Origin of the sequence: Streptomyces flavochromogenes (assembly GCF_000717595.1) — a bacterium.
Lineage (GTDB): Bacteria > Actinomycetota > Actinomycetes > Streptomycetales > Streptomycetaceae > Streptomyces > Streptomyces flavochromogenes.
The window spans coordinates 279677-336043 of record NZ_JNZO01000012.1 but is presented as its reverse complement, the minus strand read 5'-3'; the positions used below and the strand labels follow the sequence as shown (position 1 = coordinate 336043).

The following is a 56367-nucleotide window of genomic DNA, read 5'->3' as shown; positions in this document are numbered from 1 at the left end:
AGACGCGGCCCAGACGGGCGTTGCCGGGGACGACGGGGACGTCGGTGATGGTCTGGGTGCCCGAGGCGCGGCTCAGCAGGTTCACGTCGAGCACACCGGTGTCCTCGTCGGTGCGCGACATGACCAGGGTCTCGCCGGCGATGCCGCGGAGCGCGTAGCGCTGGTCGTTGTGGGACAGGCCGTACAGGAAGCTGTCGCTCCTGGTCATGTCGTTGACCCAGTAGACGACCTCCGTGTCCTTGCGGGAGAAGACGATGTCGGACTGGGCGCCCATGAAGCTGGTGCGGGGCGCGGTCAGGGACTTGGTGGCGCCGTCGGTGTACTTGGTCCAGCGGTACTCGGCGCCGGACGGGTACACGACGCGGGTGAGGTAGCCGGTCGCGCCGGCGCTGACCATCTCCGTGGGGTGGGGCAGCGTGACCACGGCGGCCCGGGCGGGCGCCTGGGCGGCGGTCGCCGGGGCGGCGGTCGCGGGTACGGCCGTCAGCGCGGTGCCGGCCGTGACGGCCACGACGGCGGTGACGGCGGCGAGAAGACGGGTGGACGAACGGTACTGCACGGTGGATTCCCCCCGAGAACGACCGAGGTGCGGCGATCGCCGCACCTCGGTTGGACCCATGATCGACACCGATGGTTGTACGCGGGCGGGCCCCCCGTTCTACCGCCGCTCCACCACACCCCGTACGAACGCCGCCTGGCCCGCGTGCTGGAGGTCCTCCGCGATCACCGACACCAGGCGCACGCCGAGCGTGACCGGCGGGTCCCAGGCGCTGTCGACGACCCGGCCGAGGTCCGCGTTCGTCACCGACCCCACCAGGTCGAGACTCCGCGCGTGCACCGCGTCGTAGTAGCCGAGCAGCAGGTCGGCCGGGGCGCGCACCTTGCCCACCTCGGCGCTCGTCTGCCCGTAGCCGGTCGCCCGCTTGCCGAAGGGCAACCCGAAGCGTTCCCGCCAGCCGTCCGCGTCCCACAGCTGGTCCGTGTCGAAGGCGCCCGCGAGGTGATCGTCCTGGATCCGGGTGAGGTGCCAGACGAGCCAGGCGATCGAGTTGGCGTCCGGATCGACCCGGGCGGCGAGTTCGTCCTCGGTGAGGCCCTCCACGGCCTCACGGACGGCCTCCTGGATCCGGCCGAACGAGTCGACCAGCAGACCGGCGCTGTTCATGGGGGACATGAGGGGCTCCTCTCGACGCGAGTGAGCAGGCGTGACGAGCTCTGCCGAGCCGGGGTCACGAGCTCCGTTCCGCCCGCCACCGCTCGACGGTCGCCTCGACGTCGAACGGCTTGAGGTTCAGCGGCGGACCGGCCGGCGGGCGGATCAGCGCCTCGGCGATCCTCGTGTTGATCTCGCCGAGGATCCGCCGGACCTGGCTCTCCGAGACCGCCGCGGCCACCGCCTCCTCCGCGTCCTCGGCCGCCTTGCGCAGGGCCAGCGAGGGCGGGAGTACGGACGCGCCCTCGCGGTGCATCTTTCCCTTGATCCACCACAGCTCGTCGTACGGGGCCGAGTCGTCGGGAAGCGGCTTCCCGAACCCCGACAGGCTGCTGAACTCACCACGCTCCGACGCCTCGCGGATCTGCTTGTCCACGAACGACTCGAAGCTGACTCCGGGCGGCTTGCGTTCGGTCATGTGTCCAGACTACGTAAGCCCCCCGGTACGGGTGTGGTCTTCGCCGTCTACTGCGAGACGCGATCTTCCGGCACGCTGTGGTCCGTTCCCTGTCGGTCAACGCGCGTCGACTCCTGTCGGTCAACGCGCGTCGACCCTTGTCCCCAGGCCCCAACCCCCACGTACCGGAGGACGCATGCGTGCCCGGATCACCCCCCTCGGCACCCTGCTCGCGCTCGTCGCGGGCCTGCTCACCGCGCTCGTCACCACCACCCCCGCCCAGGCCGCGCCGCTCTTCAAGGCGCCCTTCCCCTGCGGCCAGACCTGGACGTACAGCCACCACTCGGCCGAGGTCCGCCAGGCTCTCGACTTCATCCGGTCCGACGGCGGTGCGACCGCCGGCACCGCGGTCCTGGCCTCGGCGTCCGGGACCGCGTACCGCTACTCCCAGCCGTCCGGCGCGGGCAACTACATCGTGGTCGAGCACGGCGGCGGCTGGAAGACGTACTACTTCCACCTGAACGCGTACTCGGTGGCCAACGGCGCCGCCGTCTCCCAGGGCCAGCAGATCGGCACCACCGGCAGCACCGGCAACAGCTCCGGCGCCCACATCCACTACGAGCAGCTCTACAACGGCGTCGGCCAGTCGATCGTGATCAACGGCTCCTCGCTCGCGCCCTACCCCGGCTCGTACGGCTCCAAGTCCCTGACCAGCGACAACGGGTGCTCGGGCGGGGGAGGCGGGAAGTACTGGGTCGACACCTTCGCCAACGCCACCGGCTACGCCCAGGCCGACACCACCGCACCCCAGGGCGTCCTGAACCAGGGCACGAACTACGTCTACTGCAAGGTCTGGGGCCAGGAGATCCGGGACGCCGCCGGGAACTACAACCACTGGTGGCTCAGGACCGACCTCGACACCGTGTACGCCGGGAAGAACGGGCGCGGGGCGTACGTCTCCGCGTACTACCTGTCCCGCTGGGGCAACGACGAGGCCCGCGACAACAACGGGACCGTGATCCCGAACTGCTGAGGGCCGGGGAGGCCCTGAGTGACCCGGAGGAATGTCCTGAGGGGCCTGGTCAGAACGTCCTGAGGGGCCCGGAAAAGGGCCCCTCGAAGGGCAGGAGCCCCGCTCGTGCCCGAAGACACGGAGCGGGGCTCCTTGGGTACTGCTCTAGTCGTGCGTGTCGCCGACCCAGGCCCTTAGGCCGGGGAGACGTTCTCCGCCTGCGGGCCCTTCGGGCCCTGCGTGACGTCGAAGGTCACGAGCTGGTTCTCCTCGAGCGAACGGAAGCCGTTCGCGTTGATCGCGGAGTAGTGGACGAAGACATCCGGGCCGCCGCCGTCCTGGGCGATGAAGCCGAAGCCCTTTTCAGCGTTGAACCACTTCACGGTTCCGGTAGCCATGAGCCCTCCTATGGGCCAAAGGGTCGCCCTGCTCCAGAACCTGCAAACAAGTCTGAAAACTACAAAAGCCTGCGGGTCACATGCTCCGCAGGCTCTGTACTGCAAGGGAAACCAAACTGCAACTTGCGTTGAGCGTAGCACGCAGGTCGCCCGGGGCGGTAGAGGGAAAGATCACGTCACTCGCATGTTTGATCTCGCTCCGTGTGCTGACGCGCGTGCCCCGACGATGCCCACGGTACGAGACGGGTCTAGCCTCACGATGTGGACAATGCAACCGACGACCAGCAGCGCAGCCGGCCCCGCGTCGGGCACATCCAGTTCCTGAACTGCCTCCCCCTCTACTGGGGCCTGGCCAGGACCGGAACGCTCCTCGACCTCGAGCTGACCAAGGACACCCCCGAGAAGCTCAGCGAGCGGCTCGTCCGGGGCGATCTCGACATCGGCCCCATCACCCTCGTCGAGTACCTCCGCAACGCGTCGGACCTGGTCGCGCTCCCCGACATCGCCGTCGGCTGCGACGGGCCCGTCATGTCCTGCGTGATCGTCTCGCAGCGGCCCCTGGAGGAGCTGGACGGGGCGCGCGTCGCGCTCGGCTCCACCTCCCGTACCTCCGTACGCCTCGCCCAGCTGCTCCTCGCCGAGCGGTTCGGGGTGGCTCCGGACTACTACACCTGCCCCCCTGACCTGGGCCTGATGATGCAGGAGGCCGAGGCGGCCGTCCTCATCGGCGACGCAGCGCTCCGGGCCTCGCTGCACGACGCGCCCCGGCTCGGCCTCCAGGTCCACGACCTCGGCCTCATGTGGAAGGACTGGACGGGCCTCCCGTTCGTCTTCGCCGTGTGGGCCGCGCGCAAGGACTTCCTGGCGCGCGAGCCGGAGACCGTGCACGAGGTGCACCAGGCGTTCCTCGCCTCCCGGGACCTCTCCCTGGAAGAGGTCGCCAAGGTCGCGGAGCAGGCCGCCCGCTGGGAGACCTTCGACGCCGAACTCCTGGAGCGGTACTTCCGTACGCTCGACTTCCGTTTCGGCCCCGAGCAGCTCGCCGGCGTCCGCGAGTTCGCCCGCCGCACCGGCCCCACGACCGGCTTCCCTGCGGACGTCACCGTCGAACTGCTTCCGCCCGCGCGGGATTAGCGGGACGCGCGCGTTCCGGGTTCCCGATTCGGCTTCCCGCCGGCCTTGCGGTCGGTCTTCCGCCGATCTCCCGCCGATCTCCCGTCGGCCTTCCGTCGGCTTCCCGGAATTCGCCGTCGCGTCTCCGTTCGGTAATTCACCCCTTTATCCATGTCCGGACCGTCCGCATTACCGCCCCGCCCCCGCGCGCCACCCGACGGAAGCCGTGAGGAGCGCTGGCGTAGGCTGGTTCGGTCGACAGAACCCCTCCGAAAGGGACACACCCGGTGACCGAGAAGGCCGAACTCCAGTCTGTTCTCGACCGCGCTGCCGCGGGTGGCCGGATCACCCCCGAGGAGGCGCTCGACCTCTACCGCTCGGCGCCCCTGCACGCCCTCGGCTCCGCAGCCGACGCCGTGCGCCGCCGCCGGTACGCGGGGACCGAGCACATCGCGACGTACATCATCGAGCGGAACATCAACTACACGAACGTCTGCGTGACGGCGTGCAAGTTCTGCGCCTTCTACGCCGCCCCCAAGGACACGAAGAAGGGCTGGACCCGCGACCTCGACGACATCCTGCGCCGCTGCGCGGAGACCGTGGAGCTCGGCGGCACCCAGATCATGTTCCAGGGCGGCCACCACCCGGACTACGGCGTCGAGTACTACGAGAAGCACTTCGCCGCCATCAAGGCCGAGTTCCCGCAGCTGGTCATCCACTCCCTCGGCGCGTCCGAGGTCGAGCACATGGCCCGGATCAGCGGGGTCTCCGTCGAGGAGGCCATCACCCGGATCCACGCGGCGGGCCTCGACTCCTTCGCCGGCGCCGGTGCCGAGCTCCTGCCGGAGCGGCCGCGCAAGGCCATCGCCCCGCTGAAGGAGAGCGGCGAGCGCTGGCTGGAGATCATGGAGATCGCGCACGGCCTCGGGGTCGAGTCGACGTCCACCATGCTGATGGGCACCGGCGAGACCAACGCCGAGCGGATCGAGCACCTGCGGATGATCCGTGACGTGCAGGACCGGACGGGCGGCTTCCGGGCCTTCATCCCGTACACGTACCAGCCCGAGAACAACCACCTCAAGGGCCGCACGCAGGCCACGCTCCTCGAGTACCTGCGCATGATCGCCATCGGCCGGCTGTTCCTCGACAACGTCGCCCACATCCAGGGCTCGTGGCTCACCACGGGCAAGGAGATCGGCCAGCTCACCCTGCACTACGGCGCGGACGACCTCGGCTCGATCATGCTGGAGGAGAACGTCGTCTCCTCGGCCGGCGCCAAGCACCGCTCCAACCTGCGCGAGATGATCGACATGATCCGTACGGCGGACCGCGTCCCGGCGCAGCGCACCACGACCTACGAGCACATCGTCGTCCACGACGACCCGGCCGACGACCCGGTCGACGAGCGCGTCGCCTCCCACATCTCGTCCACGGCGATCGAGGGCGGCACGGCACACCCCGAGCTGAAGCTCCTCGACGCCAACTGACGCGCCCATGCTGACCATCCACGTCGCCGAGGCGTCGCCCGAGACAGCCGTCCTCGTCGACGGCGACCGCATCGCCGCCGTCGGCCCGTTCGACGACCTCGCCGCCGTCCGGCCCGAGGCCCGGGTGCGGCGATGGCCCGGCATCCTCACCCCCGGACTCCTCAACCCGTTCGGCCCCGAGCTGCTCGAAGGCATGTACCACCCGGACCCCCGGGAGGCCGAGGGCTTCGGCACCGAGCCGATCACCGGCGAGCGGGCCCAGCGGATCTTCCGCATGGACGCCTCGCGCCGCGGCGCCTCCGCACGCCGTGGCGTGCAGCGGCTGCTCGCCCACGGGACGGTCGCCATCGCGGGCGAACTGCGCGACCGGGCCGCCCTGGACGCCGTACGCCGGGCCGGTCTCGCCGTCGGCCGCCGCCCGGAGAAGCTCCCCGGCGGACCGTCGTTCTCGCCGGTGCCGCTGGTGCTCCTGCCGGCCCTGGCGCCGGGAGCCCCGGCCCGCTTCGCCGTCTTCGACGTCCCGGACCGGAGCTCCCTGGCCCGCCTCGGCGCGGCCACCTGCGTCGCCACCGTCATCGGCGGGCGGCTGGTGTTCCGGCAGCGCTAGCTCCGACGACGCGGTGCCCCCGTGCCGTTCCGCGGCTCACCCGCCCGGGATCGCGGGCGGCGCCTTCTTCTCGACCGGGTGCTCGTCCGTGTCCCTGACGAGGTCGAGGAAGCGCGGATCCTCGGCGACGGTCATCAGCTGTCGCGGTGTCACCGGCGCCGACACGTTCTCCGGGGCGACGGAGAGCGTGACGCGACTCCCGCCGTACAGGAAGGTCACGTCCGACCCCATCGTGTCCGACGTGTTGACCGGCATCGAGCGCAGCTGCGCCTCACGGTTCCCCGCGAACGTCACGGCCTCGCACGTGAACTTTCTGGCCGGCGCGGACAAGCAGGGTTCGAGCGTCCGGTCGTCGGTCGGCCGTACCGACACCGTCGTCTGGAAGGTCTTGCCGCCCGCGGTGATCCGGTACCAGCGCACGTTGTCCTTCACCGGCCGGATCTCGGTCACGGTCGCGGGGAGCAGGTCGTCGAGCAGGGCCGCCACCCGCTGCTGGTGGGCCGCGAGGCGCTCGCGCTCGGCCTCGGGCAGGCCGTCCGGGTTGTCGGGCGGCGTGACGCCCGGGGTCTCCTCGAAGACGACGGAGGGGTAGTGCGTGCTCGGTGCGGCGCCCGGGGTCGCGCCGGTCGACGGGGGAACGGCGGCGGGCATCGCGACCCCCGTGTTCGCCCCCGGCAGCAGGGTGAGGCCGAGTGCCCCCGCCGTGACCGCGCCGAACGCGGTCGTGACGATCGCGAGCCGGGCCCGCGTCCGTCGCCTGCGGCCCTTGCGCACCGCGAGCGGGGCGAGGTCGGGGAGCGGGGGAAGGTCGTCGGTCGTCCGGTCCATGGTGTCGCGGAGCAGGGAGATGTCGTGGCTGTCCACGGTGGGCCTCAGCTTCCTGTCGTGTAGAGCCCGGCATCACCCAGGCGTACGCGGAGTCGGGCGAGCGAACGTGAGCACTGGCTCTTGACCGTGGCCTCGCCGCAGCGCAGCAGCGAGGCCACGGAGGCCACGCTCTGGTCGTCCCAGTAGCGCAGGACGACCATCGCGCGGGCTCGTGGCGGCAGCTCGGCGAGCGCCGCGAGCAGGGTGACGCGCAGGTCGGTGTGGTCGGCGGCGGGTGCCGGGGCCATGCCGCCGGTCCGGGTGAACGCGAGCAGGTCGCGCAGTCCGCGCCGTCGCTCGCTCAGGAAGGTGCGGGTCAGCACCGTCTTGGCGTACGCGTGCGGATGGTCGGCGGTGCCCGCGCGCCGCCAGTGCTGGTACAGCTTGGCCAGCGTGGTCTGGGTCAGGTCGCGGGCGGTCTCGGGGTCGCCGCAGAGCAGGTACGCCGTGCGGTAGAGCCGCTGCTGCGCGACACGCGCGAACTCCTCGAACCCGGCGACCGTCCCGTCGCCGGCGCTGCCGGCCGGTCCGCCCGTCGTCGTTCCGGCCGGGCCGTCCGCCGGTCCGGGCCCTGATCGCGTCGCCCCGGTCGTCGGTCCGGGTCTCACTTCCGTCGGTACCGCCATCGCACCCCTGCCTTCCTCGCCGGCGTGCGCCGGCCGCTGTCATGCACTCACCCATCCTTGAGAGCGGTCGGGTCCAAAAGGTTGAAGCGGTACGAGGACGGAATTCGGCGGCTGCCACAATGGCCGGGTGACCCGAGCTTCCCTGGACAAGCAGCCGCACGAAGTCGCCTCGATGTTCGACGACGTGGCGGCGAACTACGACCTCACGAACGACGTGCTCTCCCTGGGCCAGGACCGGCGCTGGCGCAAGGAGGTCGCGAAGGCGGTCGACGCGCGCCCCGCGCAGAAGGTGCTGGACCTGGCCGCCGGTACGGCCACCTCCTCGCAGCCCTTCGCCCGCGCGGGCGCGTACGTCGTGCCCTGCGACTTCTCGCTCGGGATGCTCCGGGTCGGCAAGAAGAACCACCCGTGGATGCCGTTCACGGCCGGCGACGGCACGAAGCTGCCGTTCCGCGACGACGTGTTCGACGCGGTCACCATCTCCTTCGGCCTGCGGAACATCCAGGACACCGAGCAGGCGCTGCGCGAGATGTACCGCGTGACGAAGCCCGGTGGCCGGGTCGTCATCAGCGAGTTCTCGCACGCCACCTGGGCGCCGTTCCGCACGGTGTACGAGGAGTACCTGATGCGTGCGCTGCCGCCGGTGGCCCGCGCGGTCTCCTCGAACCCGGACGCGTACGTGTACCTGGCCGAGTCGATCCGCTCCTGGCCCGACCAGCCGACCCTCGCGGGCATGCTCCAGAAGGCCGGCTGGTCGCAGGTGGCCTGGCGGAACCTGACCGGCGGCATCGTCGCCCTCCACCGGGGCTTCAAGCCCGCCTGACCCCCTTCGCGCGCGGCGGAGTCTCCTTGCTCCCTTCCGCGCATGGCTGAGCCCTCCTCCACGGAGAGCCCGTAGCCGCCCACGCCCGTGTACACCGCGTCCGCCACGTCCCGGTGCACGGGCGTCCGGTTCACGAGGTCCGTCGGCGGGGTGCGCACCTGGGTGCCCGTCCGCAGGGACGGCCGCGCGGATGTACGAATTCCGGTGGGGTTCCCTCCCGACGGTCGCCCTCCGCACGGTCCTGCGCGTGTCCCTCCGGGTGGCCCTCCGGACAGCCCGTGACCCGCCCCCATAGACTGCCCGGGTACGTTCGTACCCCCTCTACCGTCGAGTCTTCGGGAGAATCCGCCGTGACCGAGCAGCCCCTCTCCGAGCACAGCGCGGACGTCATCGTCGTCGGGGCAGGCCCGGCCGGATCCACCACCGCGTACTACCTCGCCAAGGCCGGACTGGACGTCCTTCTCCTGGAGAAGACCGCGTTCCCGCGCGAGAAGGTCTGCGGCGACGGCCTCACCCCCCGCGCCACCAAGCAGCTCGTCTCCATGGGCATCGACATCTCCGAAGAGGCCGGCTGGCTGCGGAACAAGGGCCTGCGGATCATCGGCGGCGGCGTCCGCCTGGAGCTCGACTGGCCCGAACTCGCCTCGTACCCGGACTACGGGCTCGTCCGCAAGCGCGACGACTTCGACGAGCAGCTCGCCCGCCAGGCCCAGAAGGCCGGCGCGCGCCTCTACGAGCGCTGCAACGTCGGCGCCCCGGTCATCGACGACCGTACGGGCCGGATCACCGGCGTCCACGCCAAGCTCGGCGAGGAGAAGCGCGAGGTCACCTTCCACGCGCCGCTCGTCGTCGCCGCCGACGGCAACTCCACCCGGATCTCCCTGGCGATGGGCCTGCACCGGCGGGAGGACCGCCCGATGGGCGTCGCCGTCCGCACCTACTTCACCTCGCCCCGGCACGACGACGACTACCTGGAGTCCTGGCTGGAGCTGTGGGACCGGCGCGGCCCGCAGGACCGGCTCCTGCCGGGCTACGGCTGGGTCTTCGGCATGGGCGACGGCACGTCCAACGTCGGCCTCGGCATCCTCAACTCCTCGAAGGCCTTCCGCGAGCTGGACTGGCGCGAGGTCCTCAAGGCCTGGTGCGCCTCGATGCCGGAGGACTGGGGCTTCACCCCGGAGAACATGACGATGCCGATCCGCGGCGCCGCCCTCCCGATGGCCTTCAACCGCCAGCCGCACTACACCAAGGGCCTGCTGCTCGTCGGTGACGCCGGCGGCCTCGTCAACCCGTTCAACGGCGAGGGCATCGCGTACGCCATGGAGTCCGGCCAGATCGCGGCCGACGTCATCGTCCAGGCACACGCCCGCGCGACCCCCGCCCAGCGCGAACTCGCCCTGCAGAACTACCCGCAGGTCCTCAAGGACACCTACGGCGGCTACTACACGCTCGGCCGCGCCTTCGTGAAGCTCATCGGCAACCCGAAGGTCATGAAGATCGCGACCCAGCGCGGCCTGACCCACCCGCTGCTCATGAAGTTCACACTGAAGATGCTGGCGAACCTGACCGACCCGTCGGGCGGCGACGCCATGGACCGCATCATCAACGGACTCTCGAAGGTGGCCCCGAAGGCCTGAACGTCTGCCGGTAGCCGGACGGGGACACCCCGACGGCACGGGTGAAGTGGCGGCGCAGATTGGCCGCCGAGCCCAGCCCGCTGTGGTCGCCGACCAGCTCCACGGGCAGGTCGGTGGACTCGAGGAGGGTCTGGGCGCGGGCCACCCGCTGCTGGAGCAGCCACTGCAGCGGGGTGGTGCCGTACTCCTCGCGCACCCGCCGGTGGAAGGTGCGCGGGCTCATCCGGGCCCGCCGGGCCAGCTCCTCCACGGTCAGCGGCTCGGACAGGTGCTCGGTCGCCCACTGCAGCACGGGCCCCAGGCTGTCGTCGTCGCTCGGCGGGAGCGGCGCCTCGATGAACTGGGCCTGGCCGCCGGGACGGTGGGCCGGGACGACGAGACGGCGGGCGAGCTGCCCGGCGACGGTCGCCCCGAGATCGGTGCGCACCAGGTGCAGGCAGAGGTCGAGCGCGGCGGTGGCCCCGGCACTGGTCAGGACGGACCCCTCGTCCGTGTAGAGGACCGAGTCGTCCACGATCACCTCGGGGTGGCGGGCGGCCAGCTGCGCGCTGTGCTGCCAGTGCGCGGTGGCCCGGCGGCCGTCGAGGAGGCCGGCGGCGGCGAGCGCGAAGGCGCCGGTGCACAGCGACACCATCCGGGCGCCGGACGCGGCGGCCGCGCGCAGCGCCTCGACCAGCTCGGCCGGCACGTCCTCGCCGTCCTCCACGACCGCGTCGGGCACGGACGGCACGATGACGGTGTCCGCGCCCACGAGTCCGTCGAGACCGTGGTCGGTCCGCACGGAGAAGACGCCGCCCTCGCCGGAGTCCCCGCACAGCCGCAGCTCGTACCAGGGGTCGGCGAGGTCCGGATGCGGGATGCCGAAGACGCCGCACGCCAGGGAGAGTTCGTACAGCTCCCACAGCGACGTTCCGATCCGCCGGTCCGGTACGACGGCGATGGCGACGACCCCTGCGTTCATGCTGCCGACCGTACGGCAGGAATCGTGCGGCCGGCGTCGGTCCTGCCACTGTCGTCCGGATTCCGCCGCTGCGAGCGTGGATCCCATGAGCGCACAGAACCCCGACGCACAGAACCCCGACGCACAGAACCCCGACGCACAGCACGTCACCGATCAGCACGCCGACGCACAGAGCATCACCGTCATCGGTCTCGGCCAGATGGGCTCCGCCCTCGCCGGCGCCTTCCTCGCCGCCGGCCACCGCACCACCGTCTGGAACCGCACTCCCGGGAAGGCCGACGCCCTCGTCGCCCGGGGCGCCGTCCGCGCCGCCTCCGTGGCGGAGGCCGTCGCCGCGAGCGAGCTCGTCGTGGTCTGCGTCCTCGACCACCCGGCCGTCCGCGGACTCCTCGCCCCCGTGACCGGGTCGCTGCGGGGCCGGGTCCTGGTGAACCTCACCTCCGGTTCGCCCGAACAGGCCCGAGCGGAGGCGGAGTGGGCCGCCGAGCACGGCATCGGCTACCTCGACGGCGCCGTCATGACGACCCCGCCGGGGGTCGGCGACAGCGCCAGCATGGTCCTCTACTCGGGCTCGCCCGAGCTGCTCGCCGCGCACCGCGCGACGCTCGCCGTTCTCGGCGACCCGGTGGACCTCGGCGCGGACGCGGGGCTCGCCTCGCTCTACGACGCGGGGCTGCTCGGCCTCATGTGGTCCGTCTTCGGCGGCTGGCTGCACGCGACCGCCCTCGCGGGCGCGGACGGGGTGCCGGCCAGGGACTTCACGGCGGTGGCGACCCGCTGGCTGAAGACGGTCTCCTGGTTCATGACGGGGTACGCCGAGCAGATCGACGAGGGGAGGTACCCGGGCGCGGACGCCACGATCGACGTCCAGGTGGCGGCGATCGGGCACCTGCTGCACGCGGGGGAAGCGCGGGGCGTCGACAACCGGCTGCCGGAGCTGCACCTGGACCTGATGCGCGCCGCGGTCGAGGCGGGCCACGGAGGGGACAGTTACGCCCGGATCATCGAAAACTTCCGCATGTAGGACTTACGGACCGTACAGTCATCGAACAGGGAAAAGCCGTCACTCCCCCGAGGAGTGACGGCTTCTCGTGTGCCGCGGGGAGCGGGCCGGTCAGAGGAGACGGACCGCGCCGGAGGGCATGTCCCAGTCCAGGGAGCGCTCGACGACACCGGTCGACGAGTTCTGCGCGCCGACGTAGTTGCCGCCGCCCACGTAGATCGCGACGTGGTACGAGCCGCTGCGGCTGCCCCAGTACAGGATGTCGCCCGGCTGGAGGTTGCTCAGGGAGACGGAGGTGCCCATGCTCGACTGGTCGTACGAGATGCGGGGCAGGTCGATGTTGGCCTGGCGGTAGGCGGCCTGGACGAGGCCGGAGCAGTCCCAGGAGTTGGGGCCGGTGCCGCCGGTGACGTACGAGTCGCCGATCTGGGCGCGGGCGAAGGCCACGATCGCGGCTGCGGAGCCGGAGGGGGCCTGGGTCTGGCTCTCGCCGGAACCGGCCGAGGAGCCGGAGTCCGAGGAGCCGCCGGCGGACGTCGCGGCGAGCTGGGTGCGCTCACTGGTACGGGAGGCGCGCTCCTGGGCTTCCTTGCGCTCCTGCTCGGCCTTGGCCTCGGCCTCGGCCTTGAGACGGGCCTTCTCGGCCTTCTCGGCGGCGGCCTTGCGGTCGGCCTCGGCCTTGGCCTTCTTGGCCTCCTGGGCGGCCTTCTGCAGCGCCAGGTTCTCCTGCGTCTGGAGGCTCTGGTCGAGCGCCTCCTGCTGGGAGGCCTCGGCGGAGGCGGCGACGGCGGAGGCGAGACCGGTGCCGGTCTCGAGGGAGCCCAGGGTGGGCATTTCGATGGTCTCGGTCACCGGCTCGGCATTCGCCGGCCCGGCAGCACCGGCCACCGCGATGGTGCCGAGGACGCCACCGGCAACTCCGGCTCGCAGCGCGAGCTTCGAGGCGCTGCGGCGGGGCTTCCGGTGGCTGGGTATGTGAGCGGTGTGGGACATGAGGACAACCGCTATCAGGGCTTCACGGTTCCCTTCAAGAAACGTGGGTTGCGCCACAGTTACGTTCGGAATCTCCTAATCCGCTTCTGTGGCGCCCTTATTGACGCCGTAACGGGCAAATCGGGCAGAGCTCATCTGGCCCTTGATCACGGGTTTTCAATGAAACGCCCGAATTGCCCGACGCTTACCACCTCTTGACGCATGTGGCCAAGCCCCATGTTTTTGGAGGCGCCGAGGTGTGGTGCAGGTCACACTTCCGTCTCACGAACGCTCGTGAACGGGTGCACGCGTCCACCGCCGTACGCCGGACCCCCCGACCGGGCGACAGCCGCTTCCTTTATCACCCGGATGCGTCCATCGCCAATTTGCCTGTAGTGACCATCACTTGATAGTGCGACACCCCCTCCGATCAGCGATTTCCGGTCCGGATGTCACATCTGGTGATCACCTGGGCGCTTCGCGCAACAAGATCACCGCTCATCCGACTTCATGATCCTTCGTCAGGTGGTGGAGATCACAAAGTCGTTGGCGTACCCCGTGTCGCAGATCACAGAGGGGCAGGCATAGGATGCGGGGCAGCCGGGCTTGTGAACTGCCTCACATGGGGGCGATCTTTCACGGTCCGGCCGTGCGGTCCAACGGTCAAGGACGACTGGAAGGAGCGAGGAGCGTGAATGCGTACGCGCCCGTCCTCGTGCTCGGTGCCCTGGGTGCGGGGTTTGCGATCTTCTCCGTGGTCATGGCCACGCTTATCGGGCCAAAGCGGTACAACAGGGCAAAGCTTGAGGCGTACGAGTGCGGCATCGAGCCGACACCCACTCCCGCCGGAGGCGGCCGCTTCCCGATCAAGTACTACCTGACGGCGATGCTCTTCATCGTCTTCGACATCGAGATCGTCTTCCTCTACCCCTGGGCGGTCACCTTCGACGCCCTGGGGCTTTTCGGGCTCGTGGAGATGCTGCTCTTCGTGCTCACCGTCTTCGTCGCCTACGCGTATGTGTGGCGTCGCGGCGGCCTGGAATGGGACTGAAGGGCTGAGGGGCACCTATGGGACTCGAAGAGAAACTCCCGAGCGGCTTTCTGCTGACGACGGTCGAACAGGCCGCGGGCTGGGTGCGCAAGGCGTCCGTGTTCCCCGCGACCTTCGGCCTCGCCTGCTGCGCCATCGAGATGATGACCACCGGAGCCGGCCGGTACGACCTGGCCCGCTTCGGCATGGAGGTCTTCCGCGGCTCACCGCGCCAGGCCGATCTGATGATCGTGGCCGGCCGGGTCAGCCAGAAGATGGCGCCGGTCCTGAGGCAGGTCTACGACCAGATGCCCAACCCCAAGTGGGTCATCTCCATGGGCGTCTGCGCCTCCTCGGGCGGCATGTTCAACAACTACGCGATCGTCCAGGGCGTCGACCACATCGTGCCGGTCGACATCTACCTGCCCGGCTGCCCGCCGCGCCCGGAGATGCTGCTCGACGCGATCCTCAAGCTCCACCAGAAGATCCAGAGCTCCAAGCTCGGCGTGAACGCCGAGGAGGCGGCCCGGGAGGCGGAGGAGGCGGCGCTCAAGGCGCTGCCGACGATCGAACTGAAGGGTCTGCTGAGGTGACCGACGCACGCGCGGCCGCCGGGCCGCAGCAAGCAACGAAGCCGGCACCTCTGCGCCGCGCGGGCGGAGAAGGGAACGGTTCGGCACAGTGAGCGACGAGACACCCAACCCAGAGAAGGACCTCAGCGCGCAGAACCTGCCGGGGCAGCGCGGGGAGCACGGCGAGGAGGTCCGCGTCCAGCGCGGCATGTTCGGCGCCAACAACGGCGGCGACACCTCCGGCTACGGCGGACTCGTCCGCTCGATCCGGCTCCCCGGCCCGGCCACCCGCCCCTACGGCGGCTGGTTCGACGAGGTGGCCGACGAACTCGAGGGCGCGCTGGAGGAGCAGGGCCTGCTCCCCGAGAACGCCATCGAGAAGACGGTCGTCGACCGGGGCGAGCTCACCTTCCACATCGAGCGGGAGCACCTCGTCCGGGTCGCCAGGACCCTCCGCGACGACCCGGCACTCCGCTTCGAGCTCTGCACCGGCGTCTCGGGCGTCCACTACCCGGGCGACAAGGGCCGCGAGCTGCACGCCGTCTACCACCTGCGCTCGCTCACCCACGGGCGGCTGATCCGCCTGGAGACGTCCGCCCCGGACACCGACCCGCACCTGCCGTCCCTCGTCGCGGTCTACCCGACGAACGACTGGCACGAGCGCGAGACGTACGACTTCTTCGGCATCGTCTTCGACGGCCACCCCGCCCTCACCCGGATCATGATGCCGGACGACTGGCAGGGCCACCCGCAGCGCAAGGACTACCCCCTCGGTGGCATCGCCATCGAGTACAAGGGCGCCCAGATCCCGGCTCCGGACCAGCGGAGGTCGTACTCGTGAGCACTTCCCACGCGTCTCCCCGCGAGACGACAGAAGGCACCGTCTACACGGTGACCGGCGGTGACTGGGAAGAGGTCGTCCAGTCCGCCGCGAAGGCCGACGACGAGCGCATCATCGTCAACATGGGCCCCCAGCACCCGTCCACCCACGGCGTGCTCCGGCTCATCCTGGAGATCGACGGCGAGACCGTCACCGAGGCCCGCTGCGGCATCGGCTACCTCCACACCGGCATCGAGAAGAACCTCGAGTACCGGACCTGGACGCAGGGCACCACCTTCGTCACGCGCATGGACTACCTCACCTCGTTCTACAACGAGACGGCGTACTGCCTGGGCGTGGAGAAGCTGCTCGGCATCACCGACCAGATCCCCGACCGGGCGAGCGTCATCCGCGTCCTGCTGATGGAGCTCAACCGGCTCTCCTCCCACCTGGTGTGCATCGCCACCGGCGGCATGGAGCTCGGCGCCACCACGATCATGATCTACGGCTTCCGGGACCGCGAGATGATCCTGGACCTGTACGAGCTGATCACCGGCCTGCGGATGAACCACGCGTTCATCCGCCCCGGCGGCCTCGCCCAGGACCTGCCGCCGGGCGCCGTCGACGCCGTGCGCGAGTTCGTGAAGACCATGAAGAAGAACCTGCCGGAGTACGACAAGCTCGCCACCGGCAACCCCATCTTCAAGGCCCGCATGCAGGACGTCGGCTACCTCGACCTCACCGGCTGCATGGCGCTCGGCGCCACCGGACCGATCCTGCGCTCGGCGGGCCTCCCGCACGACCTGCGCAAGACCGACCCGTACTGCGGCTACGAGGACTACGACTTCGAGGTCCCCACCGCCGACACCTGCGACTCCTACGGACGCTTCCTCGTCCGCCTGGAGGAGATGCGGCAGTCCCTCCGGATCGTCGAGCAGTGCCTCGACCGTCTGGAGCCGGGCGACGTCATGGTCGGCGACAAGAAGATCGCCTGGCCCGCGCAGCTCGCGCTCGGCGTCGACGGCCTCGGCAACTCCATGGACCACATCGCGAAGATCATGGGCACCTCCATGGAGGCCCTGATCCACCACTTCAAGCTGGTCACCGAAGGCTTCCGGGTCCCGGCCGGGCAGGCCTACGCGGCCGTCGAGTCGCCCAAGGGCGAGCTCGGCGTGCACGTCGTCTCCGACGGCGGCACACGCCCCTTCCGGGTCCACTTCCGCGACCCGTCCTTCACCAACCTCCAGGCCATGGCCGCGATGTGCGAGGGCGGCCAGGTCGCCGACGTCATCGTCGCCGTCGCCTCCATCGACCCCGTGATGGGAGGCGTCGACCGATGACCGACCAGATCAGTCTGGGCATGCCCCAGCTCCCCGCCCCCGCGTACCCGGCCGAGGTCCACGCCCGCCTGACGGAGGACGCGCGGGCGATCATCGACCGCTACCCGGACTCCCGCTCCGCGCTCCTGCCGATGCTGCACCTCGTGCAGTCGGAGGAGGGTCATGTCACCCGTACCGGCATGGCGTTCTGCGCCGAGACCCTCGGCCTGACCACCGCCGAGGTCACCGCCGTCGCCACCTTCTACACGATGTACCGGCGCAAGCCCTCCGGCGACTACCAGGTCGGCGTCTGTACGAACACGCTCTGCGCGGTCATGGGCGGCGACGCCATCTTCGAGGAGCTCAAGGAGCACCTCGCCGTCGGCAACAACGAGACCACCGACGACGGCAAGATCACGCTCGAGCACATCGAGTGCAACGCGGCCTGCGACTTCGCCCCCGTGGTGATGGTCAACTGGGAGTTCTTCGACAACCAGACCCCCGAGTCCGCCAAGCGCATGGTCGACGACCTGCGGGCCGGCCGGACCGTCGAACCCACCCGCGGCGCCCCGATCTGCACGTTCAAGGAGACCGCGCGCATCCTCGCCGGCTTCCCCGACGAGCGCCCCGGCGCCGTCGAGGCCACCGGCGGCGCGGGCCCCGCCTCGCTCGTGGGACTCCGCCTCGCCAAGGGCGAGCAGCCGCACCACCGAATCGTCCACCCGCGTGGTGAGACCTCCGGTCAGGAGGGGGAGTGATGACCTTGGCCGCCGAGATCAACAACAGCAGCCCCGAGAAGCTCCTGTCGCCCGTTCTCTCCGCTTTCTGGGACCAGCCCGACTCCTGGACCCTGGAGACCTACGAGCGGCACGAGGGATACCAGGGGCTCAGGCGGGCCCTCGCGATGAGCCCCGACGCCCTCATCGCGTACGTCAAGGAATCCGGCCTCCGCGGACGCGGCGGCGCAGGCTTCCCCACCGGCATGAAGTGGCAGTTCATCCCGCAGGGCGACGGCAAGCCGCACTACCTCGTCGTCAACGCCGACGAGTCCGAGCCCGGCACCTGCAAGGACATCCCCCTTCTCTTCGCCAACCCGCACTCCCTCATCGAGGGAATGATCATCGCCTGCTACGCGATCCGCTCCGAGCACGCGTTCATCTACCTGCGCGGCGAGGTCGTCCCCGTCCTGCGCCGCCTCCACGAGGCGGTGCGCGAGGCGTACGCCGCCGGCTACCTCGGCCGGGACGTCCTCGGCAGCGGACTGAACCTGGACATCACCGTGCACGCCGGCGCCGGCGCGTACATCTGCGGTGAGGAGACCGCGCTGCTCGACTCGCTCGAAGGGCGCCGCGGCCAGCCCCGGCTGCGCCCGCCCTTCCCCGCGGTCGCCGGTCTGTACGCCTGCCCCACTGTGGTGAACAACGTCGAGTCCATCGCGTCCGTTCCCGCGATCCTCAACCGGGGCAAGGAGTGGTTCACCTCGATGGGCAGCGAGAAGTCCCCGGGCTTCACGCTGTACTCGCTGTCCGGCCACGTCTCCTCTCCCGGCCAGTACGAGGCGCCCCTCGGCATCACCCTGCGCCAGCTCCTCGACATGAGCGGCGGCATGCGCCCCGGCCACCGGCTCAAGTTCTGGACGCCCGGCGGCTCCTCCACTCCGATGTTCACCGACGAGCACCTCGACGTCCCCCTCGACTACGAGGGCGTCGGCGCCGCCGGATCGATGCTCGGAACGAAGGCGCTCCAGTGCTTCGACGAGACCACCTGCGTCGTCCGGGCCGTCACCCGCTGGACCGAGTTCTACGCCCACGAGTCCTGCGGCAAGTGCACGCCATGCCGAGAAGGCACGTACTGGCTCGTCCAGTTGCTCCGTGACATCGAGGCCGGCAAGGGCAAGCTGTCCGACCTCGACAAGCTCAACGACATCGCCGACAACATCAACGGCAAGTCGTTCTGCGCCCTCGGCGACGGCGCCGCCTCGCCGATCTTCTCCTCGCTCAAGTACTTCCGCGAGGAGTACGAGCAGCACATCACCGGCCGCGGCTGCCCCTTCGACCCGGCCAAGTCGACCGCCTGGGCGGACAACCACAAGGAGGTGACCGCATGACCGTCATCGCGTCCACCCCCAGTGGCGGCGGCAGCGCGCCGGTGCCGCCCGAGGACCTCGTGACGCTGACCATCGACGGCGCCGAGATCTCCGTCCCCAAGGGGACGCTCGTCATCCGCGCCGCCGAACAGCTCGGCATCGAGATCCCGCGCTTCTGCGACCACCCGCTCCTCGACCCCGCGGGCGCCTGCCGCCAGTGCATCGTCGAGGTCGAGGGCCAGCGCAAGCCGATGGCCTCCTGCACCATCACCTGCACCGACGGCATGGTGGTGAAGTCGCAGCTGACCAGCCCCGTCGCCGAGAAGGCCCAGCACGGCGTGATGGAGCTGCTGCTCGTCAACCACCCGCTGGACTGTCCCGTCTGCGACAAGGGCGGCGAGTGCCCCCTGCAGAACCAGGCGATGTCCCACGGGCAGGCCGAGTCCCGCTTCGAGGGCGTCAAGCGGACGTACGAGAAGCCGGTCCCGATCTCCACCCAGGTGCTGCTCGACCGCGAGCGGTGCGTGCTCTGCGCCCGCTGCACCCGCTTCTCCAACCAGGTCGCGGGCGACCCGATGATCGAGCTGATCGAGCGCGGCGCGCTCCAGCAGGTCGGCACCGGCGAGGGCGACCCCTTCGAGTCGTACTTCTCCGGCAACACCATCCAGATCTGCCCCGTCGGCGCCCTCACCTCGGCCGCCTACCGTTTCCGCTCCCGCCCCTTCGACCTGGTCTCCTCGCCGTCGGTCTGCGAGCAGTGCGCCGGCGGCTGCGCCACCCGCACCGACCACCGGCGCGGCAAGGTCATGCGGCGGCTCGCCGCCGAGGACCCGGAGGTCAACGAGGAGTGGATCTGCGACAAGGGCCGGTTCGGCTTCCGCTATGCCCAGCAGCGCGACCGGCTCACCACCCCGCTGGTCCGCAACCCCGAGACCGGTGAGCTGGAGACCGCGTCCTGGCCCGAGGCCCTGGAGGCGGCCGCCCGCGGTCTCGTCCGCGGCCGCACCGGCGTCCTCACCGGCGGCAGGCTGACCGTCGAGGACTCCTACGCGTACGCCAAGTTCGCCCGGGTCGCCCTCGACACCAACGACATCGACTTCCGCGCCCGGATCCACTCCGGCGAGGAGGCCGACTTCCTGGCCTCCGCCGTCGCCGGACGCGGCCGCGACCTGGACGGCACGGGCGTCACGTACACCTCGCTCGAAGCCGCCCCGGCCGTCCTCCTCGTCGGCCTGGAGTCCGAGGAGGAGGCCCCCGGCGTCTTCCTGCGGCTCCGCAAGGCCTGGCGCAAGCACGGCCAGAAGACCTACGCGGTCGCGGCCTTCGCCACCCGCGGCCTGGAGAAGTCGGGCGGCACCCTGCTGCCCGCCGCCCCCGGCACCGAGACCGAGTGGCTCGACGCGCTCACCTCCCGGGTGGGCCTCGAAGGCGACGGGCTCGCCGCCGCCGAGGCCCTCCGCCAGGAAGGCGCGGTCCTGGTCGTCGGTGAACGCCTCGCCGGCGTCCCCGGCGCCCTGACGGCCGCCCTGCGCGCCTCCGCCGCCACCGGCGCCCGGCTCGTGTGGATCCCGCGCCGCTCCGGCGAACGCGGAGCCGTCGAGGCCGGAGCGCTCCCCGCGCTGCTGCCCGGCGGCCGGCCCGCCACGAACCCGCGCGCGCGTGAGGAGGTCGCCGCCGCCTGGGGCGTCCGCGAACTCCCGCACGGCTACGGCCGCGACACCGGCCAGATCGTGGAGGCCGCCGCCACCGGCGAACTCGCCGCCCTGCTCGTCGGTGCCGTCGAGGTCTCCGACCTCCCGGACCCGGCACGCGCGCGGGAAGCCCTCGACGCGGCCTTCGTCGTCTCCCTGGAGCTGCGGCCCAGCGAGGTCACCGCACGCGCCGACGTCGTCCTCCCGGTCGCCGCGGTCGCCGAGAAGCCCGGCACCTTCCTCAACTGGGAGGGCAGGGCCCGGATGTTCGAGGCCGCGCTCAAGCCCGAGCAGATGACCCGGCCCCTGGCTCCCGCGGACGCGCGCGTGCTCCACATGCTCGCCGACGCCCTCGACGCCCACCTGGCGCTGCCCGACCTCAGGGCCGTACGCCGGGAACTCGACCGGCTCGGCGGCTGGACGGAGGAGCGGGCCTCCGAGCCCGTCGAACCCGGCCAGGCCGCGCCCCGGCCCGGCGACGGCGAGGCCGTCCTCGCCGGACACCGGATGCTGCTCGACCTCGGCCGGCTCCAGGAGGGCGACACCGCCCTCGCCGGTACCCGGCACGAGGCCGTCGCCCGGCTCTCCGCCGCCACCGCCGCCGACACCGGCGTCAAGGACGGCGACACCCTCGAAGTCACCGGCCCCGCGGGCTCCGTCGCCTTCCCGCTCCGGGTCACCGAGATGCCCGACCGTGTCGTCTGGCTCCCGCTGAACTCGGCCGGGCGCGGCGTCCTCTCCGACACCGGCGCCCACCCCGGCGACCTGGTCCGCATCGGCCCGGCGACCCCGAGGCCCGTCGATGTCACGGAGGTGCAGGCATGACCACGCCGCTCGCCGCCGAAGACCTGTCCATGTTCGGTACGGACCCCTGGTGGCTCGTCCTGATCAAGGCCGTCTTCTGCTTCGCCTTCCTGATGATCACCGTGCTGTTCTCCATCGTGTGGGAGCGCAAGGTCGTCGCCTGGATGCAGCTGCGCGTCGGCCCCAACCGGCACGGCCCCTGGGGCCTCCTCCAGTCCCTCGCGGACGGCGTCAAGCTGATGCTCAAGGAGGACGTGATCGTCAAGAAGGCCGACAAGGTCGTCTACGTCCTCGCCCCGATCATCGCGGCCATCCCGGCGTTCATGGCGATCGCCGTGATTCCCTTCGGCCCGGCCGGCAACGAGGTCTCGATCTTCGGTCACCGCACCTCGATGCAGCTCACCGACCTGCCGATCGCGATGCTGTACGTCCTCGCGGTCGCCTCCGTCGGCATCTACGGCATCGTCCTCGCCGGCTGGTCCTCCGGCTCCACGTACCCGCTGCTCGGCGGGCTCCGCTCCTGCGCGCAGATGATCTCGTACGAGATCGCGATGGGCGCGGCCTTCGCCTCCGTCTTCCTCTACTCCGGGTCGATGTCGACCTCGGCCATCGTCGAGGCGCAGGCGGACCGCTGGTTCGTGATCCTGCTGCCGGTCTCGTTCATCATCTATATCGTCACGATGGTCGGTGAGACGAACCGCGCCCCGTTCGACATGCCGGAGTCCGAGGGCGACCTCGTCGGCGGCTTCAACACCGAGTACTCGTCCATCAAGTTCGCGCTCTTCATGCTCGCCGAGTACGTGAACATGGTGACGGTCTCGGCCGTGTCGGTGACGCTCTTCCTGGGCGGCTGGCGGGCCCCGTACCCGGTCTCCACCTTCTGGGAGGGCGCGAACCACGGCTGGTGGCCGATGCTCTGGTTCGTCATCAAGGTGCAGCTGCTGCTCTTCTTCTTCATCTGGCTCCGCGGCACGCTGCCCCGCGTCCGCTACGACCAGCTGATGAAGCTCGGCTGGAAGGTCCTCATCCCGGTCTCCGTGGTCTGGCTGATGCTGGTCGCCACCGTCCGGGCGCTGCGGAACGAGAACATCGCCTTCGGCAACATCGTCCTGTACGTCGCGGGAGCCGTCCTCGGACTGCTGTTGCTCTCCTTCGTGGTCGACGTGTTCCGCGACCGCAGGGCGAAGGCCGCGGCGCCCGCCCCCGCGGACTCCCGCTCCTTCGACCCGATGGCCGGAGGCTTCCCCGTACCGCCCAAGCCCGGACAGTCCCTGCCGCCCGTGCCCCGGCGCAGGCCGCGGCAGGACCGGGACCTCGTTGCCAGTGGCGCCCCCGATACCGCTCCTGCGAGTGATGGAAAGGAGACGGACGGTGTCTGATTTCCAGAATCCGGTGGCCGGCTTCGGCGTGACCTTCAAGGCCATGTTCAAGAAGCGGCTGACCGAGCAGTACCCGGAGCAGCAGAAGACGACGGCGCCCCGCTTCCACGGCCGGCACCAGCTCAACCGTCACCCCGACGGTCTGGAGAAGTGCATCGGCTGCGAGCTGTGTGCCTGGGCGTGTCCGGCCGACGCCATCTACGTCGAGGGCGCGGACAACACGGACGAGGAGCGTTACTCCCCGGGCGAGCGGTACGGCCGCGTCTACCAGATCAACTACGCCCGCTGCATCCTCTGCGGACTCTGCATCGAGGCCTGCCCCACCCGGGCGCTGACGATGACCAACGAGTTCGAACTGGCCGACTCCTCCCGCGAGAACCTGATCTACACCAAGGAGCAGCTCCTCGCGGGCCTTGAGGACACCATGGTCGACTCGCCGCACGCGATCTTCCCGGGCATGACCGAGCAGGACTACTACCTGGGCCTCGTCGAGGGAGCCGCCCCCGGGACCGTCCGCCAGGTCGCCGTGTCCAAGGGGGAGAAGGACGAGCCGGAGGGGGCGGACGCATGAGCGTGAACCTCGCGGCCTACGCGACTTCTTCGGGTGAGGCCTTCCAGTTCTGGGTCCTCGGCACCGTCGCCGTCGTGGGAGCCCTCTGCACGATCCTGATGAGGCGGGCCGTGCACTCGGCGCTCTGCCTCGCCGGAACCATGATCATCCTGGCGGTCTTCTACCTGGCCAACGGGGCGTACTTCCTCGGCATCGTCCAGATCGTCGTCTACACCGGCGCGATCATGATGCTCTTCCTCTTCGTCGTCATGCTGGTCGGTGTCACGGCCGCGGACTCGCTGAAGGAGACCATCAAGGGCCAGCGCTGGTGGGCCGTCGCCTGCGGCCTCGGCTTCGGCATCCTGCTCGTCGCCGGCATCGGCAACGCCTCGCTGAAGGAGTTCGCGGGACTCGGCGCCGCCAACAGCGCCCACGGCGGAAACGTCGAGGGCCTCGCCGCCCTCATCTTCACCAAGTACGTCTTCGCCTTCGAGATCACCGGCGCGCTTCTCATCACCGCCGCCGTCGGCGCGATGGTGCTCACCCACCGCGAGCGCACCGAGCGGGCCGCCACCCAGCGTGAGCTCGCCGAGCAGCGCGTACGGGAAGGCAAGCACCTCCCGCCGCTCCCGGCGCCCGGTGTCTACGCCCGGCACAACGCCGTGGACATCGCCGGTCTGCTGCCCGACGGCACCCCGGCGGAGCTCACCGTCATGCAGACCCTGCGCAAGCGGGGCCAGATCCGGGACGTGTCCACCGAGGCACTCGCCGACCTCAAGGCCCTGGAGCAGCGCTCCGAGGAGCGGCTCGGCCGCGACCGGGACGAAGAGGAGGCCACCCGGTGAATCCCGTCAACTACCTGTACCTCGCCGCGCTGCTGTTCACCATCGGTGCGGCCGGGGTCCTGATCCGGCGCAACGCGATCGTGGTCTTCATGTGCGTCGAGCTCATGCTCAACGCCTGCAACCTCGCGTTCGTCACCTTCTCCCGCATGCACGGAAACCTCGACGGCCAGATCATCGCGTTCTTCACGATGGTCGTCGCCGCCGCGGAGGTCGTCGTCGGGCTCGCGATCATCGTGTCCGTCTTCCGTGCCCGCCACTCGGCCTCGGTCGACGACGCCAGCCTGATGAAGCTGTGAGGGGCTGACCGTGGAAAATCTCATTGCGCTGCTCATCGGGGCACCCCTGCTCGGCGCGGCCGTGCTGCTCCTGGGCGGACGGCGGCTCGACAAGGCCGGGCACTGGATCGGCACGCTCCTCGCGGCCGTCTCCTTCGTCATCGGCCTGGCGCTCTTCGCCGACATGCTCGGCAGGAGCGCCGACGACCGGGCCCTGCACCAGCGGCTCTACACCTGGATCCCCGTCGAGGGCTTCCAGGCGGACATGGCCTTCCAGCTCGACCAGCTGTCGATGACCTTCGTCCTGCTGATCAGTGGGGTCGGCACGCTCATCCACGTCTACTCCATCGGATACATGGAGCACGACGAGCGCCGCCGCCGCTTCTTCGGCTACCTCAACCTGTTCGTCGCGGCGATGCTCCTGCTCGTCCTCGCCGACAACTACCTGCTCCTGTACTTCGGCTGGGAGGGCGTCGGCCTCGCCTCGTACCTCCTGATCGGCTTCTGGCAGCACAAGCCCACCGCGGCCACCGCGGCGAAGAAGGCCTTCCTGGTCAACCGGGTCGGCGACATGGGCCTCTCCATCGCCATCATGATCATGTTCACCACCTTCGGCAGCTTCGCCTTCGGGCCGGTGCTCGGGGCGACGGGCGAGACCAGCGAGGGCAAGCTGACCGCGATCGGCCTGATGCTGCTCCTCGCCGCCTGCGGCAAGTCGGCCCAGGTGCCGCTGCAGTCCTGGCTCGGGGACGCGATGGAGGGCCCGACCCCGGTCTCGGCCCTCATCCACGCGGCCACGATGGTGACCGCCGGTGTCTATCTGATCGTCCGCTCCGCCGACATCTTCAACGCCGCCCCCGACGCGCAGCTCGTCGTCACCGTGGTCGGCGCCGTCACGCTCCTCTTCGGTGCGATCGTCGGTTGCGCCAAGGACGACATCAAGAAGGCCCTCGCCGGCTCGACGATGTCGCAGATCGGCTACATGATCCTGGCCGCCGGCCTCGGCCCCATCGGCTACGTCTTCGCGATCATGCACCTGGTGACCCACGGCTTCTTCAAGGCCGGGCTGTTCCTCGGCGCCGGTTCGGTCATGCACGGCATGAACGACGAGGTCGACATGCGGAAGTACGGCGGCCTGCGGAAGTACATGCCGGTCACCTTCATCACCTTCGGCCTCGGCTACCTCGCGATCATCGGCTTCCCCGGCCTGTCCGGCTTCTTCTCCAAGGACAAGATCATCGAGGCGGCCTTCGCCAAGGGCGGCACCGAGGGCTGGATCCTCGGCGCGGTCACCCTGCTCGGCGCGGCCATCACCGCGTACTACATGACCCGCGTGATGCTGATGACCTTCTTCGGCGAGAAGCGCTGGCAGCCCGACGCGGACGGCAACCCGCCGCACCCGCACGAGTCGCCCAAGACCATGGTCATCCCCATGGTCCTGCTCGCCGTCGGCTCGGTCGCCGCGGGCGCCTTCTTCGAGTTCGCCGGCTTCGTCGAGTGGCTGGAGCCGGTCACCGGCTTCGCCCACGGCCACTCGCCTCTCAGCGCCACCACGGTCACCACCGCCACCGTCGCCGTCATGGTGATCGGTGTCGGTCTCGCGTACGTCCAGTACGGGCGCAAGCCCGTCCCGGTCGTCGCCCCGCGCGGCTCGCTCCTCACCCGGGCCGCCCGCCGCGACCTCCTCCAGGACGACCTCAACCACGCCGTCTTCGTCCGCGGCGGCACCCACCTGACCCGCTCGCTCGTCTACGTCGACCACACCCTGGTCGACGGCGTGGTCAACGGCACCGCGGCCTCCGTCGGCGGACTCTCCGGCCGGCTGCGCAAGCTCCAGAACGGCTACGCCCGCTCGTACGCGGTCTCCATGTTCGGAGGTACGGCGGTGCTGATCGCCGCGACCCTGCTGATGAGGGCGGTGTAACTTCCATGTCCTTCCCGCTCCTTACGGTGACGGCAGCGGTTCCGGCGGTCGGCGCGATCCTGACCGCCGCCGTCCCCGCCGCCCGCCGCACCGCAGCCAAGTGGCTGGCGCTGCTCGTCTCGCTCGCCACGCTCGTGCTCGCCGCCGTCGTCTTCGTACGGTTCCAGCCCGGCGGCGAGCGGTACCAGATGACCGAATCCCACTCCTGGATCAAGGACTTCGGCGTCCGCTACGAGCTCGGGGTCGACGGCATCGGGGTCGCGCTCATCGCGCTGACCGCGCTGCTGATCCCGTTCATCATCCTGGCCGGCTGGCACGACGCCGACCCCCTGGAGACCTCCTCCAAGCGGTGGCGGCCCACCCAGGGCTTCTTCGCCCTGATCCTCATGGTCGAGGCGATGGTGATCCTCTCCTTCGAGGCCACCGACGTCTTCCTCTTCTACATCCTGTTCGAAGCCATGCTCATCCCGATGTACTTCCTCATCGGCGGCTTCGGCGACCGCGCCCACGCGGGCTCCGACGAGAACGCGGCGGCCCAGCGCTCGTACGCGGCCGTCAAGTTCCTCCTCTACAACCTGGTCGGCGGCCTCATCATGCTGGCCGCCGTCATCGGGCTCTACGTGGTCGCGGGGAACTTCTCGCTCACCGAGATCGCCGAGGCCCGGGCCAACGGGTCGCTGGAGATGGCGACCAGCACGGAACGGTGGCTGTTCCTCGGCTTCTTCTTCGCCTTCGCGGTGAAGGCGCCGCTCTGGCCGCTGCACACCTGGCTGCCGAACGCGATGGGAGAGGCGACCGCTCCGGTCGCCGTCCTCATCACCGCCGTCGTCGACAAGGTCGGCACCTTCGCGATGCTCCGCTTCTGCCTCGGACTCTTCCCCGAGGCGAGCAAGTGGGCCACCCCGGCGATCGTCGTCCTGGCCCTGATCAGCATCGTGTACGGGGCGCTGCTCGCCGTCGGCCAGCGGGACATCAAGCGCCTGGTGGCCTACGCGTCGATCTCGCACTTCGGCTTCATCATCCTGGGCATCTTCGCGATGACCACCCAGGGCCAGTCCGGTGCCACGCTCTACATGGTCAACCACGGCATCTCGACGGCCGCCCTGATGCTCGTCGCCGGATTCCTGATCTCCCGGCGCGGCTCGCGGCTCATCGCCGACTACGGCGGTGTGCAGAAGGTCGCCCCGGTGCTCGCCGGCACCTTCCTGATCGGTGGTCTCGCGACCCTCTCGCTGCCCGGACTCGCCCCGTTCGTCAGCGAGTTCCTCGTCCTGGTCGGCACGTACGCCCGCTACCCGGTGGCCGGTGTCATCGCCACCACCGGCATCGTCCTCGCCGCGCTCTACACCCTCGTCCTGTACCAGCGGACGATGACCGGGCCCGTGAAGGAGGAGGTACGGGAGCTGCCCGACCTGCGGGTGCGTGAACTCGCGGTGGTCGTTCCGCTGATCGCCGTCCTGATCTTCCTCGGGGTCTTCCCGAAGCCGCTGACGGACGTCGTCAATCCGGCCGTGCAGCACACCATGTCCGACGTCCAGCAGAAGGACCCCACCCCCGAAGTGGAGGCGGCCAAGTGAGCACATCCGCCGTCGCATCCTCTGTCCACAGCCTGTGGACGACCGCTGCCGAACCGCTGGACAAGATCCCGGCACCCCACATCGAGTACGTCCAGCTCTCGCCCGTCCTCATCGTGCTCGGTGCCGCGATCGTCAGCGTCCTCGTCGAGGCCTTCGTGCCCCGCAAGGGCCGCTACTACAGCCAGGTCTTCCTCAGCGTCGTGGCACTCGTGGCCGCCTTCGCCGCCATCGTCGGCCTCGCGGCCGGCGGTTACGGCTCCACCAAGGCCCACATCGCGGCCATGGGCGCCATCGCCGTCGACGGACCCGCCCTCTTCCTCCAGGGCACCATTCTCCTCGCCTCCGTCGTCGCGATCTTCACCTTCGCCGAGCGCAGGCTCGACCCGGCCGACCACGGCCACAAGGTCGACTCCTTCGCCGCAGAGGCCGCCGCCGTCCCCGGCAGCGACCACGAGAAGGCCGCCGTCAAGGCCGGATTCACCACCACCGAGGTCTTCCCGCTCGCCCTCTTCGCCATCGCCGGCATGCTCGTCTTCCCGGCCGCCAACGACCTCCTGACGCTCTTCGTCGCCCTGGAGGTCTTCTCCCTCCCGCTGTACCTGCTCTGCGCCGTCGCCCGCCGCAAGCGGCTGATGTCGCAGGAGGCGGCCGTCAAGTACTTCCTGCTCGGCGCCTTCTCCTCGGCCTTCCTGCTCTTCGGGATCGCCCTGCTCTACGGCTACGCGGGCTCCGTCTCGTACGCCACCATCGCCCAGGTCGTCGACGGCTCGATCGCCACCGTGAACCCGGCGCTCGCCGACACCATGGGCAACGACGCGCTGCTGCTCATCGGCTTCGCGATGGTCCTCACCGGCCTCCTCTTCAAGGTCGGCGCCGTGCCGTTCCACATGTGGACCCCGGACGTCTACCAGGGCGCCCCGACCCCGGTCACCGGCTTCATGGCCGCCGCGACCAAGGTCGCCGCGTTCGGCGCACTGCTCCGTCTGCTGTACGTGGTGCTGCCGGGCCTCACCTGGGACTGGCGGCCGGTCATGTGGGGCGTCGCCATCGTCACCATGCTGGGCGGTGCGATCGTCGCCATCACCCAGACCGACATCAAGCGGCTCCTCGCGTACTCGTCGATCGCGCACGCGGGCTTCCTGCTCGCCGGTGTCATCGCGGCCACGCCCAGCGGAATCTCGTCCGTCCTCTTCTACCTGGGCGCCTACTCCTTCGTGACCATCGGCGCCTTCGCCGTCGTCACGCTGGTCAGGGACGCGGGCGGCGAGGCCACCCACCTCTCCAAGTGGGCCGGTCTCGGGCGTCGTTCGCCGCTCGTCGCGGCGGTCTTCGCGGTGTTCCTGCTCGCCTTCGCCGGAATTCCGCTGACCTCCGGCTTCTCCGGGAAGTTCGCGGTCTTCAAGGCGGCGGCGGACGGCGGCGCGGGCGCGCTCGTCGTGGTCGGTGTGATCTCCTCGGCGATCGCCGCGTTCTTCTACATCCGGGTCATCGTGCTGATGTTCTTCAGCGAGCCGAAGGCGGACGGCCCCACCGTCGCCGTGCCCTCGGCCCTGACGACGGTCACGATCGCGGCGGGTGTGGCGGTCACGCTGGTGCTCGGCTTCGCGCCGCAGTACTTCCTGGACCTCGCGAACCAGGCGAGCGTGTTCGTCCGGTAGCTCCGGCCGTACGCGTGAGGGGCCCGGCTCGGGGGCGAGCCGGGCCCCTCGTCGTGCGCGGGGGTGACCTGTGGGAGGTGTCCGTGCCATCGTGGGAAGCGCCCCCAGTGGTCTGTACCAGCAGAGGAGAGGGAGCCGCGCCATGAGCGGCACGACCGCCTTACCCGGGACCCCCTGCACCGCCCCCAGAGCCGGCGACCCGCCGATGCACCGCCTGGAGGTCCGGCTGCCCGACCAGGTGCCCTTCGCCGTGGGAACCTTCGACACCATCGGCCCCATGTCCAGGGCCGCCTTCCCGCACCGGCACACCTTCTACGAGATCGTCCACGTCACCGCAGGGACCGGCACCCATGTCGTGGACCTCGCCCGCTGGGAGCTCCACCCGCCCCACCTGGGCCTGGTCCTGCCCGGGCAGCTGCACCACTGGGAGGACGCCCGGGGTCTGGACGGCACCGTCGTCCTCTTCACCGAGGACTTCCTCCTCGACCACCCCGGCGACCGGGACCTCCTGCGCCGCCTCGGCGAGCGGCCCTGGCTCACCCTCGACGGGCCCACCCACGCGCGTACCGGCCTTCTGATGGGCGAACTCGTCGAGGAGTACGGGCACGGCGCCGACGGCTTCGCGACCGTCCTGCGCTCCCTGCTGCACGTCCTCCTGGTCCGTACGGCGAGACTGCGCGGCCCCGGCACCCACGCGCCTCCACCGGGCAGGCCCGCCGCCGTCGCCGGGGAGTTCGCCCGCCTGCTGGCCCGTACCGGAACGGACGGGGCGACCGTGCGGGAGTGCGCCGAGCTGATCGGCGTCACCCCCGGCTACCTCGCCGAAGCCGTCAGGGCCGCCACGGGTCGCACCCCCGGTGCGCTGCTCCGCGAGGCGCGCTCGCGGGAGGCCCAACGCCTGCTGGTGGGCACCGAACTGTCCATACGTCAGGTCGCGGCCCGGATCGGCTTCGACGACCCCGCGTACTTCTGCCGCTTCTTCCGCCGCGAGACGGGATCCAGCCCCGGGGACTTCCGGAGGTCCCACGAACGCGAGCGCGACGAGCGGCAGGATCACGAGCGGAAGCGCCGCGGTCGGAAACACCACGACCGCCGTGATCCGTCCATCGAAGGCGGCGCCAGGCCCGCCTAGGTTCAGTGCCGACCCCCCTCAGCCCCCACGCGAGGAGCAGGCAGGCATGGACAACGAGACCAGCACCGGGCACGTCACCCGGAAGGCGGTGCTGCGGGCCGCGCTCGCGGCCGGCATCGCGGCACCCGCGGTCCTCATGGGCGTACCGGCGCTCGCCCGTACGCTCACCACGGGCGAGGTGGCGGCCGCGCTGACGCCGGAGTGCGACGACGGCGACGACCCCACCCCGCCGCAGACCGAGGGCCCGTACTTCAAGCCCGACTCGCCCCTGCGGAACAGTCTGTCGGAGTCCGGCACGGTCGGCGTCCGGCTGACCGTGAGCGGCTATGTCTTCGGGCTCGCCTGCCGGCCGATAGCCGGCGCCCTGCTCGACTTCTGGCAGGCCGACACCAACGGCGCCTACGACAACACCGGCTTCCGGTTCCGCGGGCACCAGTTCACCGACGCCCAGGGCGCGTTCAAGCTGACCACGATCGTGCCCGGCCTCTATCCGGGCCGCACCCGGCACCTCCACGTCAAGGTGCAGGCGCCCGGGCGCCCGGTGCTCACCTCGCAGCTGTACTTCCCGGGCGAGCCCCGCAACAACACCGACAGTATCTTCGACGCCCGGCTCCTGATGAGCGTGCGGGACGCGGGCGCGGCCAAGGAGGCGGCCTTCGACTTCGTCCTGAACGTGCCACAGAACCCCGGCCCGAGTCCCACCGCCACCGCGACCACCCAGCCGCCCGGCGGGAGTTGGGCCGCCGGGACCGCCTACCGGGCGGGGGACCGGGTCACCTACGGCGGCCCGGCCTATGTCTGCCTCCAGGCACACACGAGCCAGGCCGGCTGGGAGCCGCCGAACGTGCCCGCGCTCTGGCGGGCCGTGTAGGCCGGGCGATCAGGCCGAAGGGACGATCCGGCCCCGGACCTCGCCAAGTCCCACCCGCGTGCCGTCCGGGCCCGGAGCCCAGGCCGTCATCACGACCTCGTCGCCGTCCTCAAGGAACGTCCGCTTGCCACCGGCGAGTTCGATCGCGTCCCGGCCGTTCCAGGTGAGCTCCAGCAGCGAACCGCGCTGGTTCACCTCGGGCCCGGACACCGTCCCGGAGCCGTACAGGTCGCCCGTGCGCAGCGAGGCGCCGTTCACCGTCATGTGGGCGAGCTGCTGAGCGGCCGTCCAGTACATCGTGGAGAACGGCGGCTCGGCCACCGCCTCGCCGTTGATCTCCACCGTGATCCGCACGTCGAAGCCGCCCGGTTCCTCCTCACCCGCGTCGTCCAGGTACGGAAGGAGCGGGAAGTCCCGCGCGGGCGGGGCGGTCCGGGCGGCGTCCAGCGCCTCCAGGGGCGTCACCCACGCCGCCACCGAGGTCTGGAACGACTTGCCCAGGAACGGGCCCAGGGGCACGTACTCCCAGGCCTGCACGTCTCGTGCCGACCAGTCGTTGAGCAGCGTCAGACCGAAGACGTGCTCCCGGAAGTCGGCGAGCGCGACCGGCGTGCCGAGCTCCGACGGGGTGCCGACCAGGAAGCCGACCTCCGCCTCGATGTCCAGCTTGACGGAGGGACCGAAGACCGGGGCCGGGTCCGTCGGGGCCTTGCGCTGCCCCGAAGGGCGTACGACATCGGTGCCGGAGACCACGACCGTTCCCGCGCGACCGTGGTAACCGATCGGCAGGTGCTTCCAGTTGGGGGTGAGCGCGTCGCCGTCGGGGCGGAAGATCCGGCCCACGTTCGTCGCGTGGTGCTCGCTCGCGTAGAAGTCGACGTAGTCCGCGACCTCGTACGGCAGATGCAGGGTCACCTCGCCGAGCGGGTGCAGCAGCGGCTCGATGTCCGCCCGGTGCCCGGGCACCGTGAGCCAGGCGGTGAGCGCCCGGCGGACGTCACGCCAGGCGGTCCGCCCGGCCGCGAGCAGCGGGTTGAGGCTCGGTCGGTCGAGGAGCGCCGCGTACGGGGAGCCGAGCGCGTGCGCCGCGGCACCCGCGTCCAGCACGTGCCCGCCGATCCGGACGCCGAGCCGGCGCCGGTCGGGCTCGTCGGCGGTGGAGAAGACGCCGTACGGGAGGTTGTGCGGGCCGAAGGGATCGCCTTCGGCCAGGTCGAGCGGGCTGTGCTCGGACATCGGTGCGTGCCTCGCTTTCCACGTGTGTGGGGGACACGTTACGGGGCGCGCTGTCGGGCGGGGATGACATGGATCACACAGAAAGTGCGGCCTCCGTGGGCAACTGTCGGGCTTTGCGCGCTTTGTGTGGCAGAAGCGTGCCCGACCCCGCTCCGAGCTGCGAAAACAGGTCTGCCGAACGGCCGGTCCTGGCCATACGATCACGGTGGTAGCGCGCCGCGTGAAGTTGCCGCAGGCGCGCGCCCCCGCATTTCTTTCATCCTTCCCTGACCAGGAAAAAGGGTCCCGCACTGTGAAGATTCGTCGCATCCTCGCGACCGCCGTGGCCGCCGCTGTGACCACCCCGGTCGTGTTCCTCTCGGCCGCGCCCGCCTTCGCCGACACGAAGCCGGCGCCCGCCTCGACGCAGAAGACCACCCCGGGTGACGAGGACCCGGACTTCGACGAGTACGAGAAGCTCGTCGCCGCCGTCACCAAGGCGGAGGCGAAGATCGCGGCGCTCGACGCCGAGCGCGACGGCTACGAGAAGAAGATCGCGGCCAAGGACGTCGGCGAGGCCGTGGCGACCGAGCTCGCCGAGGCGAAGAAGGCCCTGGACGCCGCCAAGGCCGCCAAGACCACCGCCGACGAGACGCTGGCCAAGGCCGAGGCGGCGCTCAAGAAGCTCCTGGAGACCCCCGCCGAGGGCGAGACGCCGCCCACCGAGCAGCAGAAGGCGGACGCCGAGAAGGCCGTCGCCGACGCGAAGAAGGCCGTCGAGGCCGCCGACGCCGCCAAGGCCGCCGCGCAGGTCCGGTTCGACGCCGCCGACGAGGCCTCCGACGACGCCATGGTGGAGCTGTTCCGTCAGCTCTCGCGCATCGACAAGGAGCTGAAGACCGCGCAGGAGGAGCTCGCCGCGGCCGAGAAGGCCCTGGAGGAGTTCGAGAACGGCGGTCTCGACGACTGCAAGGTGGACGACGCCGTCAAGGTCGCGCTCACCGGCCCCAAGAAGGTCACCGTCGGCACGAGCGCCATCTTCTCCCTGCGCATCACCAACACCACCGACCGGGTCCTGGACCAGGTCGAGGCCTACGCCGACGCCACCCCGCTCCTGGACGGTGAGGGGCCGGAAGACGAGAACGGCTTCTTCAAGCGGTACATCACCGTCGAGTGGACCGGCGCCGGCAACCCGCACTGGTCGCCGGTCACGGAGGACTTCGACGCGGTCGAGGTCGGCGCGATCGCCAAGGGCGGCCACGCCGACGTGAAGCTGCGGCTCACGCTCGACGCCAAGACCCCGGTCGGCCCCGGTGTCGCCTTCGCCGTCGGCGCGTACGAGAACAACGACAAGACCTGCGGCCTCGGTGAGGAGTACGCGCACGCGAACTTCGACATCCTCGCGGCCAAGACCGACAAGCCGAAGCCCCAGCCGACCCCGTCGGAGACCACCGCGACGCCCACCCCGGCGCCCACCGCCGGTGGCAACGACAACACCACCCAGCAGGGCGGTTCCTCGAGCACCCCGGTGAAGGGCAACCTGGCCGCCACCGGCGCGAACGAGAACCTCACCCAGCTCGGCCTCGCGGCCGCCGCGACCGTCGCCCTCGGTGCCGGCGCGCTGGTGATCGCCCGCCGCCGCAAGGCCGGCGCGAACGCGTAAGCCACGCGTACGGGCCCGCACTCCGGCATCACGGGGTGCGGGCCCGTACTCATGTCGCGGCGCTGTCAGGCCCGACCATGTCGCCGCCGGTGAGATAGCCGTGCAGCCACTCGGCGAACCCCATCCGGTACTCGTAGAAGTCCTGCTCGTCGCCGTCGCAGGTGAGGATCCGCCAGCCGTCCGGCACGTCGTCCCGCACGGCGAACACGTGGTCGCCCCGGTCGCTGGTGGCGAGGGGCACCAGTCCGGTCCTGCCGCCGAACCGGGGGCCCGTCTCCTCGAACCCGGGACACACCACGCCGTCGTCCCAGGAGGTGTTCCGGAAGGCCCGGAGGGTCTGCTCCATCCACAGGGCCAGGTCGTCCGCCGGATGAAGCAGGTACAGCTGCCGGTTCAGCTGCGCCGGGGCGTACGCGTCCACGACGGCCCGGTAGTCCTCCGGGAGCGTGACTCCCAGGGTCTCCTCCAGGCGTTCCCACGCCGCGCGGTCCGCGCCGGCGGCGCGCGGTTCGCCCAGCAGGGCGAACACGGCTCCCAGGTGATGCACGGTTCCGACCTCTCGTCGCCCGGGCGTCAGGGAACGCGCCGGCGGTTCGCGCCCGGGGTTCACCCCGCCGTTCTGGGAATTGTCTTCTCCCACGTCCGGTGGAAGACGACCTCCCCGCCCTCCTTGCACACCACCTCGTTCACCGCGAAGAACGCGTCCGCGTCGCAGGTGATCTCCGAGCGGGTGTCGACCGTGACGTCCCAGGCCAGCTCCGGGCGGTGCAGCCGGATCGTCCACTCCGAGTTCGTACGGGCGGACAGCGGGCCGCTCTCGTCGATCGTGTACGTCTCCACCGCGTCCTCAGTGAACTCCAGTCCGTCCGGGTACACGCGGGTGCCGCCGTACCTCGGGTCGACCTCCAGGGTCCATTCGCCCTTCGCCACGTCCCTGACCACCACCCGCTCCGGGCGCGGTTCCTCCAGGGTGCGCGGGAAGACCACGCCGAGCGGTTCCGACTGCTCCGGCTCCTCCCAGTCGACGGCGTCCTCGGTGGGGCGGCGGACCGGCAGGGTGAGGGCGGAGCCCGCCGGGTCGAGGGTGAAGCCCGCCGCGTCCGGCTGCGGCCAGATCCACGGCCAGTACGTGGACGAGACCGCGAGGCGCACCCGGTGGCCCGGCGCGAAGGCGTGGCCGATGCCGTTCAGCTCGAAGACGAAGCTCTCCGTCTCGCCGATCTGCGCCTCGACGGCACGGTCGCGGCCGTAGCGGGCGGAGAAGTTCAGCACGCCCCGGGTGACCAGGGTGGAGGAGCCGTCGGGGGCGATGTCGCAGAGCCGGGCGACGACCTGCCCCGTCGGGGCGGCCGTGCGCAGGGCGAGGCTCACCGACGGTCTGCCGAGGATCTCGACGGGGCCGCCGTCCTCCGGGACGGGAAAGTCGAAGCAGGCCGAGTGGGCGTCCTCGTCGCGCTGGTCGGGCGGCAGGTCGGCGTCGTTGCCGAAGGGGAAGAAGCGGCCCGCGTCGAGCCCGGTCTGCTGCGGCGAGTCGACCACGACCGGCACGCCCTGGAAGGCGTACGTCACGGGGGTGACGTTCGGGGAGGGCCAGGCGGGGTCGGTGACCCAGCGTCCCGGCAGCTCGTCGTACACCGTCGCCGGCAGGTGCGAGTCGCTGATCCAGGAGCGGAGCAGCGGCTCGGCCATCACGTCGTTGTCAACGTCCTTGAGGTGGTGGTCCCACCAGCGGAGGGTCTCCTGGAGGAAGCCGATGGCCGGGCCGGGCGGCAGGCCGCGGTCCGGGTACTGGTGCGACCAGGGGCCGATGATGCCGCGCACCCGGTCCTGGGGGAGGTGCTCGGCGAGCCGCAGGACGGTGTCGCGGTACGGGTCGTGCCAGCCGCCGACGGCGAGGACGGCGGCCCGGATCGCGCCGTAGTCCTCGCAGACGCTGCCGTGCCGCCAGTACGCGTCGCGGGTCTGGTGGGAGAGCCAGGTGTGCAGGAACGGTTCCACGGCCTCCAGGCGCTTCAGCCACATCGCGCGCCACTCCTCGCCCACGTACTGCGGGTCGGGCGGGCGGCAGACGAAGGCGAGCATGGTGGCGGCCCAGGCGTGCATGTCGACGGCGAGGACCGAGCCGCCCATGTAGTGGACGTCGTTGTCGTAGCGGTCGTCGGTGGAGCAGACGGTGACGATCGCCTTGAGGGGCTCGGGGGCGAGCGCGGCGATCTGGAGCGAGTTGAAGCCGCCCCACGAGATGCCGAACATGCCGACCTTGCCGGTGCACCACGGCTGCTCGGCGAGCCAGTTCACGACGGCCACGCCGTCGGCGAGCTCGACCGGGTCGTACTCGTCGCCGGGCAGGCCCTCGCTGTTGCCGTGGCCGCGGACGTCGACCCGTACGGAGGCGTAGCCGTGGCCCGCGTACCAAGGGTGGCGCTGCCAGTCCCGGGGCGCCGTCCAGTCGGTGAGCCGGTACGGCAGGTACTCCAGGAGCGCCGGCACGGGCTCGTCGGTGAGCGGCCGCCACACGCGCGCGTACAGCCGGGTTCCGTCCGGGAGCGGGATGCGGAGGTCCTCGTGGCGGGTCTCGTACGGGAAGTCGGTACGGATCTTCGTCATCAGGTCACCTCAAGGGACGGGTGGGCGGTGCTCAGCGGACGGGGTGCATGGTGCGGCGCAGCCAGGGCGCCAGGGCGATCACGACGAGGCCGACGACCACGGCCACGGCGCCGTTCACCCCGAAGTAGACGGGCTTGGAGACGTCGTCGTAGAGCTTCACGGTCTGTGCCTGGATGCCGTTGGCGAGTGCGAGCGAGAGGAACCAGAGCGACATGGTCTGGCTGGAGAAGGCTTTCGGGGCGAGCTTGCTGGTGGCCGACATCCCGGAGGTCTCCAGGAGCACGTCTCCGAGGCCGAGGAGCAGGTACGAGCCGACGATCCACCAGGCGGCCATCCGGTACGTGTCGTCGGCGTGCCCGGACGTCGGCAGGACCATCAGGAGGAACGACAGACCGCCGAGGATCACACCGAAGGCGATCTTGTTGGAGGCGTGCGGCTGCCTGTGCCCCATCCGGGCCCATACGGCGGCCACGACGGGCGCCAGGGCCACCTCGAAGGCGCCGAGGGCGGAGGCGTACCAGCTCGCCGGGAAGTCGAAGCCGAGGATGGTCGTACGGGCGTTGGTGGACGCCAGCAGGATCATCGTCGAGTACGCCTGGAAGAGGATGAAGTTGAAGACGACCGAGGCCAGGAACAGCACGACGTACGGCTTGAGGCGGCCGCGCTCCTCCGCGGTGACCCGGGGGCTCGTGAACATCACCCAGAAGTAGACGACCGGCGCGATCACCGAGATCACGGTCAGCACGTCCACGAAGCGGTCCATGGTCAGCCAGCCCGCGAGCGCGAGGGCGGTGGCGACGAGGGCCACCACGACCGCGCCGCCGATCATCAGCCGGACCGCCCGCCGCATGGCCTCGGGGGCCAGCGCGAACTCGGCGGAGTGCTTGCGTCCGGCCAGGTGACGGCGGCCCGCCACGTACTGGACGAGGCCGAGCGTCATGCCGAGCGCGGCGGCGGAGAAGCCCCAGTGGTAGCCCTTGTGGTCGGCGAGCCAGCCGGTGATCAGCGGGCCGGCGAACGCGCCGATGTTGATCGCCATGTAGTAGAGCGCGAAGCCGGCGTCCCGGCGGTCGTCGTCCGTCCGGTACAGCTTGCCGACCATGGTCGCCACGTTCGGCTTGAGCAGTCCCGTGCCCGCGCTGATCAGGCCGAGGCCCACCCAGGTCATGGCGGCCGTCGGCACGGCCATCGCGTAGTGGCCGCAGGCGATCAGGATGCCGCCCCAGAGGACCGCGCGGTACGAGCCGAGGATGCGGTCCGCGAGCCAGCCGCCGGCCACCGAGACCAGGTAGACGAGCGTGCCGTACGCCGCGGAGACCGAGGCCGCGGTGCCCGGCGCCATGCCGAGACCGCCGTCGGAGACGGCGGCGGCGAAGTAGAGGACGAGGATCGCCTGCATGCCGAGGAAGGAGAACCGCTCCCAGACCTCCAGGCCGGAGAGGGTCAGCAGACCCCGGGGCTGCCCGAAGAAGGCGCGGTCGTCCTCGGGGGGAGGCTGCTCGCCGTTCGTATCGGTGTCGATCGTTGTTCGGGACAAAAGGCATACTCCTGGTCGTATGAGCTGATCCCGAACATACCGGGGGTGACGGGAAGGCGCCCACGGTGATCGAAAGGTGACCGGATACGCTGGCTTGAGTGAATCGAGCGACACATCGACAATCCATGTGATCGTCAGCGTGATCGCCGGCAATCCGTGTGAACGATTCGTGGGAACATCAGCAGGCGTCAGCAGACAGGAGACCCCCTCGTGACCGTCGTCGGGCCGTTCGGTCTTAGCGTGCGGGACCAGGCTCTTGAGGCCGATGTCCAAGCCGGGTTGGCGGCAGTGGAGGCGGGCCTCCTCGACGCCACCAAGAGCGATGTCCCCTTCATCACGGAGGCCGCGCAGCACCTCGTCCTGGCCGGTGGCAAGCGGTTCCGCCCCCTGCTCGTGATGCTCGCCGCCCAGTTCGGCGACCCCTACGCGCCCGGCGTCGTGCCCTCCGCCGTCGTCGTCGAACTCACCCACCTGGCCACGCTGTACCACGACGACGTCATGGACGAGGCCGACGTCCGGCGCGGTGTCGACAGCGCCAACACCCGCTGGGGCAACTCGATCGCCGTCCTCACGGGTGACTTCCTCTTCGCCCGCGCCTCGCACACGCTCGCGGACCTCGGTCCCGAGGCCGTGCGCATCCAGTCCGAGGCGTTCGAACGGCTCGTCACCGGTCAGATCCTGGAGACCGCGGGCCCGCAGGAGGGCCGCGACCCGGTCGACCACTACCTCGACGTCCTCGGCGGCAAGACCGGCTCCCTCGTGGCCGTCTCCTGCCGCTTCGGCGCCATGATGTCCGGCGCCGACGAGAGCGTCGTCGACATCCTCACCCAGTACGGCGAACGGCTCGGCGTCGCCTTCCAGCTCGCCGACGACGTCCTCGACATCGCCTCCGACTCCCACGAGTCCGGCAAGACCCCCGGCACCGACCTCCGTGAGGGCATCCCGACCCTGCCCGTTCTGCGCCTGCGGGCCGCGGCCGCCGCCCACGGGCGGCCCGAGGACCAGGAGCTCGTCGAGCTCGTCGACGGCGACCTGACCGACGACACCCGGCACGCCGAGGTCCTGCGCCGACTGCGCGCCCACCCGGCCCTGGAGCAGGCCCGCCGGGACACCGTGCGGTACGCGGAGGAGGCGCGCGCGATGCTCGCGCCGCTGCCGGACGGGTACGCGAAGGCCGCCCTCGCGGAGATGTGCGACGCGGTGGTGCACCGGGCGGGCTGAGGCCCCCGGGAGCGGCGTACGAGCGGGCCGGCGCGGTCCGTCAGCGGCGTCCGGGCGGGCCCGACGCGGTCCGCCGCACGGCGGCCTCTCTCAGGGTCGGGTCATCCCGAAGCAGTACGTGAGGTTGATCCCCGGGGCTGACGCTTCCGCACCTCCCCTTTGGTGAGATGGAGACATCGACCACGAGGGCCCGTGAAGGGCACGGAGGTAGGGGAGACCATGGCACAGACCCGTAAGGCGAGCCGGTACATCGTCCCGGTCGCGGTGGCAGGAGTTGCCGCGGCGACCATCGGCCTTGTCCCGGCGCTGGCGGCGTCCGGCGACCCCGATCTGCCGGAGATCACCGCCCAGCAGCTCATCGAGAAGATCGCCGCCTCCGACACCCAGACCCTGTCCGGCACGTTCCGGATCTCCACCGACCTGGGTCTGCCCCTGGAGGGCCTGACGTCCGGCCTCGGCGGCCTCGCGGGCGGCACGGGCGGCGCCGGCGGCAGCGCGTCGGTCGACCCCTCGGAGCGGCTGACCCAGCTCGTCTCCGGCAGCCACACCCTGCGGGTGGCGGCGGACGGCCCCGAGCGTCAGAAGCTGACCCTGCTCGACGGCTCCGACGAGTACAGCCTGATCCACAACGGCGACGACGTCTGGGCGTACGACAGCAAGTCCAAGGAGGTCTTCCACGAGAAGGCCCCGGCGGGCGCGGACGCCACGGGTGCCCACGAGGGCCCGAAGGGCAAGGAGCTTCCGGGCACGCCCAAGCAGCTCGCGGACGAGGTCCTGAAGGCGGCGGGCGACACCACGTCGATCACCGTCGACGGTACGGCGAAGGTGGCCGGCCGGGACGCGTACCAGCTGGTGATCAAGCCGAAGCAGTCCGGTTCGACGGTCGAGTCCGTGAAGATCGCGGTGGACGCGGCGAACGGCACCCCGCTGAAGTTCACCCTCTCCTCGGTCGAGGGCGGCAAGCCCGTCGTCGACGCGGGCTTCACGAAGGTGGACTTCTCGAAGCCGGCGGCCTCCGACTTCACCTTCAAGGCGCCGGAGGGCGCGAAGGTGACCGAGGGCGGAGCGGAGAAGGCGGCGGGTGAGAAGGGCGACCCGTTCGGCGGTCAGCTGCCGGAGGGCCTTGAGGACGCGTTCGGCGGCTTCGGTCCCGGCCTCGACTCCGGCAAGGGCGGCGTGAACGTCATCGGCGAGGGCTGGACGACGATCGCGAAGATCGACACCGGGGCGCCGGTGCCCGGGACGGACGAGGCGCCGAAGGAGTTCCAGGGGCTCCTGGACTCCTTCGGCGACAAGGTCACCGGCCCGTTCGGCTCGGGCACCCTCTTCAAGACGAAGATCGTGAACGCGCTCCTCACCGACGACGGCAAGGTGTACGTCGGCGCGGTGACGAAGGACGCGCTGGTGGACGCGGCGAACGCCGGTAAGTAGAGCTGTACGGCGAAGAGTTGGGACCCCGGGCTGTAGACCGAGCCGTCCGGGGCGACGAGGTCGACGACGAGGTCACCGCGGTAGGTGTGGACGATGTTCACGTCCACCTTGAGGGTGGAGGGCGCGTTGCCCGTGACCCCCGTGACGTTGACCGTCGAGGTCACCGCGGCGCCGTTGTCCGGGATGGACACGTCGGCCGTGTTCTCGAAGACCGTGCCGGGCGGCGTGGTCGTGCCGGCGGACAGCGTCCAGATCGCGTGCGCGATCGCGTCGCTGTTCCGGTCGAGGGCGGTGTCGTTGATGTTCGACGTCGTGTCGCAGGACGAGTGGTAGCAGCGGTCGAAGGCCGTGGCCGTGCCGCCCCACTTCTGCACCTGGGCACTGGACTTGACCCGGCTGGCGCCCGTGAAGAGGCCGCCGACGGGGACGCCGACGTTCTTGAAGGAGGCGTGGTCGGAGCGGCCGTCGCCCTCCGTCTCGATCTCCGTCGGGACGCCGAGGCCGGCGAAGTAGTTCTTGAACGTCGTCTCGATCGCCGGGTCGTCGTCGTAGACGAAGTAGCCCGGGTTCGGCGAGCCGATCATGTCGAAGTTGAGGTAGCCCGAGAGCTTGGCGCGCTCGGCGGTGGGCAGCTGGGCCACGTAGTACTTCGAGCCGACGAGACCGAGCTCCTCCGCGCCCCACCAGCCGAAACGCAGATGCTTGGTGGGCTGGTAGCCGGAGCGGGCCACGGCGAGGGCGGTTTCGAGGACCGCCGCGGAGCCGGAGCCGTTGTCGTTGATGCCGGGACCCGAGGTCACGGAGTCCAGGTGCGAACCGGCCATCAGGACCTGGTTCGGGTCGCCGCCGGGCCAGTCGGCTATCAGGTTGTAGCCGGTGGATCCGCCGGAGGTGAACTGCTGCACGGTGGTGGTGTATCCGGCGGCGTCCAGCTTGGCCTTCACGAAGTCGATCGACGCCTTGTAGCCGGTACGGCCGTGGGCGCGGTTGCCGCCGTTGGCGGTGGCGATCGACTGGAGGTCCGTCAAGTGCTGCTTGACGTTGGCCAGCGGGATGTCGGGTGCGGCGGCGGCCGCGGCCGGGTTGGCCGAGGCGGTGGTGCCGGTGAGCCCGGCGAGGGCGAGCGCCGCGAGAGCGGCGACCGCGGTGGCTTTGGTGACACGTCTGGGCACGGAGATGTTCATCTGTGGGGGCTCCGGATTCCGAACGGGGATGGGACGGAACGTGCGAGACGCCTCGGGCTTGAGTGCCACGAGGCGCTGGAGCTGTGCGAGTGCGTGTGCTGTGTTCAGTTGTCTGGGTGTTCAGATGTTCTGTTGTGCGTGCTGAATGTTCAGTGAGATTTTGACTCCGCGTCAAGAGCGGAAACCGGTCAGGTGCGTTCGCTCACCGAACAAGCACGTCCATGACGGCCTCTCGCACCCCCGGATCCGGGTCGTGCGCCAACTCCCGCAGAAGCAGGTCGACTCCGGGAGTCGACCAGGAGGAAGCGGCCTCGACGAGAGCGATCCGCACGGCCGGGTCGTCATGCCGGGCGAGCCCGGAGAGACGCGCCAGCGGAGCGCGTCGCCGCATCCCGTACCAGCGGAGCGCCTCACGGAGCGCCGCCGTGTCGCCGCGGGCCTCGGCCGCCTCGACCCGGGCGAGCAGCACGCGGGGAGCGGGCGGCGGCCCGTCGAGCGGATGGGGCCGCCGCTCGCGGAGCCGACGGGCGCCGTAGCCGCCCCGGTCCCGGCAGCCGAAACAGAGGCAGGGCGGTGTGCCGTGGGCGCCGGGGCGGTAGCGCCACCCGTTGACCTGGCGTACGGGCCGGATGTGCCGCACCTCGGCGGGGGCGACGGAGCGTGGCAGGAACACCTCCCAGCCCCGGCAGTCGTCGGCGCCGGCGATCCGCCGCACGGCCTCGGCGGCCGACACCTGCGGGGGCTGGTGATCGCTGTACCGCCCGACGGTCACGAGCTCGTCGTCGGGCAGTCGGACGTGGACGGCGACGAGCCCCCGGGGACCGGGGCGGCGGGCGAGCTCACGCAGCCATTGGTGGGTGAGGGTGTACGAGGGGAGCACGGGGAAGAGGAACACGCCGCGCCACGCGGCGTGCCCGGCGGCCTTGAGCCCGGCGCGACGGACGCGGGCGGAGTTGGCGGCGGGGGTGAGGTGGACGAAGGTCGCCATGGGCGTGATCGTAGGAGACCCCGGGGGCGGTCCTCGACCGAGTTTCACGGGGAGGGTGAGGGGGGTTCGGGGGTGAAGTCGGCACGGATCAGAGGCGGTTGGTCGAGGATCTCGATGAAGACGATCCGGCCGTGCACGACGTCCAGGTTGAGCATCCCGTCCTCGGGGAGGAGCGGGACACAGCGGTGGCCTTCGCCGTAGGGCTGCCCCTGGGGGTGGTCGGAGGTGCGGATGCTCTGGCAGAAGTCGTCGTCGCAGCCGCAGGGGCCGTACATCCGCACGTCGTGAACGACGAGGGCGAGCGCACGCTCGCCCTCGCTCTCGAGCAGCCGCACGAGCTCGCGGACGAGGGAGGGGTGGACGTCACGGAGGAGCGGGGGGTCGGGCGGATCCTGGTCCATGTGCGGAAGGCTACCGAGGCTGCCGAAGTCCCGGGCGGCGCTCAACCCGACCGTCCGCAGGGCGTGATGACCGAGATCGTACGCACCGCCGTGCCCTCGCCCGTACCGACCCCACCCGTTCGTGAAGATCATCCGGGATGCAGAATGACCCGTATGCCTACCTCGAACACACCGAAAGCGGCAATAATCGACGACGCCCCGATGGTCGGCGGCGTCCTGGCGCGCGCCTTCGGCGACGACCCGATGATGCGCTGGTTCTTCCCCGACGACGCCTCGCGTGAGGCCGGGCTCGGGCGGTACTTCACGACCCTCTTCACCCGGCAGTACGGGCTGCACGGCGTCTGCGAGCGCACCGACTCGGCCGCCGCCTTCTGGGTGGCGCCCGAAGGGCAGGACAAGGCCGTCCCCGACGCCGCCACCGTCCAGGAGCTCCAGGAGATCCTCGGCGACCGCGCCGATCTCTTCCGTCAGGCCGTCGAGGCGGCCGCCGAGCACACGCCTCCCGAGCCCCACTGGTACCTCGCCGTCATCGGCGCCGACCCGGCCGCCCGCGGTCAGGGTCACGGCTCCGCGCTGCTGCGGTCCGGTCTCGCGCAGGCCGATGCCGCCGGCATGCCCGTCTACCTGGAGTCCTCCAAGCCGGACAACCTCCCCGTCTACGAGCACTTCGGCTTCGTCGTCCTCGGCGAGGCCTCCCTGCCCGGCGGCGGTCCCGCTCTCTGGGCCATGCGGCGCGCGCCCCGCGACCCGTCCGGCGTCTGACCTCCCCGAGGGTGAACGGAGCGGCGGCCGCGTCCGGTCCGGCGTAGGGTCGGCATCCCGGCCGCCGTCTCCATCGAGGGAGCGCACCCCATGAAGATCGCCGTACTCGGCACCGGCGAAGTCGGCCGCCGACTCGCCACGAAGCTCGCCTCCCTCGGCCACGAGGTCGCCATCGGCTCCCGTACCGCCGACAACGCCGAGGCCGTCAAGTGGGCCGGCGAGTACGGCGGCGGGCACGGCACCTTCGCGGGCGTCGCAGGGCCCGCCGAGCTCGTCGTCAACGCGACCGGCGGGCTCGTCTCCCTCGCCGTCCTGCGGTCCGTGGGCGCGGACAGGCTGCGCGGCAAGGTCCTCCTCGACGTGTCGAACGGGCTCGACTTCTCCGAGGGCTTCCCGCCCAAGGTCGTCACCCCCGACGGCGCCAGCGTCGCCGAGCAGCTCCAGCACGCCTTCTCGGAGACCCGGGTCGTCAAGTCGCTCAACACCATGACCAACACGGTCATGGTCGAGCCCGGCCGCGTCCCCGGGCATCACAACGTCTTCCTCAGCGGCGACGACGAGGACGCCAAGGCCGTCGTCGCCGGCCTGCTCGGCTCGTTCGGCTGGGCGCCCGACCGGATCCTCGACCTCGGCGACCTGACGAGCGCCCGCGCCACCGAGCAGCTCGTACAGCTGTGGCTGCGGCTCTACGGGATGCTCGGCACCGGCGACTTCAACTTCTCGGTCGTCACGGCGCCGGCACCGGCCGCCTGAGCTCCCGCGGCCCCTGACCGCGCAGGTGGTCGAGCAGGCCGGGGGGCTCCGGGTACGGCTCCTCGCGCGGGAGCAGGAGCCGGGCCGCCTCCGGGGCACCCGAGCGGACCAGCTCGTGGACCCGGTGCGCGAGCGGGGTCACGTCGCGTACGGACACGGTCCACTCGTCCGCGTACCGGCGGGACGCCTCGCCCGACAGGCCGAGCTGCAGCGAGCGGTACGGGAGCGCCCGGAGGTGCGGATCGCGCTCCGGGTCCCACTGGACCCGCGCCGGCGCCTGCCTCAGCTCCCGCTTCCAGGTGGCCTGGTCGGGGTGGAACCCGCGCTTGTAGTGGGAGAGGCAGGCGTTCCGCAGGGCCCACTCGAAGCCCTCGCGGGTGATCTCCACGGCGAGGACGGTCTCCTGGCCCTCCTTCTTCCCCCAGCCCGAGCGGTACATCATCCAGAGGAACGACGGCTTGATCCATGTCATCCGGTCCCGCTTCCAGGCGGCCGGAAACCGTCCCTCGCGGGCCGCGGGGAGGCCGATCCCGGGCCGGTACGCCTGGTAGACGGTGACCGTACGGTCGGTGTGGAGCGCGCGGATGCGGTACGTCGGCTCGTCGATGGCCGAGTTCGTTTCTTCCATGGCCCTGAGGATGGGTGAAGTGCGGGGCCGGGGCCACCGGTTATCCGCGTCCTGCCCGCGGACGTGGCGGAGGCCGGCGGCGGGCGGTGAGGGGCGGGCCCCTCAGGACAGCGTCGCCTTCTCCCGTGCGTCGTACTCCTCCCGTGCGGCCGCGATCTCGTTCTGGTGCTGCTCGGTCCAGGTGACGAGGGAACGGATCGTGGTGTGCAGCGTGCCGCCCAGGGGCGTCAGTTCGTACTCGACGCGGGGCGGGACGACCGGGTGGACGGTGCGCTTCACCAGACCGTCGCGCTCCAGCTGGCGCAGGGTCACGGTCAGCATGCGCTGGCTGACGCCGTCGATCTCGCGCTTGAGCTCCGTGAAGCGCAGCACCCGGCGGTCGAGGAGGGCGATGACGAGGAGCGACCACTTGTCGGCGACCCGGTCGAGGATCTGCCGCACCTCGCAGTCCTCGCGGGCGTCCCACTGGAAGGGGTCGGGATCCCCGTCGTCCCCGTACGTTCCCGTGCAGTGACTCGGCGACTTCACAGTGGCTTCCATGGCACCAGATGCTCCCGCAGGACGCGCACGGTCACAAGAGGGAACCGACCCGCGGACCGGTAACCGCCGGCCGGGCGGACGTCCCGGACGCTGCGACCAAGGTCACGGCCTGGGCGTCCGTGTACGCACCTAATGTAGAGGGATGAACGATTCGCCCGGCTGTCCGCTGATCGGGGTCGCCGCCACGTACATGCCCCGGCTCTCGGAGATGACCTCCGAGCCGGGGCTCGCGGCTGCCGTGGACCAGCACGCCGCGGCCGTGTGCGATGCCCTGATCCCGGCCCAGCGGGGGCGGGATCAGGACCGGACCGTCCGGCGGGAGGAGCTCGCCGACTACGTTCTCGGGTTCACCGACTGGCTGACCGGGGTCGACTGGACCGAGCCCGTCGGCCACGACTTCGCGACCCTCCGCCTGACGGCGGTCTGCTGGCTGATCCGGGAGCACGACCTGCTGGACGTGTGAGGTCAGGGCGCCTGTCGAACGGTGGACGCCGCGGGTGCCGCCGCCGCCGTTGCCTGAGCGGGCTCCGCCGTGGCGTCGGCGGCCGACGCGGCTTCGGCCGTCGCCTTCGCCGCCTCCATCGCCGCCCTGCTCCGGCGGGCCGTGCGCAGGGCGTCCCAGGTGAGGATCGTCAGGGCCAGCCAGACGAGGGAGAAGCCCGCCCAGCGCTCCGGGGGCATCTCCTCGTGGAAGTAGAGGACCCCGAGAAGGAACTGGAAGGTCGGCGCCAGGTACTGCAGGAGGCCGAGCGTCGACAGCGGTACGCGGATCGCGGCCGCCCCGAAGCAGACGAGCGGCACCGCCGTGACGATGCCGGTGGCGGCGAGCAGGGCCGTGTGGCCCGCGCCGTGGGAGCCGAAGGCCAGGGTGCCCTGGGTGCCGAGCCAGACGAGGTAGCCGAGGGCCGGCAGGAACTGGATCGCGGTCTCGGCGGCGAGCGACTCGAGGCCGCCGATGTTGACCTTCTTCTTCACCAGGCCGTAGACGGCGAAGGAGAAGGCGAGGGTCAGGGAGATCCAGGGCGGCCGGCCGTATCCGATCGCCAGGACGAGGACGGCGGTGAAGCCGATGGCGACCGCGGCCCACTGCGCGGGGCGCAGCCGTTCCTGGAGGACGAGGACGCCGAGGGCGATGGTGACGAGCGGGTTGATGAAGTAGCCGAGGGAGGCCTCGACGACATGGCCCGTGTTGACGGACCAGATGTAGAGGCCCCAGTTCACCGTGATGACGGCGGCGGCGACGGTGATCAGGCCGAGCTTGCGCGGGCTGCGGACGAGCTCGCGGATCCAGCCCCAGCGGCGCACCGCGAGGAGGGCCACGCCGACGAAGACCAGGGACCACACCATGCGGTGGGCGAGGATCTCCACCGATCCGGCGGGCTTGAGGAGGGGCCAGAAGAGCGGGACCAGTCCCCACATGCCGTAGGCGCCGATCCCGTAGAGCAATCCTGCTCGTTCCTCGTTCTCCGTCTTCACCGGACCTCCCGCCCTGTGCCGCGCTGTCCTGTCGAAGGTAGCGCCGCACGGGGCAGGTTGTCATGTCCGTACCGCAATACGGTCATGACCGTAGGGAGTGGTGGTCAGGAGCCGGCGAGGGCTTCCTTGATCGTCACGGCGATCGGGGTGGTCGGGCGGCCGATGAGGCGGGCCAGGTCGCCGGTCTGCCGGGCGAGCGCGCCGTGCTCCACGGCCCGGTCGACGTCGACCAGGATCTCGGCGAACGGGGCCGGGACACCGGCGCCGGTGAGGATCGCGAGGTGCGCCTCGGCGGGCACGTTGCTGTACGTGATCTCCCGGCCGGACTGCGCGGCGACCTCGGCCGCGTACTCGGCGAGCGACCAGGCGGTGTCGCCGCTCAGCTCGTACGCCTTGTTCAGGTGCTCATCGGCGGGACCGGCCAGGACGGCGGCCGCGGCGGCGGCGTAGTCGGCGCGGGAGGCGGAGGCGATCCGGCCCTCGCCGGCGTTGGCGACGACGGCGCCGTGGGCCAGGACCGGGGCGAGGTTGGCCGTGTAGTTCTCGGTGTACCAGCCGTTGCGCAGGAAGGTGTACGGCAGGCCGGAGTCGAGGACCAGCCGCTCGGTGACCTTGTGCTCGGCGGCCAGGTCGAAGTCGGCCTCGTCGCCGCCGAGGACGCCGGTGTACGCGAGCTGGGCCACGCCCGCGGCCTTGGCGGCGTCGATCACGGCGGTGTGCTGGGCGACGCGCTGCCCGACCTCGCTGCCCGAGACGAGGAGCACCCGGTCGCCGGCCTCGAAGGCGCCGGCCAGGGTCTCCGGCTTGCTGTAGTCCGCGATCCGCAGCTCGACACCGCGCTCCGCGAGGCCGGCGGCCTTCGCCTTGTCGCGGACGACGGCGACGACGGACTCGGCGGGGACGGTGGGGTCGGCGAGGAGGGCGTCGATGACGAGACGGCCGAGCTGGCCGGTGGCTCCGGTGACGACGAGGCTCATGGTGCGTCCTTTTCCCGTGGGGTGCGGTGGGCGATGCACTCACCGTACGTCTGGCGCTAACCTTTCGTAAGTACCCACTTTGAAGTAAGGTACTGGTATGGGAGTAAGTGAGGAACCGAAGAGTCTGCTCGCGGACGTCGACGGCGCCATGTGCCCGTCCCGCCTGGTCCTGGAGCACGTCACCAGCCGCTGGGGCGTCCTGATCCTCATCGCGCTGCGCGAGCGCTCGTACCGCTTCAGCGAGCTGCGCCGGCGTGTGGGCCGCGTGAGCGAGAAGATGCTCACCCAGACGCTCCAGACCCTGGAGCGCGACGGCTTCGTCCACCGCGACGCCAAGCCCGTCATCCCGCCGCGCGTCGACTACAGCCTCACCGGGATCGGCGAGGAGGCCGCCCGCCAGGTCTGGGAGCTGGCCCGCTGGTCGGAGCGCAGGGTCCCGGAGGTCGAGGAAGCCCGCGGCCGGTACGACGCGTCGCGTCGCGAGCGCGCCACGAATCCGTCCCAATGATGTTGTAACCAAGGCGAGTTGTCGGCGCCGGGCCGTACGATCTGCTCACCGTTCGTGGGGAAACCGTGAGGGACCGTGGGGGAACTGTGGCGTACGGGGACCGAAGACTGTGGCGTGCCTGCTGTGTCGTACTGGTGGGCGGGGTGATGGCTGCCGGCTGCACCAGCGGCGGCGAGAAACCCGACGGCAAGGGGAGTACGGGCAGGACGGCGGCCCCGACCAAGGCCCCGGCCAGCGTACCGGCCCCGACGGCCGCACCGACCGAGCTCGACTTCACCCCGGACCCGAAGCGAGCGCCGAAGACCGAGGCGGAGGCCAGACGCCTCGCCCTGGCCGTCGTCGCCGGGCCCGACGCCTGGGCCGCGGGCTACGTCAAGCGCACCCCGTACCTCAGCAACCCGGACTACTGGCCCGTCCTCGGCGCCACCTGCTCCTGGGAGACCGGGACCCGGCCGGCCGGCGTCCTTGCCAGCGTCACCGCCTACAGCGAACTCCCCGCCGTCGGCGGCAAGGGCGTCCTGCGGGTCGCCGCCACCGTCACCGTGCACCGCACCGAGTCCGACGCCGACTGGGAGATGGCCTCGACCCTCGAAGAGGCGCTGCGCTGCCCCGACCAGAAACTGCGCGACGGCGAACGGATCACCGAGCTCATGTCGCTCGGCAACCCCTTCGGTGTCGGAGGCAACGGCACCGCCCACGACTCGATCCGCGAGGGCGGCTCCTACCTCAACGACGCCGTGAAGGGGAAGCAGTCCTACAGCTGGTACCAGTCACGACTCGGACAGATCACCGTCGCCACCGTCGTCAAGGGAGCCCCCGGCTACAGCGAGATGAACGACGGCACGATCACCGGCACGAGCCAGGCGCAGATTCGGGCGCTCGTCACCATGCTCGATCGCGCCAAGGACGAGCTGGAGGTCCAGTCGTGAGCCCCACCGCCCCGCAGTCCCGGCCCGAGCCAGGCGCCCTCCAGCCTCTGCTGCCCTCCGACCCGTCCGCGATCGGCGGATACCGGCTCCTCGGCCGGCTCGGCGCCGGCGGCATGGGCGTCGTCTACCTCGGCCGCACCGCCGCCGGCGAGCTCGCCGCCGTCAAGGTCACCCACGCCGACCAGGCCGACCAGCCCGACTTCCGCGCCCGCTTCCGCCGCGAGGTCGAGGCCGCCCGCCGGGTCTCCAGCCCCTGGGCCGTACCCGTCATCGGTGCCGATCCTGACGCCCCCGAACCGTGGATGGCCACCGCCTTCGTCGCCGGACCCTCCCTCGGCGAGGCCGTCACCGCCCACGGCCCGCTGCCCGAGCGGAGTGTCCGCCTCCTCGGCTGGTCCGTCGCCCGCGCGCTCGCCGCCGTGCACGCGGCCGGGCTCGTCCACAGGGACGTCAAGCCCGGCAACGTCCTCCTCGCCGTCGACGGCCCGCGCCTCATCGACTTCGGCATCGCCCGCGCCACCGGAGAGACCGCGCTCACCGCCACCGACATGGTCGTCGGCACGCCCGGCTTCCTCGCCCCCGAGCAGGCCGAGGCCCGCGTCGACGCCATCGGGCCGCCCGCCGACGTCTTCGCCCTCGGCGGCCTCCTCGCCTACGCGGCGACCGGCCGCCCGCCCTTCGGCACCGGCGCCGTGGACGCCCTGATGTACCGGACCGTCCATGACGAACCCGACCTCACCGGCGTCCCCGAAGGGCTGCTCGATCTCGTCCGGGCCTGCCTCGCCAAGGACCCGGGCGCCCGGCCCACCGCCGCCGAGACCGGCGTGCGGCTCACCGAGGACACCCCCGGCGACGGCGCCGACTGGCTGCCCGCCCCGGTCGTCCGGACCATCGCCGAACGCTCGGCCCGAATGCTCGCCCTGCCGGAGATCGACGTCACCGAGACGGGCGGCATCACCGGCCAGGAAGCGCCGAAGAGGAGCAGACGCGGCTTCCTGCTGCTCGCTTCGGGCGCCGCCGTCCTGGCCGTCGGCAGCGGCGCGGCGGCCGTCTGGGCCGGGCGCGGCGAGGACGAGGCGGACGGCAAGGAGGGCGGCAGGAAGGCAGCCCCGCCCCGCACCGGCTGGACCATCGGGGTCCTCGCCGACCTGTCCGGGCCGGCCAAGGACATCGGCCGGGCCCAGGAGCGCGGCGCTCGCCTCGCGGTCGAGCAGTTCAACGCCCGAAAGGACAAGCCCTTCACGCTCGGCCTCAAGGTCGTCGACGACCGGGGCGACTCGGCCCGGGCCCTGGAGTCCACCAAAGCCCTCACCACCGACCCCGGGGTCCTCGCCGTCCTCGGCCCCACCTCCGACGCCGTCGCCCAGGCCGTCATTCCCGCCTTCGAGGAGGCCGGGATCCCGCTGATCACGGTCTCGGCCGGGTACAACCTGCTCACCCTACGAGCGGGCGCCGCACGGAACGAGACGGTCCTGCGCGCCATCCCGAACCACATCAGCGCGGGCACCCACCTCGCCTTCGCGGCCACGCTGCTGCCTGGGATCCGCCGCCCCGGGGTGCTGGAGGACCGGACCGAAGACCACTACAGCTGGCAGGTCACCGGCGGCGTGCGCTTCGGTTTCGGGCAGGCCGGAATCACCCCGCACTTCCGGGTCGTCCCGGCCCGTACGCGCGCGTACCGCCGCGTGCTCGGCGAGATGATCGACGCGGGCATCGACGCCTACATCCATTGCGGCGTCACCGAGACCGCCGTTCTCGCCGCCCGCGCGCTCGGCGAACTCGGCTTCACCGGACCGAGGTTCACCGGCCAGGCCGTGTTCGGCCAGGAGTTCCTCCGGCAGGCCGGGGCGGCCGCCGAGGGCTGGTTCGTGTGTGCGCCCGTCGCCGACCCGGCCACGCAGAAGTCGGCCGCATCCTTCAGCGCCGCGCACCGCAAGCGGTACGGCGCTGCCCCCGCGTACTACGCGGGCGAGTCGTACGACGTGGTCACGATGACGATCGAGCAACTGACGGCCCAGGCGAAGGCCGGAGGCAAGCCCGCGCGCAAGGGGCTGTGGGCCGCGCTGCGCAAGCAGAACTACAAGGGCGCGATGGGCGGTTACAACTTCACCGAGGCCGGTGATCTGGGCATGGGGGGCACCTTCGTCTTCGCGGTCCAGAACGGCGCCTACAAGCCGATCGGCTCCGCCCCCCTGCTGCCGCGCAAGCCCGAGAAGAACGACGAGAAGGCCTGAGCCCGTGCAACCGCTGCGCAAGGCCGATCCGTCGACGATCGCGGGGTACCGGATCCTCGGCCGTCTCGGCGCCGGTGGCATGGGCGTGGTCTACCTCGCCCGTTCCGCCGGCGGGGCGCTCTCCGCGCTCAAGCTCATCCGGGCCGAGCACGCCGCCGACCCCGGTTTCCGGGAGCGTTTCCGCCGTGAGGCGCGGGCCGCCGAGCGGATCACCGGCCGATGGGTCGTCCGGGTCCTCGGGTCCGACCCGGAGGCCCGCGAGCCGTGGCTGGCCACCGAGTACGTGCCCGGCCCGGCGCTCGCCGAGGCCGTGGCCCTGCACGGCGCTCTGCCGGAGCCGACCGTACGGGCCCTGGGTGCCCGGCTGGCGTCCGCGCTCGCCGACATGCACGAGGCCGGGCTCGTCCACCGGGACGTCAAGCCGGGCAACGTCCTCCTCGCCCTCGACGGGCCCCGGCTCATCGACTTCGGCATCGCCCGTTCCGCCGGGGCGACCGCACTGACGGCCACCGACGCGATGATCGGCACCCCGGGCTTCCTCGCGCCGGAGCAGGCCCGGGTCGCCGGGGCGGGCGAGGTCGGCCCGGCGAGCGACGTCTTCTCGCTGGGCTGCGTCCTCGCTTACGCGCTCACCGGCGAACGGCCCTTCGGCGGGGGCGCGGTGGCAGCCGTCGTCTACCGCACCGTCCACGAGGAACCCGAGCTCGACGGCGTACCGGCCGCACTCCTCCCGCTGGTCGCCGCCTGCCTCGCCAAGGACCCGGCGGACCGGCCCACGGCGGCCGAGGTGCAGGCCTCGCTGGGAGGCGCCGACGGCCCGGCGGGGGACTGGCTGCCGACCGGCCTGCCCGCCCTCATCGCCCAGCGGTCCTCTCGCGTCCTGGACCTGCCCGTCGCCGAGCCGACCATGCCCGCGGACCCCGGGCAGCCCCGCGGGATGTCGCGGCGACGCGTCCTCATGGCGGGCTCGGCCGCCGCCGTGGCGGGAGCCGGCGGCCTGACCGCCTGGCTGCTGAGCAGCACACCGGGCGGGACGGGCACGGCAACGGGCGGCACCGGAGCGCTGCTCGCCACGTACACGATCGGCGTCCTCACGGACCTGAGCGGCCCCACCAAGGCGGACGGCCGGGGGCAGGAGCGCGGAATCCGGCTGGCCGTGGAGGAGTTCAACGCCCACCGTGACCGCCCCTTCGACGTGCGCCTGCGGGTCGAGGACGACGCCGGGAAGCCGGACCGCGCCAAGGCCGCGGCCCTCGCCCTGCTGAAAGTCCCCGGGCTGGTCGGGGTCCTCGGGCCGACGCTCGCGCCGACGGCCATCGCGGCGGGGTACGAACTGTCGCTCCGCGGGGTGCCGTTGGCGAGTGTGGTCGCCGATGTTCCGGCCGGTCAGATCAAGGGCCAGGAGACCAAGATCACCTACATTCAGCCGCGAACCATCCACGACATGATGACGGTTCCCTTCGGCCGCTACCTCACCGAACACGGGGCGGTGCGGACCGCCGTCGTGGAGGACCGGGCCGGGGGCGAGTACAGCTGGTACGCCGTCAAGACCATGAAGGAGTACCCGCCGTCGGGGGAGAAGGGCGGGGTCGTGACCTCCCACCCCGTCGAGGCGGACAGCGAGGACTTCGGCCCCGCGGTACGGGCCGCCCTCGCGACCGACCCGCAGGGCGTGCTGTACGCGGGGACGTCACCGCGCCGGGCCGCCCTGTGCGCCAGGGCGCTGCGCGACCAGGGGTACCGGGGGCCCTGCGGCAGCGTCGAGCACGTGCTCCAGCCGGAGTTCCTCACCGCCGCCGGTGCGGCCGCCGAAGGCTGGTACTTCGGTACGGGCTATGTCGACCCCGACGGGCTCCCGAAGGCCAAGCGGTTCACCGGCGCCTACCGGAGACGCTGGGGGCTCGCCCGTACGACACCCGTCGACCGGTTCGCCACGGAGGCGTACGACCTCACCAACTGGGCGCTCCAGGCGGTGCGCTCGGCGGCCTCGAACCACGCCGAATCGGTGACCTCGGGCGTCCGGAACGGCCTGCTGGAGACTTCGTACCCAGGGCTCGTCAAGACGTACGCGGCCCAGACGAGCAGGAACACGAAGCTCGCTCTGCTGGGTCTGTACCTCTGGCAGGTGAAGAGCGGGGTGCCCCGTTTCCTCGGGTCCTTCGACGAGGCGGCACGCAAGGGAACGTGACGCGGACGGAGCACACGAGGGGGCCCGGCCCGCGGTGCGGACCGGACCCCCTCGCATCGCTCTAGCCCACGACCGTCCACGTGTCGTTGCCCGTCAGCAGCTGGCTCAGGTCGCCCTTGCCGTGTTGTTCCAGGGCGGTCTCCAGCTGGTCCGCCATCAGGGTGTCGTACACCGGTCGCTCCACCGACCGGAACACCCCGATGGGGGTCTGGTGGAGGGTGTCCGGGTCCGCCAGGCGGGAGAGGGCGAAGGCCGTGGTGGGGGTCGTCGCGTGGGCGTCGTGGATCAGGATCCGCGACTCGTTCTCCGGGGTGACCGTGACGACCTGGAGGTCGCCGGTGGCCGGGTCGCGGACGACGCCCTTCTCGTTCTCGGCGCCGAAGCGGATCGGCTGCCCGTGTTCGAGGCGGATGACCGCTTCCTTGGCCTGGTCCTTGTCCTTGAGGACCTCGAAGGCGCCGTCGTTGAAGATGTTGCAGTTCTGGTAGATCTCGACGAGCGCCGTGCCGTTGTGGTCGGCGGCCTGCCGCAGGACCTCGGTGAGGTGCTTGCGGTCGGAGTCGACCGTGCGGGCCACGAAGGAGGCCTCCGCGCCGAGGGCGAGTGACACCGGGTTGAAGGGCGAGTCCAGGGAGCCCATCGGCGTCGACTTGGTGATCTTGCCGACCTCGGAGGTGGGGCTGTACTGGCCCTTGGTCAGCCCGTAGATCCGGTTGTTGAACAGGAGGATCTTGAGGTTGACGTTGCGCCGGAGGGCGTGGATGAGGTGGTTGCCGCCGATGGACAGCGCGTCGCCGTCGCCCGTGACGACCCAGACGGACAGGTCGCGGCGCGACGTGGCGAGGCCGGTGGCGATGGCCGGGGCACGGCCGTGGATCGAGTGCATCCCGTAGGTGTTCATGTAGTACGGGAAGCGGGAGGAGCAGCCGATGCCCGAGACGAAGACGATGTTCTCCTTCGCCAGGCCCAGCTCCGGCATGAAGCCCTGGACGGCGGCCAGGACGGCGTAATCACCGCAGCCGGGGCACCACCGCACCTCCTGGTCGGACTTGAAGTCCTTCATGGACTGCTGCGCCTCGGCCCTGGGGACCAGGTGGAGGAGGGGCTCACTCATCGATGGCCTCCTTGAGAGCGGCGGCGAGCTGCTCGGCCTTGAACGGCATGCCGTTGACCTGGGTGTGGCTGCGGGCGTCGACGAGGTACTTCGCCCGGACGAGGGTGGCGAGCTGGCCCAGGTTCATCTCCGGGACGACGACCTTCTCGTACCGCTTCAGGACCTCGCCGAGGTTCCCCGGGAAGGGGTTGAGGTGCCGCAGATGGGCCTGGGCGATGTGGCCGTTCTCCCGGCGGATGCGGCGGACGGCCGCCGTGATCGGCCCGTAGGTGGAGCCCCAGCCGAGGACCAGGGTCCGTGCGCCGTCCGGGTCGTCGACCTCGATGTCGGGGACGTCGATGCCGTCGACCTTGGCCTGCCGG

At 71.0% G+C, this 56367-nt stretch carries 53 protein-coding genes and 1 pseudogene (2 of these 54 only partly in view); 33 read left to right on the top strand and 21 right to left on the bottom strand.

What is annotated here, in order from left to right:
• From IF00_RS0116925 to IF00_RS0116915, 3 genes are all read right to left on the bottom strand, one after another.
• Positions 1–559, bottom strand: partial view of an FG-GAP repeat domain-containing protein gene (locus tag IF00_RS0116925; protein WP_037638351.1) — the start only. Its footprint begins 1664 nt before the window's first position; only the first 559 of its 2223 coding nucleotides appear in the window; it begins with the start codon at positions 557–559; its stop codon lies beyond the left edge, outside the window.
• A 99-nt stretch (positions 560–658) separates the two neighbouring features.
• Complete coding sequence (locus tag IF00_RS0116920; RefSeq protein ID WP_030318867.1) at positions 659–1165, bottom strand: mycothiol transferase; 507 nt, start codon at positions 1163–1165, stop codon at positions 659–661.
• Positions 1166–1229: 64 nt separating this feature from the next.
• Positions 1230–1631: a DnaJ family domain-containing protein gene (locus IF00_RS0116915; protein WP_030318865.1), complete on the bottom strand. Its 402-nt coding sequence runs from the start codon at positions 1629–1631 to the stop codon at positions 1230–1232.
• 175 nt (positions 1632–1806) lie between these two features.
• Between IF00_RS0116915 and IF00_RS0116910 the strand changes: the two genes are divergently transcribed.
• A complete protein-coding gene (locus IF00_RS0116910; protein WP_030318863.1) occupies positions 1807–2643 on the top strand; it encodes a M23 family metallopeptidase in 837 nt (278 codons plus the stop codon).
• Between the two features lie 173 nt (positions 2644–2816).
• Here IF00_RS0116910 and IF00_RS0116905 read toward each other — a convergent pair whose 3' ends face one another.
• Positions 2817–3020 (bottom strand): cold-shock protein, encoded by a 204-nt coding sequence (locus tag IF00_RS0116905; protein WP_015035453.1) that lies wholly within the window; start codon positions 3018–3020, stop codon positions 2817–2819.
• A gap of 261 nt (positions 3021–3281) precedes the next feature.
• Between IF00_RS0116905 and IF00_RS0116900 the strand changes: the two genes are divergently transcribed.
• The 3 genes from IF00_RS0116900 to IF00_RS0116890 all read left to right on the top strand — a co-directional run bounded on the left by IF00_RS0116900 (position 3282) and on the right by IF00_RS0116890 (position 6227).
• Positions 3282–4154, top strand: a complete 873-nt coding sequence (locus tag IF00_RS0116900; protein WP_030318861.1) for a menaquinone biosynthetic enzyme MqnA/MqnD family protein — start codon at positions 3282–3284, stop codon at positions 4152–4154.
• 266 nt (positions 4155–4420) lie between these two features.
• The gene (gene mqnC, locus IF00_RS0116895; RefSeq protein WP_030318859.1) at positions 4421–5620 is read left to right on the top strand and encodes a cyclic dehypoxanthinyl futalosine synthase; all 1200 of its coding nucleotides are present in this window, start codon (positions 4421–4423) and stop codon (positions 5618–5620) included.
• A 7-nt stretch (positions 5621–5627) separates the two neighbouring features.
• The gene (locus IF00_RS0116890; protein ID WP_030318855.1) at positions 5628–6227 is read left to right on the top strand and encodes an imidazolonepropionase-like domain-containing protein; all 600 of its coding nucleotides are present in this window, start codon (positions 5628–5630) and stop codon (positions 6225–6227) included.
• A 36-nt stretch (positions 6228–6263) separates the two neighbouring features.
• Here IF00_RS0116890 and IF00_RS0116885 read toward each other — a convergent pair whose 3' ends face one another.
• On the bottom strand, positions 6264–7091 hold the full coding sequence (locus tag IF00_RS0116885) for a hypothetical protein (RefSeq protein ID WP_030318853.1): 828 nt from the start codon (positions 7089–7091) through the stop codon (positions 6264–6266).
• A gap of 8 nt (positions 7092–7099) precedes the next feature.
• Positions 7100–7720: a SigE family RNA polymerase sigma factor gene (locus IF00_RS0116880; RefSeq protein WP_078944710.1), complete on the bottom strand. Its 621-nt coding sequence runs from the start codon at positions 7718–7720 to the stop codon at positions 7100–7102.
• Between the two features lie 127 nt (positions 7721–7847).
• Here IF00_RS0116880 and IF00_RS0116875 point away from each other — a divergent pair, with 127 nt between their 5' ends.
• Together IF00_RS0116875 and IF00_RS0116870 are read left to right on the top strand one after the other, a co-directional pair.
• A complete protein-coding gene (locus tag IF00_RS0116875; RefSeq protein WP_030318849.1) occupies positions 7848–8543 on the top strand; it encodes a demethylmenaquinone methyltransferase in 696 nt (231 codons plus the stop codon).
• A gap of 296 nt (positions 8544–8839) precedes the next feature.
• A complete protein-coding gene (locus tag IF00_RS0116870; RefSeq protein ID WP_342451040.1) occupies positions 8840–10180 on the top strand; it encodes a geranylgeranyl reductase family protein in 1341 nt (446 codons plus the stop codon).
• Here the strand turns inward: IF00_RS0116870 and IF00_RS0116865 are convergent.
• Positions 10146–11141, bottom strand: a complete 996-nt coding sequence (locus IF00_RS0116865; RefSeq protein ID WP_030318847.1) for a helix-turn-helix domain-containing protein — start codon at positions 11139–11141, stop codon at positions 10146–10148. The two genes, IF00_RS0116870 and IF00_RS0116865, sit on opposite strands and share 35 nt — an antisense overlap.
• A gap of 85 nt (positions 11142–11226) precedes the next feature.
• Between IF00_RS0116865 and IF00_RS0116860 the strand changes: the two genes are divergently transcribed.
• Entirely contained in the window at positions 11227–12165 is a 939-nt protein-coding gene (locus tag IF00_RS0116860) for an NAD(P)-dependent oxidoreductase (RefSeq protein WP_078944709.1), read from the top strand.
• 90 nt (positions 12166–12255) lie between these two features.
• Here IF00_RS0116860 and IF00_RS0116855 read toward each other — a convergent pair whose 3' ends face one another.
• Positions 12256–13137, bottom strand: a complete 882-nt coding sequence (locus IF00_RS0116855) for a C40 family peptidase (protein WP_030318845.1) — start codon at positions 13135–13137, stop codon at positions 12256–12258.
• A 670-nt stretch (positions 13138–13807) separates the two neighbouring features.
• Here IF00_RS0116855 and IF00_RS0116850 point away from each other — a divergent pair.
• The 16 genes from IF00_RS0116850 (at position 13808) to IF00_RS0116775 (ending at position 31649) form a co-directional block, all read left to right on the top strand.
• Positions 13808–14167, top strand: coding sequence for an NADH-quinone oxidoreductase subunit A (locus IF00_RS0116850; RefSeq protein WP_019888619.1), 360 nt, complete (start codon positions 13808–13810; stop codon positions 14165–14167).
• A gap of 17 nt (positions 14168–14184) precedes the next feature.
• On the top strand, positions 14185–14739 hold the full coding sequence (locus IF00_RS0116845; protein WP_030318842.1) for a NuoB/complex I 20 kDa subunit family protein: 555 nt from the start codon (positions 14185–14187) through the stop codon (positions 14737–14739).
• An 88-nt stretch (positions 14740–14827) separates the two neighbouring features.
• A complete protein-coding gene (locus IF00_RS0116840) occupies positions 14828–15559 on the top strand; it encodes an NADH-quinone oxidoreductase subunit C (RefSeq protein ID WP_030318841.1) in 732 nt (243 codons plus the stop codon).
• Positions 15556–16878: an NADH-quinone oxidoreductase subunit D gene (locus IF00_RS0116835; RefSeq protein ID WP_030318839.1), complete on the top strand. Its 1323-nt coding sequence runs from the start codon at positions 15556–15558 to the stop codon at positions 16876–16878. Before IF00_RS0116840 ends, IF00_RS0116835 begins: the two co-directional genes overlap by 4 nt.
• On the top strand, positions 16875–17615 hold the full coding sequence (gene nuoE / locus IF00_RS0116830; protein WP_030318838.1) for an NADH-quinone oxidoreductase subunit NuoE: 741 nt from the start codon (positions 16875–16877) through the stop codon (positions 17613–17615). The genes IF00_RS0116835 and nuoE overlap by 4 nt, the downstream gene beginning before the upstream one ends.
• On the top strand, positions 17612–18964 hold the full coding sequence (nuoF, locus tag IF00_RS0116825; RefSeq protein WP_106975816.1) for an NADH-quinone oxidoreductase subunit NuoF: 1353 nt from the start codon (positions 17612–17614) through the stop codon (positions 18962–18964). Before nuoE ends, nuoF begins: the two co-directional genes overlap by 4 nt.
• Positions 18961–21459, top strand: a complete 2499-nt coding sequence (locus IF00_RS0116820; RefSeq protein ID WP_030318835.1) for an NADH-quinone oxidoreductase subunit G — start codon at positions 18961–18963, stop codon at positions 21457–21459. The genes nuoF and IF00_RS0116820 overlap by 4 nt, the downstream gene beginning before the upstream one ends.
• On the top strand, positions 21456–22817 hold the full coding sequence (nuoH, locus tag IF00_RS0116815; protein WP_030318833.1) for an NADH-quinone oxidoreductase subunit NuoH: 1362 nt from the start codon (positions 21456–21458) through the stop codon (positions 22815–22817). Before IF00_RS0116820 ends, nuoH begins: the two co-directional genes overlap by 4 nt.
• Positions 22792–23388, top strand: coding sequence for an NADH-quinone oxidoreductase subunit NuoI (gene nuoI, locus IF00_RS0116810; protein ID WP_030318831.1), 597 nt, complete (start codon positions 22792–22794; stop codon positions 23386–23388). The genes nuoH and nuoI overlap by 26 nt, the downstream gene beginning before the upstream one ends.
• The gene (locus tag IF00_RS0116805) at positions 23385–24212 is read left to right on the top strand and encodes an NADH-quinone oxidoreductase subunit J (protein ID WP_030318829.1); all 828 of its coding nucleotides are present in this window, start codon (positions 23385–23387) and stop codon (positions 24210–24212) included. Before nuoI ends, IF00_RS0116805 begins: the two co-directional genes overlap by 4 nt.
• Positions 24209–24508 (top strand): NADH-quinone oxidoreductase subunit NuoK, encoded by a 300-nt coding sequence (nuoK, locus tag IF00_RS0116800; protein ID WP_017239464.1) that lies wholly within the window; start codon positions 24209–24211, stop codon positions 24506–24508. The genes IF00_RS0116805 and nuoK overlap by 4 nt, the downstream gene beginning before the upstream one ends.
• A 10-nt stretch (positions 24509–24518) precedes the next feature.
• The gene (gene nuoL / locus IF00_RS0116795; RefSeq protein ID WP_030318828.1) at positions 24519–26411 is read left to right on the top strand and encodes an NADH-quinone oxidoreductase subunit L; all 1893 of its coding nucleotides are present in this window, start codon (positions 24519–24521) and stop codon (positions 26409–26411) included.
• A gap of 5 nt (positions 26412–26416) precedes the next feature.
• Positions 26417–27988, top strand: coding sequence for an NADH-quinone oxidoreductase subunit M (locus IF00_RS0116790; protein WP_030318827.1), 1572 nt, complete (start codon positions 26417–26419; stop codon positions 27986–27988).
• A complete protein-coding gene (gene nuoN, locus IF00_RS0116785) occupies positions 27985–29646 on the top strand; it encodes an NADH-quinone oxidoreductase subunit NuoN (protein ID WP_030318826.1) in 1662 nt (553 codons plus the stop codon). Before IF00_RS0116790 ends, nuoN begins: the two co-directional genes overlap by 4 nt.
• Positions 29647–29788: 142 nt before the next feature.
• Entirely contained in the window at positions 29789–30778 is a 990-nt protein-coding gene (locus IF00_RS0116780; protein ID WP_078944708.1) for a helix-turn-helix domain-containing protein, read from the top strand.
• Positions 30779–30824: 46 nt separating this feature from the next.
• The gene (locus tag IF00_RS0116775; RefSeq protein ID WP_030318822.1) at positions 30825–31649 is read left to right on the top strand and encodes a dioxygenase family protein; all 825 of its coding nucleotides are present in this window, start codon (positions 30825–30827) and stop codon (positions 31647–31649) included.
• Between the two features lie 9 nt (positions 31650–31658).
• On the opposite strand, the gene fahA is transcribed toward IF00_RS0116775, so the two are convergent.
• Entirely contained in the window at positions 31659–32885 is a 1227-nt protein-coding gene (fahA, locus tag IF00_RS0116770) for a fumarylacetoacetase (protein WP_030318820.1), read from the bottom strand.
• A 292-nt stretch (positions 32886–33177) separates the two neighbouring features.
• On the opposite strand from fahA, the gene IF00_RS0116765 reads away from it, so the two are divergent.
• The gene (locus IF00_RS0116765) at positions 33178–34527 is read left to right on the top strand and encodes a hypothetical protein (RefSeq protein WP_030318819.1); all 1350 of its coding nucleotides are present in this window, start codon (positions 33178–33180) and stop codon (positions 34525–34527) included.
• Between the two features lie 49 nt (positions 34528–34576).
• On the opposite strand, the gene IF00_RS0116760 is transcribed toward IF00_RS0116765, so the two are convergent.
• The 3 genes from IF00_RS0116760 to IF00_RS0116750 are packed head-to-tail and all read right to left on the bottom strand — an operon-like array spanning position 34577 to position 38671.
• Positions 34577–35074, bottom strand: coding sequence for an SMI1/KNR4 family protein (locus IF00_RS0116760; protein ID WP_245234544.1), 498 nt, complete (start codon positions 35072–35074; stop codon positions 34577–34579).
• Positions 35075–35133: 59 nt separating this feature from the next.
• Positions 35134–37134 carry a CocE/NonD family hydrolase gene (locus tag IF00_RS0116755; protein ID WP_030318814.1) on the bottom strand — a complete coding sequence of 667 codons (2001 nt, stop codon included), beginning with the start codon at positions 37132–37134 and terminating at the stop codon, positions 35134–35136.
• A 31-nt stretch (positions 37135–37165) separates the two neighbouring features.
• A complete protein-coding gene (locus IF00_RS0116750; RefSeq protein WP_030318812.1) occupies positions 37166–38671 on the bottom strand; it encodes a peptide MFS transporter in 1506 nt (501 codons plus the stop codon).
• Positions 38672–38881: 210 nt separating this feature from the next.
• Here IF00_RS0116750 and IF00_RS0116745 point away from each other — a divergent pair, with 210 nt between their 5' ends.
• Entirely contained in the window at positions 38882–39892 is a 1011-nt protein-coding gene (locus IF00_RS0116745) for a polyprenyl synthetase family protein (RefSeq protein ID WP_030318811.1), read from the top strand.
• A 219-nt stretch (positions 39893–40111) separates the two neighbouring features.
• Positions 40112–40930: pseudogene (locus tag IF00_RS47650) on the top strand (sigma-E factor regulatory protein RseB domain-containing protein); the annotation flags it as partial.
• A gap of 68 nt (positions 40931–40998) precedes the next feature.
• On the opposite strand, the gene IF00_RS43780 reads toward IF00_RS47650, so the two are convergent.
• The 3 genes from IF00_RS43780 to IF00_RS0116725 all read right to left on the bottom strand — a co-directional run bounded on the left by IF00_RS43780 (position 40999) and on the right by IF00_RS0116725 (position 43896).
• Positions 40999–42507, bottom strand: a complete 1509-nt coding sequence (locus IF00_RS43780) for a M28 family peptidase (protein ID WP_030318807.1) — start codon at positions 42505–42507, stop codon at positions 40999–41001.
• A gap of 202 nt (positions 42508–42709) precedes the next feature.
• Complete coding sequence (locus IF00_RS0116730) at positions 42710–43495, bottom strand: HEAT repeat domain-containing protein (RefSeq protein ID WP_030318805.1); 786 nt, start codon at positions 43493–43495, stop codon at positions 42710–42712.
• A 44-nt stretch (positions 43496–43539) separates the two neighbouring features.
• Complete coding sequence (locus IF00_RS0116725; protein ID WP_051820314.1) at positions 43540–43896, bottom strand: hypothetical protein; 357 nt, start codon at positions 43894–43896, stop codon at positions 43540–43542.
• Positions 43897–44040: 144 nt separating this feature from the next.
• Here IF00_RS0116725 and IF00_RS0116720 point away from each other — a divergent pair, with 144 nt between their 5' ends.
• Both IF00_RS0116720 and IF00_RS0116715 read left to right on the top strand, forming a co-directional pair.
• Complete coding sequence (locus IF00_RS0116720; RefSeq protein ID WP_030318802.1) at positions 44041–44658, top strand: GNAT family N-acetyltransferase; 618 nt, start codon at positions 44041–44043, stop codon at positions 44656–44658.
• Positions 44659–44748: 90 nt separating this feature from the next.
• Positions 44749–45411 (top strand): NADPH-dependent F420 reductase, encoded by a 663-nt coding sequence (locus IF00_RS0116715; protein WP_030318800.1) that lies wholly within the window; start codon positions 44749–44751, stop codon positions 45409–45411.
• On the opposite strand, the gene IF00_RS0116710 is transcribed toward IF00_RS0116715, so the two are convergent.
• Together IF00_RS0116710 and IF00_RS0116700 are read right to left on the bottom strand one after the other, a co-directional pair.
• Entirely contained in the window at positions 45386–46039 is a 654-nt protein-coding gene (locus tag IF00_RS0116710) for a DUF4291 domain-containing protein (protein WP_037638348.1), read from the bottom strand. The two genes, IF00_RS0116715 and IF00_RS0116710, sit on opposite strands and share 26 nt — an antisense overlap.
• Before the next feature lie 102 nt (positions 46040–46141).
• On the bottom strand, positions 46142–46579 hold the full coding sequence (locus IF00_RS0116700; RefSeq protein WP_030318797.1) for a winged helix-turn-helix transcriptional regulator: 438 nt from the start codon (positions 46577–46579) through the stop codon (positions 46142–46144).
• Positions 46580–46721: 142 nt separating this feature from the next.
• On the opposite strand from IF00_RS0116700, the gene IF00_RS0116695 reads away from it, so the two are divergent.
• Positions 46722–47042, top strand: coding sequence for a DUF6401 family natural product biosynthesis protein (locus IF00_RS0116695; RefSeq protein ID WP_030318795.1), 321 nt, complete (start codon positions 46722–46724; stop codon positions 47040–47042).
• A 2-nt stretch (positions 47043–47044) separates the two neighbouring features.
• On the opposite strand, the gene rarD is transcribed toward IF00_RS0116695, so the two are convergent.
• On the bottom strand, positions 47045–48055 hold the full coding sequence (rarD, locus tag IF00_RS0116690; protein WP_030318793.1) for an EamA family transporter RarD: 1011 nt from the start codon (positions 48053–48055) through the stop codon (positions 47045–47047).
• Between the two features lie 104 nt (positions 48056–48159).
• Positions 48160–49032 (bottom strand): SDR family oxidoreductase, encoded by an 873-nt coding sequence (locus IF00_RS0116685; protein ID WP_030318792.1) that lies wholly within the window; start codon positions 49030–49032, stop codon positions 48160–48162.
• A 97-nt stretch (positions 49033–49129) separates the two neighbouring features.
• On the opposite strand from IF00_RS0116685, the gene IF00_RS0116680 reads away from it, so the two are divergent.
• From IF00_RS0116680 to IF00_RS0116665, 4 genes are all read left to right on the top strand, one after another.
• A complete protein-coding gene (locus IF00_RS0116680; RefSeq protein WP_030318790.1) occupies positions 49130–49540 on the top strand; it encodes a winged helix-turn-helix transcriptional regulator in 411 nt (136 codons plus the stop codon).
• A 146-nt stretch (positions 49541–49686) separates the two neighbouring features.
• Positions 49687–50469: a hypothetical protein gene (locus IF00_RS0116675; RefSeq protein ID WP_051820295.1), complete on the top strand. Its 783-nt coding sequence runs from the start codon at positions 49687–49689 to the stop codon at positions 50467–50469.
• Positions 50466–52703, top strand: a complete 2238-nt coding sequence (locus tag IF00_RS0116670) for a bifunctional serine/threonine-protein kinase/ABC transporter substrate-binding protein (protein WP_051820293.1) — start codon at positions 50466–50468, stop codon at positions 52701–52703. The genes IF00_RS0116675 and IF00_RS0116670 overlap by 4 nt, the downstream gene beginning before the upstream one ends.
• 4 nt (positions 52704–52707) lie before the next feature.
• On the top strand, positions 52708–54891 hold the full coding sequence (locus tag IF00_RS0116665; protein WP_030318785.1) for a bifunctional serine/threonine-protein kinase/ABC transporter substrate-binding protein: 2184 nt from the start codon (positions 52708–52710) through the stop codon (positions 54889–54891).
• A 61-nt stretch (positions 54892–54952) separates the two neighbouring features.
• Here the strand turns inward: IF00_RS0116665 and IF00_RS0116660 are convergent, their stop codons facing one another.
• Positions 54953–56005 carry a 2-oxoacid:ferredoxin oxidoreductase subunit beta gene (locus IF00_RS0116660; RefSeq protein ID WP_030318784.1) on the bottom strand — a complete coding sequence of 351 codons (1053 nt, stop codon included), beginning with the start codon at positions 56003–56005 and terminating at the stop codon, positions 54953–54955.
• A protein-coding gene (locus IF00_RS0116655; protein WP_030318782.1) for a 2-oxoacid:acceptor oxidoreductase subunit alpha crosses the window boundary here: on the bottom strand, positions 55998–56367 show its end. The gene runs 1568 nt beyond the window's last position; only the last 370 of its 1938 coding nucleotides appear in the window; its start codon lies beyond the right edge, outside the window; its stop codon occupies positions 55998–56000. The genes IF00_RS0116660 and IF00_RS0116655 overlap by 8 nt, the downstream gene beginning before the upstream one ends.

What these genes read in the sequence shown, in the direction of transcription:
- IF00_RS0116920 (WP_030318867.1), bottom strand. Translation starts at nt 1,165, where the DNA reads ATGAACAGCGCCGGTCTGCTGGTCGACTCGTTCGGCCGGATCCAGGAG.
- IF00_RS0116915 (WP_030318865.1), bottom strand. Translation starts at nt 1,631, where the DNA reads ATGACCGAACGCAAGCCGCCCGGAGTCAGCTTCGAGTCGTTCGTGGAC.
- IF00_RS0116910 (WP_030318863.1), top strand. Translation starts at nt 1,807, where the DNA reads ATGCGTGCCCGGATCACCCCCCTCGGCACCCTGCTCGCGCTCGTCGCG.
- IF00_RS0116905 (WP_015035453.1), bottom strand. Translation starts at nt 3,020, where the DNA reads ATGGCTACCGGAACCGTGAAGTGGTTCAACGCTGAAAAGGGCTTCGGC.
- IF00_RS0116890 (WP_030318855.1), top strand. Translation starts at nt 5,628, where the DNA reads ATGCTGACCATCCACGTCGCCGAGGCGTCGCCCGAGACAGCCGTCCTC.
- IF00_RS0116880 (WP_078944710.1), bottom strand. Translation starts at nt 7,720, where the DNA reads ATGGCGGTACCGACGGAAGTGAGACCCGGACCGACGACCGGGGCGACG.
- IF00_RS0116865 (WP_030318847.1), bottom strand. Translation starts at nt 11,141, where the DNA reads ATGAACGCAGGGGTCGTCGCCATCGCCGTCGTACCGGACCGGCGGATC.
- IF00_RS0116860 (WP_078944709.1), top strand. Translation starts at nt 11,227, where the DNA reads ATGAGCGCACAGAACCCCGACGCACAGAACCCCGACGCACAGAACCCC.
- IF00_RS0116855 (WP_030318845.1), bottom strand. Translation starts at nt 13,137, where the DNA reads ATGTCCCACACCGCTCACATACCCAGCCACCGGAAGCCCCGCCGCAGC.
- IF00_RS0116845 (WP_030318842.1), top strand. Translation starts at nt 14,185, where the DNA reads ATGGGACTCGAAGAGAAACTCCCGAGCGGCTTTCTGCTGACGACGGTC.
- nuoE (WP_030318838.1), top strand. Translation starts at nt 16,875, where the DNA reads ATGACCGACCAGATCAGTCTGGGCATGCCCCAGCTCCCCGCCCCCGCG.
- IF00_RS0116820 (WP_030318835.1), top strand. Translation starts at nt 18,961, where the DNA reads ATGACCGTCATCGCGTCCACCCCCAGTGGCGGCGGCAGCGCGCCGGTG.
- nuoH (WP_030318833.1), top strand. Translation starts at nt 21,456, where the DNA reads ATGACCACGCCGCTCGCCGCCGAAGACCTGTCCATGTTCGGTACGGAC.
- nuoI (WP_030318831.1), top strand. Translation starts at nt 22,792, where the DNA reads ATGGAAAGGAGACGGACGGTGTCTGATTTCCAGAATCCGGTGGCCGGC.
- IF00_RS0116805 (WP_030318829.1), top strand. Translation starts at nt 23,385, where the DNA reads ATGAGCGTGAACCTCGCGGCCTACGCGACTTCTTCGGGTGAGGCCTTC.
- IF00_RS0116790 (WP_030318827.1), top strand. Translation starts at nt 26,417, where the DNA reads ATGTCCTTCCCGCTCCTTACGGTGACGGCAGCGGTTCCGGCGGTCGGC.
- IF00_RS0116780 (WP_078944708.1), top strand. Translation starts at nt 29,789, where the DNA reads ATGAGCGGCACGACCGCCTTACCCGGGACCCCCTGCACCGCCCCCAGA.
- IF00_RS0116775 (WP_030318822.1), top strand. Translation starts at nt 30,825, where the DNA reads ATGGACAACGAGACCAGCACCGGGCACGTCACCCGGAAGGCGGTGCTG.
- fahA (WP_030318820.1), bottom strand. Translation starts at nt 32,885, where the DNA reads ATGTCCGAGCACAGCCCGCTCGACCTGGCCGAAGGCGATCCCTTCGGC.
- IF00_RS0116755 (WP_030318814.1), bottom strand. Translation starts at nt 37,134, where the DNA reads ATGACGAAGATCCGTACCGACTTCCCGTACGAGACCCGCCACGAGGAC.
- IF00_RS43780 (WP_030318807.1), bottom strand. Translation starts at nt 42,507, where the DNA reads ATGAACATCTCCGTGCCCAGACGTGTCACCAAAGCCACCGCGGTCGCC.
- IF00_RS0116730 (WP_030318805.1), bottom strand. Translation starts at nt 43,495, where the DNA reads ATGGCGACCTTCGTCCACCTCACCCCCGCCGCCAACTCCGCCCGCGTC.
- IF00_RS0116725 (WP_051820314.1), bottom strand. Translation starts at nt 43,896, where the DNA reads ATGGACCAGGATCCGCCCGACCCCCCGCTCCTCCGTGACGTCCACCCC.
- IF00_RS0116720 (WP_030318802.1), top strand. Translation starts at nt 44,041, where the DNA reads ATGACCCGTATGCCTACCTCGAACACACCGAAAGCGGCAATAATCGAC.
- IF00_RS0116715 (WP_030318800.1), top strand. Translation starts at nt 44,749, where the DNA reads ATGAAGATCGCCGTACTCGGCACCGGCGAAGTCGGCCGCCGACTCGCC.
- IF00_RS0116710 (WP_037638348.1), bottom strand. Translation starts at nt 46,039, where the DNA reads ATGGAAGAAACGAACTCGGCCATCGACGAGCCGACGTACCGCATCCGC.
- IF00_RS0116700 (WP_030318797.1), bottom strand. Translation starts at nt 46,579, where the DNA reads ATGGAAGCCACTGTGAAGTCGCCGAGTCACTGCACGGGAACGTACGGG.
- IF00_RS0116695 (WP_030318795.1), top strand. Translation starts at nt 46,722, where the DNA reads ATGAACGATTCGCCCGGCTGTCCGCTGATCGGGGTCGCCGCCACGTAC.
- IF00_RS0116685 (WP_030318792.1), bottom strand. Translation starts at nt 49,032, where the DNA reads ATGAGCCTCGTCGTCACCGGAGCCACCGGCCAGCTCGGCCGTCTCGTC.
- IF00_RS0116680 (WP_030318790.1), top strand. Translation starts at nt 49,130, where the DNA reads ATGGGAGTAAGTGAGGAACCGAAGAGTCTGCTCGCGGACGTCGACGGC.
- IF00_RS0116675 (WP_051820295.1), top strand. Translation starts at nt 49,687, where the DNA reads ATGGCTGCCGGCTGCACCAGCGGCGGCGAGAAACCCGACGGCAAGGGG.
- IF00_RS0116660 (WP_030318784.1), bottom strand. Translation starts at nt 56,005, where the DNA reads ATGAGTGAGCCCCTCCTCCACCTGGTCCCCAGGGCCGAGGCGCAGCAG.